This is a genomic window from Alcaligenes sp., from assembly GCF_050255915.1.
Lineage (GTDB): Bacteria > Pseudomonadota > Gammaproteobacteria > Burkholderiales > Burkholderiaceae_B > Alcaligenes > Alcaligenes aquatilis.
Window position 1 is genome coordinate 230687 of the sequence record NZ_JBFWIQ010000003.1, and the last position, 57671, is coordinate 288357.

49 protein-coding genes and 1 other annotated feature (2 of these 50 running past the window's edge) are annotated in these 57671 nt (G+C 56.2%); of the genes, 37 read left to right on the top strand and 12 right to left on the bottom strand.

Features of this window, described 5'->3' with window-relative positions; translation table 11 throughout:
* Nucleotides 1–90: the beginning of an SsrA-binding protein SmpB gene (gene smpB / locus AB7E06_RS05140; protein WP_042480746.1), read on the bottom strand. It extends 375 nt beyond the left edge of the window; 90 of the gene's 465 nt are visible here — the first part of the coding sequence; its start codon is at nucleotides 88–90; the stop codon falls past the left edge of the window.
* A 59-nt stretch (nucleotides 91–149) separates the two neighbouring features.
* Here smpB and AB7E06_RS05145 point away from each other — a divergent pair, with 59 nt between their 5' ends.
* The 5 genes from AB7E06_RS05145 (at nucleotide 150) to mmsB (ending at nucleotide 4307) form a co-directional block, all read left to right on the top strand.
* On the top strand, nucleotides 150–584 hold the full coding sequence (locus AB7E06_RS05145) for a type II toxin-antitoxin system RatA family toxin (protein WP_042480744.1): 435 nt from the start codon (nucleotides 150–152) through the stop codon (nucleotides 582–584).
* Nucleotides 577–930 (top strand): RnfH family protein, encoded by a 354-nt coding sequence (locus AB7E06_RS05150; protein WP_264671707.1) that lies wholly within the window; start codon nucleotides 577–579, stop codon nucleotides 928–930. Before AB7E06_RS05145 ends, AB7E06_RS05150 begins: the two co-directional genes overlap by 8 nt.
* Nucleotides 931–1079: 149 nt before the next feature.
* Complete coding sequence (locus AB7E06_RS05155) at nucleotides 1080–2228, top strand: acyl-CoA dehydrogenase family protein (RefSeq protein WP_108727523.1); 1149 nt, start codon at nucleotides 1080–1082, stop codon at nucleotides 2226–2228.
* Nucleotides 2225–3352, top strand: coding sequence for an enoyl-CoA hydratase/isomerase family protein (locus AB7E06_RS05160; protein ID WP_427955509.1), 1128 nt, complete (start codon nucleotides 2225–2227; stop codon nucleotides 3350–3352). The genes AB7E06_RS05155 and AB7E06_RS05160 overlap by 4 nt, the downstream gene beginning before the upstream one ends.
* A 58-nt stretch (nucleotides 3353–3410) precedes the next feature.
* On the top strand, nucleotides 3411–4307 hold the full coding sequence (mmsB, locus tag AB7E06_RS05165) for a 3-hydroxyisobutyrate dehydrogenase (protein WP_094196801.1): 897 nt from the start codon (nucleotides 3411–3413) through the stop codon (nucleotides 4305–4307).
* Here mmsB and AB7E06_RS05170 read toward each other — a convergent pair.
* Nucleotides 4282–5133 (bottom strand): YgfZ/GcvT domain-containing protein, encoded by an 852-nt coding sequence (locus AB7E06_RS05170; protein WP_427955512.1) that lies wholly within the window; start codon nucleotides 5131–5133, stop codon nucleotides 4282–4284. The genes mmsB and AB7E06_RS05170 overlap by 26 nt on opposite strands.
* Before the next feature lie 268 nt (nucleotides 5134–5401).
* Here AB7E06_RS05170 and mltG point away from each other — a divergent pair, with 268 nt between their 5' ends.
* Complete coding sequence (gene mltG / locus AB7E06_RS05175) at nucleotides 5402–6409, top strand: endolytic transglycosylase MltG (RefSeq protein WP_094196799.1); 1008 nt, start codon at nucleotides 5402–5404, stop codon at nucleotides 6407–6409.
* An 88-nt stretch (nucleotides 6410–6497) separates the two neighbouring features.
* Here the strand turns inward: mltG and AB7E06_RS05180 are convergent, their stop codons facing one another.
* Nucleotides 6498–7307, bottom strand: coding sequence for a deoxynucleotide monophosphate kinase (locus AB7E06_RS05180; protein ID WP_264671705.1), 810 nt, complete (start codon nucleotides 7305–7307; stop codon nucleotides 6498–6500).
* 136 nt (nucleotides 7308–7443) lie between these two features.
* On the opposite strand from AB7E06_RS05180, the gene holB reads away from it, so the two are divergent.
* From holB to AB7E06_RS05195, 3 genes are all read left to right on the top strand, one after another.
* Complete coding sequence (gene holB, locus AB7E06_RS05185; protein WP_162988151.1) at nucleotides 7444–8493, top strand: DNA polymerase III subunit delta'; 1050 nt, start codon at nucleotides 7444–7446, stop codon at nucleotides 8491–8493.
* 17 nt (nucleotides 8494–8510) lie between these two features.
* Nucleotides 8511–9281: a TatD family hydrolase gene (locus AB7E06_RS05190; RefSeq protein ID WP_094196797.1), complete on the top strand. Its 771-nt coding sequence runs from the start codon at nucleotides 8511–8513 to the stop codon at nucleotides 9279–9281.
* Nucleotides 9282–9628: 347 nt separating this feature from the next.
* On the top strand, nucleotides 9629–10525 hold the full coding sequence (locus tag AB7E06_RS05195) for an ankyrin repeat domain-containing protein (RefSeq protein WP_249494408.1): 897 nt from the start codon (nucleotides 9629–9631) through the stop codon (nucleotides 10523–10525).
* A 170-nt stretch (nucleotides 10526–10695) separates the two neighbouring features.
* Here the strand turns inward: AB7E06_RS05195 and AB7E06_RS05200 are convergent, their stop codons facing one another.
* The 3 genes from AB7E06_RS05200 to AB7E06_RS05210 all read right to left on the bottom strand — a co-directional run bounded on the left by AB7E06_RS05200 (nucleotide 10696) and on the right by AB7E06_RS05210 (nucleotide 13202).
* The gene (locus tag AB7E06_RS05200; RefSeq protein WP_121738955.1) at nucleotides 10696–11535 is read right to left on the bottom strand and encodes a DUF2789 family protein; all 840 of its coding nucleotides are present in this window, start codon (nucleotides 11533–11535) and stop codon (nucleotides 10696–10698) included.
* Between the two features lie 166 nt (nucleotides 11536–11701).
* The gene (locus AB7E06_RS05205) at nucleotides 11702–12493 is read right to left on the bottom strand and encodes an RsiV family protein (protein WP_094196794.1); all 792 of its coding nucleotides are present in this window, start codon (nucleotides 12491–12493) and stop codon (nucleotides 11702–11704) included.
* A 10-nt stretch (nucleotides 12494–12503) separates the two neighbouring features.
* Entirely contained in the window at nucleotides 12504–13202 is a 699-nt protein-coding gene (locus AB7E06_RS05210; RefSeq protein ID WP_427955519.1) for a glutathione S-transferase N-terminal domain-containing protein, read from the bottom strand.
* 122 nt (nucleotides 13203–13324) lie between these two features.
* On the opposite strand from AB7E06_RS05210, the gene arsC reads away from it, so the two are divergent.
* Nucleotides 13325–13669: an arsenate reductase (glutaredoxin) gene (arsC, locus tag AB7E06_RS05215; protein WP_094196792.1), complete on the top strand. Its 345-nt coding sequence runs from the start codon at nucleotides 13325–13327 to the stop codon at nucleotides 13667–13669.
* A gap of 31 nt (nucleotides 13670–13700) precedes the next feature.
* Here the strand turns inward: arsC and AB7E06_RS05220 are convergent, their stop codons facing one another.
* The 3 genes from AB7E06_RS05220 to AB7E06_RS05230 are packed head-to-tail and all read right to left on the bottom strand — an operon-like array spanning nucleotide 13701 to nucleotide 15451.
* The gene (locus tag AB7E06_RS05220) at nucleotides 13701–14273 is read right to left on the bottom strand and encodes a YceI family protein (RefSeq protein ID WP_094196791.1); all 573 of its coding nucleotides are present in this window, start codon (nucleotides 14271–14273) and stop codon (nucleotides 13701–13703) included.
* Between the two features lie 48 nt (nucleotides 14274–14321).
* Nucleotides 14322–14885, bottom strand: coding sequence for a YceI family protein (locus tag AB7E06_RS05225; protein WP_094196790.1), 564 nt, complete (start codon nucleotides 14883–14885; stop codon nucleotides 14322–14324).
* The gene (locus AB7E06_RS05230) at nucleotides 14882–15451 is read right to left on the bottom strand and encodes a cytochrome b (protein ID WP_094196789.1); all 570 of its coding nucleotides are present in this window, start codon (nucleotides 15449–15451) and stop codon (nucleotides 14882–14884) included. The genes AB7E06_RS05225 and AB7E06_RS05230 overlap by 4 nt, the downstream gene beginning before the upstream one ends.
* 303 nt (nucleotides 15452–15754) lie before the next feature.
* Between AB7E06_RS05230 and AB7E06_RS05235 the strand changes: the two genes are divergently transcribed.
* Nucleotides 15755–16252 carry a hypothetical protein gene (locus tag AB7E06_RS05235; protein ID WP_230018022.1) on the top strand — a complete coding sequence of 166 codons (498 nt, stop codon included), beginning with the start codon at nucleotides 15755–15757 and terminating at the stop codon, nucleotides 16250–16252.
* Between the two features lie 157 nt (nucleotides 16253–16409).
* Here the strand turns inward: AB7E06_RS05235 and AB7E06_RS05240 are convergent, their stop codons facing one another.
* Nucleotides 16410–16775, bottom strand: a complete 366-nt coding sequence (locus tag AB7E06_RS05240) for an SH3 domain-containing protein (RefSeq protein WP_427955525.1) — start codon at nucleotides 16773–16775, stop codon at nucleotides 16410–16412.
* A 190-nt stretch (nucleotides 16776–16965) separates the two neighbouring features.
* Here AB7E06_RS05240 and AB7E06_RS05245 point away from each other — a divergent pair, with 190 nt between their 5' ends.
* The 4 genes from AB7E06_RS05245 (at nucleotide 16966) to AB7E06_RS05260 (ending at nucleotide 21533) form a co-directional block, all read left to right on the top strand.
* Complete coding sequence (locus tag AB7E06_RS05245; protein ID WP_264671702.1) at nucleotides 16966–18090, top strand: site-specific integrase; 1125 nt, start codon at nucleotides 16966–16968, stop codon at nucleotides 18088–18090.
* A gap of 79 nt (nucleotides 18091–18169) precedes the next feature.
* Nucleotides 18170–18631 carry a GNAT family N-acetyltransferase gene (locus AB7E06_RS05250; RefSeq protein WP_162496891.1) on the top strand — a complete coding sequence of 154 codons (462 nt, stop codon included), beginning with the start codon at nucleotides 18170–18172 and terminating at the stop codon, nucleotides 18629–18631.
* 329 nt (nucleotides 18632–18960) lie between these two features.
* On the top strand, nucleotides 18961–19410 hold the full coding sequence (locus AB7E06_RS05255; protein ID WP_230018030.1) for an aegerolysin family protein: 450 nt from the start codon (nucleotides 18961–18963) through the stop codon (nucleotides 19408–19410).
* Between the two features lie 11 nt (nucleotides 19411–19421).
* On the top strand, nucleotides 19422–21533 hold the full coding sequence (locus tag AB7E06_RS05260) for a hypothetical protein (protein WP_346548466.1): 2112 nt from the start codon (nucleotides 19422–19424) through the stop codon (nucleotides 21531–21533).
* Between the two features lie 809 nt (nucleotides 21534–22342).
* On the opposite strand, the gene AB7E06_RS05265 is transcribed toward AB7E06_RS05260, so the two are convergent.
* A complete protein-coding gene (locus AB7E06_RS05265) occupies nucleotides 22343–22846 on the bottom strand; it encodes a DUF523 domain-containing protein (protein ID WP_094198355.1) in 504 nt (167 codons plus the stop codon).
* 223 nt (nucleotides 22847–23069) lie between these two features.
* On the opposite strand from AB7E06_RS05265, the gene AB7E06_RS05270 reads away from it, so the two are divergent.
* The 18 genes from AB7E06_RS05270 to AB7E06_RS05355 all read left to right on the top strand — a co-directional run bounded on the left by AB7E06_RS05270 (nucleotide 23070) and on the right by AB7E06_RS05355 (nucleotide 48670).
* The gene (locus AB7E06_RS05270) at nucleotides 23070–23831 is read left to right on the top strand and encodes an SDR family oxidoreductase (RefSeq protein WP_230018035.1); all 762 of its coding nucleotides are present in this window, start codon (nucleotides 23070–23072) and stop codon (nucleotides 23829–23831) included.
* A 379-nt stretch (nucleotides 23832–24210) separates the two neighbouring features.
* Nucleotides 24211–24327 (top strand) — a sequence feature (AL1L pseudoknot).
* A 198-nt stretch (nucleotides 24328–24525) separates the two neighbouring features.
* Nucleotides 24526–25953 (top strand): TssA family type VI secretion system protein, encoded by a 1428-nt coding sequence (locus AB7E06_RS05275; RefSeq protein WP_125276771.1) that lies wholly within the window; start codon nucleotides 24526–24528, stop codon nucleotides 25951–25953.
* A 38-nt stretch (nucleotides 25954–25991) separates the two neighbouring features.
* A complete protein-coding gene (tssB, locus tag AB7E06_RS05280) occupies nucleotides 25992–26495 on the top strand; it encodes a type VI secretion system contractile sheath small subunit (RefSeq protein ID WP_003799817.1) in 504 nt (167 codons plus the stop codon).
* Between the two features lie 2 nt (nucleotides 26496–26497).
* The gene (gene tssC, locus AB7E06_RS05285; RefSeq protein WP_094196781.1) at nucleotides 26498–27985 is read left to right on the top strand and encodes a type VI secretion system contractile sheath large subunit; all 1488 of its coding nucleotides are present in this window, start codon (nucleotides 26498–26500) and stop codon (nucleotides 27983–27985) included.
* 143 nt (nucleotides 27986–28128) lie between these two features.
* Nucleotides 28129–28614, top strand: coding sequence for an Hcp family type VI secretion system effector (locus tag AB7E06_RS05290; RefSeq protein ID WP_003799821.1), 486 nt, complete (start codon nucleotides 28129–28131; stop codon nucleotides 28612–28614).
* Nucleotides 28615–28626: 12 nt separating this feature from the next.
* Nucleotides 28627–29046, top strand: a complete 420-nt coding sequence (gene tssE, locus AB7E06_RS05295) for a type VI secretion system baseplate subunit TssE (RefSeq protein ID WP_003799822.1) — start codon at nucleotides 28627–28629, stop codon at nucleotides 29044–29046.
* A 40-nt stretch (nucleotides 29047–29086) separates the two neighbouring features.
* Nucleotides 29087–30805: a type VI secretion system baseplate subunit TssF gene (gene tssF, locus AB7E06_RS05300; protein ID WP_376913022.1), complete on the top strand. Its 1719-nt coding sequence runs from the start codon at nucleotides 29087–29089 to the stop codon at nucleotides 30803–30805.
* Nucleotides 30769–31797, top strand: a complete 1029-nt coding sequence (gene tssG, locus AB7E06_RS05305) for a type VI secretion system baseplate subunit TssG (protein ID WP_376913021.1) — start codon at nucleotides 30769–30771, stop codon at nucleotides 31795–31797. The genes tssF and tssG overlap by 37 nt, the downstream gene beginning before the upstream one ends.
* Nucleotides 31784–34465 carry a type VI secretion system ATPase TssH gene (gene tssH, locus AB7E06_RS05310; protein WP_427955536.1) on the top strand — a complete coding sequence of 894 codons (2682 nt, stop codon included), beginning with the start codon at nucleotides 31784–31786 and terminating at the stop codon, nucleotides 34463–34465. Before tssG ends, tssH begins: the two co-directional genes overlap by 14 nt.
* Before the next feature lie 3 nt (nucleotides 34466–34468).
* A complete protein-coding gene (gene tssI / locus AB7E06_RS05315) occupies nucleotides 34469–37354 on the top strand; it encodes a type VI secretion system tip protein TssI/VgrG (protein ID WP_427955539.1) in 2886 nt (961 codons plus the stop codon).
* Between the two features lie 13 nt (nucleotides 37355–37367).
* Nucleotides 37368–39869 carry a DUF2169 domain-containing protein gene (locus tag AB7E06_RS05320; protein WP_427955542.1) on the top strand — a complete coding sequence of 834 codons (2502 nt, stop codon included), beginning with the start codon at nucleotides 37368–37370 and terminating at the stop codon, nucleotides 39867–39869.
* Entirely contained in the window at nucleotides 39866–40822 is a 957-nt protein-coding gene (locus tag AB7E06_RS05325; RefSeq protein WP_427955545.1) for a pentapeptide repeat-containing protein, read from the top strand. The genes AB7E06_RS05320 and AB7E06_RS05325 overlap by 4 nt, the downstream gene beginning before the upstream one ends.
* 13 nt (nucleotides 40823–40835) lie before the next feature.
* On the top strand, nucleotides 40836–41507 hold the full coding sequence (locus AB7E06_RS05330; protein WP_427955548.1) for a DUF3540 domain-containing protein: 672 nt from the start codon (nucleotides 40836–40838) through the stop codon (nucleotides 41505–41507).
* A gap of 29 nt (nucleotides 41508–41536) precedes the next feature.
* Nucleotides 41537–41941, top strand: coding sequence for a DUF4150 domain-containing protein (locus tag AB7E06_RS05335; protein WP_094196774.1), 405 nt, complete (start codon nucleotides 41537–41539; stop codon nucleotides 41939–41941).
* A gap of 2 nt (nucleotides 41942–41943) precedes the next feature.
* Complete coding sequence (tssJ, locus tag AB7E06_RS05340; protein WP_321267286.1) at nucleotides 41944–42585, top strand: type VI secretion system lipoprotein TssJ; 642 nt, start codon at nucleotides 41944–41946, stop codon at nucleotides 42583–42585.
* A gap of 7 nt (nucleotides 42586–42592) precedes the next feature.
* Entirely contained in the window at nucleotides 42593–43990 is a 1398-nt protein-coding gene (tssK, locus tag AB7E06_RS05345) for a type VI secretion system baseplate subunit TssK (protein WP_230018058.1), read from the top strand.
* A 5-nt stretch (nucleotides 43991–43995) separates the two neighbouring features.
* Nucleotides 43996–44676 carry a DotU family type IV/VI secretion system protein gene (locus tag AB7E06_RS05350; RefSeq protein WP_427955553.1) on the top strand — a complete coding sequence of 227 codons (681 nt, stop codon included), beginning with the start codon at nucleotides 43996–43998 and terminating at the stop codon, nucleotides 44674–44676.
* A gap of 1 nt (nucleotide 44677) precedes the next feature.
* Nucleotides 44678–48670, top strand: a complete 3993-nt coding sequence (locus AB7E06_RS05355) for a type VI secretion protein IcmF/TssM N-terminal domain-containing protein (RefSeq protein WP_427955555.1) — start codon at nucleotides 44678–44680, stop codon at nucleotides 48668–48670.
* Here AB7E06_RS05355 and AB7E06_RS05360 read toward each other — a convergent pair.
* Nucleotides 48639–52190: an AAA family ATPase gene (locus tag AB7E06_RS05360; protein ID WP_427955558.1), complete on the bottom strand. Its 3552-nt coding sequence runs from the start codon at nucleotides 52188–52190 to the stop codon at nucleotides 48639–48641. The two genes, AB7E06_RS05355 and AB7E06_RS05360, sit on opposite strands and share 32 nt — an antisense overlap.
* Nucleotides 52191–53274: 1084 nt before the next feature.
* On the opposite strand from AB7E06_RS05360, the gene AB7E06_RS05365 reads away from it, so the two are divergent.
* The 4 genes from AB7E06_RS05365 to AB7E06_RS05380 form a co-directional block, all read left to right on the top strand.
* On the top strand, nucleotides 53275–53703 hold the full coding sequence (locus AB7E06_RS05365) for a hypothetical protein (protein ID WP_094196770.1): 429 nt from the start codon (nucleotides 53275–53277) through the stop codon (nucleotides 53701–53703).
* A gap of 93 nt (nucleotides 53704–53796) precedes the next feature.
* A complete protein-coding gene (locus tag AB7E06_RS05370; protein ID WP_094196769.1) occupies nucleotides 53797–54759 on the top strand; it encodes an OmpA family protein in 963 nt (320 codons plus the stop codon).
* A gap of 486 nt (nucleotides 54760–55245) precedes the next feature.
* A complete protein-coding gene (locus AB7E06_RS05375) occupies nucleotides 55246–56190 on the top strand; it encodes a ParA family protein (protein ID WP_080748046.1) in 945 nt (314 codons plus the stop codon).
* Between the two features lie 62 nt (nucleotides 56191–56252).
* Nucleotides 56253–57671, top strand: the 5' portion of a protein-coding gene (locus AB7E06_RS05380; RefSeq protein ID WP_427955563.1) for a ParB family protein. It continues 267 nt past the right edge of the window; only the first 1419 of its 1686 coding nucleotides appear in the window; the start codon lies at nucleotides 56253–56255; its stop codon lies beyond the right edge, outside the window.

A 57671-nucleotide genomic window follows, 5' to 3' on the forward strand; every position in this document is an offset into this window, starting at 1 on the left:
GACCTCCCAGCCCTCCAGGACCAGACCGGCCTCAAAGCGCTCTTCGATAAAATATTCGTGGGTAGCCTTGCGATTATCAACAATACTCATGAATTAATTGCCAACCATAGATTGTAAAATCAGAACATTCTATCTATTAACCAGACCTGATGCATACAGTAAAACGCTCCGTCCTCCTTCCTTATAGCTGCGAACAGATGTTTGATTTGGTTGCAGAGGTGGAAAAATACCCTGAATTCATGCCCTGGTGTGGTGGCGCGACCGTCAATCAGCGCGACGAAAAGGGGATGGAAGCCTCGGTGACCATCAGCATTGCGGGTATTCGTCAAACCTTCACCACACGCAACGAACACGATTATCCCAACCGTATTGTCTTGCGCCTGGTCAAAGGGCCGTTCTCGGCCTTGACGGGGGACTGGCAGTTTACTCCTTTGGGCGAAGACGGTTGCAAGATCGTGTTCACCATGGAGTATGAGTTCTCCAGCCGCGCACTGGAAATGGTCGTGGGTCCCATCTTTAACCGCGTTGCCAACAGCTTTATCGACTCCTTTACGCGCCGCGCCCAAGAGGTTTACGGTGACTGAGTTATCCGTCAGCGTAATTGTGGCCACTCAGGCCCAGGTCTGGAAAGCCGCCCTGCGTTTGCCTGCGGGCAGTTGTGTCCGTGATGCCCTGTTAACGGCAGGAATTGCCGAAGGGCTGCGTGAGTGCGGCCTGCCACCGCTGGATGATGAACAGGGCCTGGACGCACTGCACGTCGGTGTCTATGGCCAACGTTGCCAGTTGGATCAGCTCTTGCAGGATCAGGACCGGGTGGAGGTCTACCGTGAGTTGGTCTTTGACCCGATGGATTCCCGCCGTCGTCGCTACGCGCACAAGCTGGCGGCCCGCGCTGCCGCCAGACCCCGCCGCAAACCCGTCCGCGCCTAGTTCATTCCGGCCTGATCATCAGGCTGCTACTTTCAGCTAGACTGTCGCCTTCTGCCTGGCGCTGCTCCCTATGAAAATGCTGATTGTCATCAGCACGACAACTAAAGGGGGCGGCTCGCATTATGGTGGGTAAAAATAAGGAGACAGACATGATACTGACAGACGATCAGAACGCTTTTGCGCAAGCGGCTCGCGAGTTTGCACAAGGGGAGCTGGCACCGCATGCGGCGCGTTGGGACGAGGAACAGATTTTCCCGATCGAGGCGTTCCGTAAAGCGGGTGAATTGGGTTTTTGCGGCTTGTACGCCCCGGAATCCATCGGTGGTCTGGGCTTGGGACGTCTGGAGTCCAGCCTGGTATTTGAGGAAATGGCTGCGGTTGACCCGTCGACCACCGCATTTCTGACCATCCACAATATGGTGACCTGGATGGTGGGCACCTGGGGTACGGAGGAGATCAAGTCTCAATGGGGGGAGTTGCTGAGTAGTGGCCAGAAATTGGGTTCGTATTGTCTGACTGAACCCGGTGCGGGGTCGGACGCCGCCTCCCTGCGTACCCGCGCCGAACGTGATGGTGACGATTATCTGATCAGTGGCAGCAAAGCCTTTATCTCCGGTGCTGGGGACACGGACCTGCTGGTGGTCATGGCTCGTACCGGCGGTGACGGCCCCAAGGGGATTTCCGCCTTTGCCGTACCTGCTGATGCCGCCGGTATTACCTACGGTCGTAAAGAATTGAAGATGGGCTGGAACAGCCAGTCCACACGGGGCATTACCTTTGAGCGTGTGCGTGTTCCTGCCTCGGCCATGCTGGGCCAGGAAGGTGAGGGCTTCAAGCTGGCCATGAAGGGCCTGGACGGTGGCCGTATCAATATCGCTTGTTGCTCGGTAGGAGCCGCCCAAGGCGCTTATGATGCCGCCCGCCAATACATGCAGGAGCGCCGCCAGTTCGGCAAGAGTCTGGATCAGTTCCAGGCCCTGCAATTCAAATTGTCCGATATCCTGACCAGTGTCGTGGCTGCTCGTCAAATGGTGCGTCTGGCCGCCTCGCACCTGGACGCCGGCAGCAGTCAGGCCAGCACGTACTGCGCCATGGCCAAACGCATGGCCACGGATCTGGGTTTTCAGGCCTGCGTGGATGCGCAACAGCTCTTTGGCGGTTATGGTTACTTGAAGGATTATCCTGTGGAGCGACTGGTGCGCGATACTCGGGTGCACCAGATTCTGGAAGGCACAAACGAGATCATGCGTGTCATCATCGCACGACAAATCATTGATCTTGGAGCTGATATTCGATGACGGATTCTGTTTTGTTTGATCGCCTGCCCGGCCAGAACGGAAAGGCGATTGGTGTTGCTACGCTGAACCGCCCGCAAGCCCTGAATGGACTTAATTTGGAGATGTGCCAACTGCTGTTCAAGCAGTTTCAGGAATGGGCGCAGGACTCCAGTATTGCCATGATCGTGTTGCACGGTGCCGGAGAAAAGGCGCTGTGCGCAGGGGGCGATCTGCATTCGCTGTACGCCTCCATGCAAAAGAACCAGGGTGGCTCGGCCTGGAATAACGAGTACGCCCGCGAATTTTTCGATGTGGAATACCGCCTGGACTATCTGATTCATACCTTTCCCAAGCCGATTTTGTGCTGGGGTGACGGGATTGTGATGGGCGGGGGCGTGGGCCTGTTCAACGGCGCCAGCCATCGTGTGGTAACCGATACCACGCGTTTTGCCATGCCCGAGATCTCCATTGGCCTGTTTCCCGATGTGGGCGGCACCTGGATGCTGTCGCATCTGCCCGCCGGCATTGGCCATTTTCTGGCACTGAGTGGCGCACAAATCAACGCGTCGGACTGCTTGTTCCTGGGTCTGGCGGAAGCCTACTTGCCACGGGTGCATTTCGACGCCTTGCTCCAGGCCCTGCAAACCACAAACTGGTCCGATGATCGCGCTGTGTGTGACAGCAGCGTGCATCAGATCCTGCGTCGTTTGGCGGATGGCGCTCGCCCCGATAGCGGCCCGCTGGAGCAGAACTACGCCATGCTGCGTGATGTCTGCGCCAGCCGTGAATTTGAACGCATTACACAGGCTCTGCAGCAGTGGCAGGGCAGTGCCGACCCCTGGTTGTCCCGTGCCGCGCAAACCTTCGCCAAAGGTGCGCCTGGCTCGGCTCGTTTGTCCTTTGAGCTGCTGGAGAAGGTGCATCACCTGTCTTTGGCCGATGTTTTCCGTCTGGAATACATAGTGTCGCTGCAATGTGGCGTACAGGGCGACTTCCAGGAAGGCATACGGGCACTGCTGATTGATAAAGACAAACAGCCGCGCTGGAATCCTGCCTCGCTGGAACAGGCGGATGCACGCTGGGTGGAACGGTTTTTTGTTCCTGCCTGGCCGGCAGAAACGACTCATCCCTTGGCTGACCTGTAACCCAGGCAGACCGCTGCGGCGCCAGACGGCGCCGCTTTCATAATGACGAGGAGACAAAATGAGTAACACGATTGCATTTATCGGGCTGGGCCATATGGGTAAACCCATGGCGCTGAATCTGCTTAAAGCCGGTCATAGCCTGAAAGTCTTTGACTTGAATGCGCAAGCCATGCAGGAACTGCAGGCAGCAGGGGCACAGGTGGGGGAATCGGCGGTGCAAATCGCCCAAGACGCGCAGATGGTCTTTACCATGCTGCCTGCTGGCCGCCATGTTCGCCAGGTTTACGAGGGCGAGAACGGCTTGCTGCAGACTGTGGCCCCCGGTACGGTGCTGGTCGATTGCAGCACCATTGATGCGCAAACCAGCCAGGATCTGGCGGCCAAAGCCAGCAAGCTGGGTCTGTTAATGCTGGATGCGCCGGTCTCCGGTGGGACCGGTGGCGCCATTGCTGGCACCTTGACCTTTATGGTCGGGGGCGAGGATCAGGCCCTGGAAAAGGCGCGCCCTTACTTGGATGCCATGGGCAAGAACATTTTCCACGCGGGTAAAGCCGGTGCGGGTCAGGTTGCCAAGATTTGCAACAATATGCTCTTGGGGATTTTGATGGCGGGTACTGCTGAAGCCTTGGCTTTGGGCGTTGCCCACGGTCTGGACCCTGCCGTGCTGTCGACCATCATGGCGCGCAGTTCCGGTCGAAACTGGGCAACCGAGCTGTACAACCCCTGGCCTGGGGTGATGCCGGATGTACCGGCTTCGCGTGATTATCAGGGCGGCTTTGCCACGGGCCTGATGCTCAAAGACCTGGGTCTGGCAGCCGATGCGGCTGTCAGCCAGAACAGCGCGACGCCTTTGGGCGAACTGGCACGCAACCTGTTCGCCCTGCACGCCGCACAAGGTCAGAATGCAGGGCTGGATTTCTCCAGCATTCTTAATTTGTACCGTCAGAAGCACTAAGTTCTGGCAGTGCGTAGGGCAGGGGCTGCAGTTCCAGCGCCTGTCCTTGCTCCAGTTGAAACTGGCCTTGTTCCAGGTCCGCCAGTACCACTTCCATCAAGACATACAGACGTTGCTGCCCGTTATGCCAGGCGCGGTTGATAATGCGCGCGGCGGCCAGCGGTTCCGCATTCTGCGAGACCAAAAACACATCGGCAGCTTCCGGCGTCTGTGGTGCCGTGTCCAGAACGGCGGTACGTGCGGCCATCATGCGCCGTTTGATCGTGCCTCGATAGTGGCTGCGAGCCACGACTTCCTGGCCCGGATAACAGCCTTTCTTGAAGTTGATGCCATCGATCAGATCCATGTTCAGGGTCTGGGGAATGAACAAATCCTGCGTGTCGGCGCTGATCCAGGGCAAGCCGGCCAAAATATCTGCCGTTTCCCAACGACCTTCAGAAGTCTGAGCGTTTGCGTCCTGCTGGGGAGAAATTCGCCAGTGACGATTCAAGCCGTCCAGATCGCCGGGGGCCTGAATCAGGGTGTCGCCACCTTCGCGCCGCACATTCCAGACGGCTTGGGCAGCGGACGAATCGGCCACACCGTAAACCTGTAACTCGGCCAGGCTGATCGCGACTTTGCTGCGCAGCACGAACATGCGTAAGCGCTTGATCAGGGCTTCGCTAAGATCACGGCGGACCAGGGCAAAGACCGTTTCGTTCTGCTCGCGCCACAACACCATGGTGGCCAAGCTGCGACCTTTGGCGGTGCAATAGGCCGCGATGCAGGCACGGTCGGCAGCCAGGTGTTCCAAATCATTGCTGACTTGAGCATGGAGAAAAGACACGGCATCGGCTCCTTGGAACTGGAGGACGCACAAATCTGGCAGGGCGAAAGAGGAGGGAGCAGGCATTCCGGTCATGGCTGAGCGAAAAAATAAATTTAAACATCAATGATACCGTGTGCGAGGCTGGTTCTAGGGGCATACCCCCGCTGGAATCAGGGCATGGGCTGGGTGGAAGGAGAGGGCGGTGCTGACTGATCCCAGTTTCTGTGTTGGGCTGTGACACATATTCAGGAATACGCCGCCTTATTCTGTTTACAATAGCGCTCGCATGAAAAAAACTGTCAAGATCTTCTCTGCCCTGTTGGGCCTTTGGTTGGTAGTCGCCTGTGTGATAGCGGGTGGTGCCTGGTATTGGGCCAAGAAGCAGCCCGTGACGATGCGTGCCGAACGCATCGATTATGTGGTCCCTGCCGGTTCAGGTCCCCGTGCGATTGCGCGCAGTATGCAGCAGGCCGGGATCGATATTCAGGAAGATGCCTTTGTCTGGATGGCGCGTCTCTCTGGTCTGGATACCTCCTTGCAAGCGGGGGCTTATGAGGCGGTACGCGGGGATACACCGTGGGTGGTGATGGAGCGCATGTCCAGCGGCAATATGCTGCAGACCCGTTTGACCATTCCCGAGGGGTGGACCTATCAACGCATACGTGACACGCTGGCAAGCAACCCTCAGGTTCGACAGACCTTGAGCGAGGTGAGCGATGCAGATTTATTGAAGCGCTTTGGTGTGGAGGCGTCTCATCCAGAAGGTTTGTTCTATCCCGATACCTATGTCTTTGTGCCCGGTACGGCGGATATCGACATTCTGCGTCGCGGTTTTCAGGCCCAGCAGGAACTGCTGGAGCAGCTTTGGGCGGACCGGGACGCGGATTTGCCCTTGAAGACCCCGTATGAAGCCTTGATCATGGCCTCTATCGTGGAACGTGAGACTGGCCATAGCCAGGACCGGGCACGCGTGGCTGGGGTATTCATGAATCGTTTGCGTGTCGGCATGCCTTTGCAGACAGACCCGACGGTTATTTACGGCATGGGTTCGGCTTATGAGGGCCGTATTCGCAAGCGTGATTTGACGACCGATACGCCCTGGAACACGTACACGCGCAATGGATTGCCACCCACGCCGATTGCCAGTCCCGGTAAGGCTTCCTTAATGGCGACCTTGCATCCCGAAAAACATAATTTCTATTATTTTGTATCGCGTGGGGATGGAACCAGCGAGTTCTCGGCCAATCTGGCTGCACATAATCGGGCCGTCGCCAAATATATTCTGAAGCGTTAAAACCAGATCAGGCCCCTCAGGGGCCTGAATGCTGCTGGCCCAATGCCTGGGGGCGCGTATCGGGCTTTGCTATTGTGGTGACCGTGAGTCAGCGCTCCAAACCGTGCCTTTGCGCGAACCCGGCCCACAAATCATGGACCTTGTTGGCGAGCTCTTCCAGGCCCGCATTATTTTGAATCAGATAGTCTTGGGGAGCGCGTTCTACGCCCCATTCAGACGAGTGCTGGCTGATCACCGGGTTGCCCGGGCGTTCGATATGCCAGATTTCCCCGCCATGCTCACGGATGAAATTGGCCTCGTTTTCGTAACGAATGTCTTTGATCAGCAGGCAACGGGCCTGACTCATATCAGGAAGCTGGTGGCTGGGCAGGGACAGGGGCAAGCTTTGGCGACGCTGCTCGTAATCCGGATAGGTGGCTAGAACCTGATTACGCAAGTGCTCGGCCGCCTGACGCGGGCTCAAACCCCAAAAGGCGTCAATGTGATCAGCACGCTTATCATCCAGGTGTTCGGGCACCATGCCGTAAATCGCGGCCAAGGCCAGCGCCCAGACCGAGTAATCCTGAACGTCTCTGGCAAGGGGGGCGCCAGGGCCAAATTCCAGTACATGCTGGGCACGGCGCAGCCAGTGATCGGGGTCACGCTGGCGCATCCAGTCGGTCCCTAGTAGCTGAAAGCACTGTCTGGGGGAGCGTTGCCACAGGGCAATAGGCACTTCTTTCAGACTGTCGTCGGTCCAGGCCTGGGCTGGGCTTAGACCAAATAGCACTTCGCAGCCCATTTTTACGGGGTCGGCCAAGGCATAGGCAGCCAATAAAGGGTTGTGTGCCAGTAGCAGATTGGCGACGGTATCTTTGCCTGAGCGCGCTTTGGCGGCCAGCCCGATCAATAAGCTCACTTCATTATCCTTGGTAGTGGAGCAGGCATTTTACCGGTTCATATTACAATGTGCGCTGGGCTGTTCAAGCGGGGGCGATTGCCTTGCCCTTCCTGTGCGAATCAGGCCTTTTGTTGTGCAACCTTGAGGCAATACGGTGTCTGATAGTTTGACTTTTCTACCCTGGCAAATCGAGACTGCTCAAAGCTGGCTGGGTCATCAGGAGCGTTTTGCCCATGCCTGGCTGATCCACGGTCTGCCGGGCATCGGCAAGACGCAATTCGCTCGTGCAGCCGCAGCCAGTTTATTGTGCGACCAGCCTGTGCAGGGGCTGGCTTGTGGGCACTGTCAGGCCTGTCAGTGGGTGCGGGGGGGAAACCATCCCGATTTACGTTTACTGCGCCCGGATGCGCTTGCTCTGCAAGAGCAGGGGCCGGATACTCAGGACGGGGACTTGGCCAAAGAGTCGGCCGCTCGCAAAAATCCCTCTCGGGAAATCCGGGTGGAGCAATTGCGTCAGTTGCAACATTGGTTCAATACCGGCACCCACCGAGGGGGCTGGCGCGTGGCAGTGCTCTATCCGGCCCAAGCCTTGAATCTGGTGTCGGCTAATGCCTTGCTGAAGGTTCTGGAGGAGCCGGCTGAACGTACCGTTTTCCTGCTGGTTGCCGATGCCCCAGACCGACTCTTGCCCACACTGGTATCGCGTTGCCGCCGTTTGCCCTTGCCGGCACCCCATGCCCAGCAAGCGGTGCAATGGCTGGAGCAACAAGGCGTGGATCAAGCCTCGGACTGGTTGGCTGCCTGGGGAGGAGCACCGCTCAAAGCACTCAGTGCCAGTCAGGAGATGAATGCACCGTGTCCGGACTGGCTCAGCGCCTGGATGGATGGGGTGTTGAAAGCGGGTCGTGAGGCGGATTTGTCCTTGGCCGATACGCTGGAAAAACTGCCTGCCCAAGAGTGGATCGACCATTGGCAGCGCTTGTTTGTCGATATTGAACTGGGTAGTTTTGCTCAACCGGCGCGTTACTATCCTTCTTTGCAAAAACGCATTGATGCCTTGGCCGCCCAATCCAACACCACGGCGGTAACAGAAGCCCTGAAGTGGCTGGTCCAGCAAAAGGCGCTGGGCAATCATCCACTCAATGCTAAATTGTTTATTCATCATGTCCTGGACCGATTGCACCAGGCATGTCGTCGTGTTTAAAAAAGTACCGTCTAACCATGTTTGTTGATTCGCATTGCCATCTTAATTTCCCTGAACTTGCTGAAAATCTGGACGACATCCTGGACAGGATGCGCCAGAACCAGGTGGGCTGTGCGCTGGTGGTCAGCGTGGATATGGACGATTGGCCCGGTTTGATGGACCTGGTGCGTCCTCACGGCCATCTGTTTGCTTCGGTCGGAGTGCATCCGGATTACGAGAAAGTCACTGAGCCTACCGTCCAGGAGCTGATCCGGCATGCCCAAGATCCCAAGGTAGTGGCGATTGGCGAGACGGGTCTGGACTATTACCGCTTGCAGGAACCCTTGGATTGGCAACGTGAGCGTTTCCGCACCCATATCCGTGCCAGCCGCGAATCGGGTCTACCCTTGATCATTCATACCCGTTCGGCCAGTGAAGACACCATTGCCATCATGCGCGAAGAGCAGGCGCAGATTGCCGGGGGCGTGATGCACTGTTTTACTGAGACCTGGGAAGTGGCACAAGCGGCTTTGGATTTGAATTTTTACATTTCTTTTTCCGGGATTGTGACCTTCAAGAACGCCACCCAACTGCAAGATGTGGCACAACGAGTGCCGCTGGATCGTTTGCTGATCGAAACGGACTCGCCGTTTCTGGCTCCTGTGCCATATCGAGGCAAAACGAACAATCCGTCCCTGGTCATTCATGTGGCCGAGAAGATCGCGGAGCTGCGCGGGATCTCGGTCAAGGAAGTGGAAGAGGCCAGCACGGAAAATTTCTTCAAATTATTCAGTAAGGTACGGCTTTAATTTAATCTTGTTTAGAGGTTTTTTGAGGCCCTAGTCGTGGTTTAGCTCAAGGTTCACGGTCTTGCTGAGACATGCGTTGAAGTTAATCTGATGCTTTAGGATTGGTGTTTAATCTATTGATTTTAAATATAAAAATAAAAATTTTCATAATTTTCCTCCCTTTTCTGGTTTGGAGGGAAATGGATATAAAATTATGTTTTTTATTGATAATCAATAGCTTAGCTGTGTTTCTTAAACCGTTTTGTGGGTTCTTGGAGTCCGCCTGAGCATAAAAAAATGCGGCGTTAAGCAACCCCCTCTGTACTTTCATAAATTAATAAAGCACTTTATGAAAAGGATTTAATAAGATGATTTATAAAAGAAAAATACTCGATAAAACCATCCTTTCCATGGTGCTTCCTTTGGCCTTTCTGCTATCAGCCTCCGTGTCGGCGCAGGAGCCGGAGCTGGAAAGCCGAAACTGGTACTTGGCGCTGGAAAATGATCGCCCGAATATCATTGAGCAGGAGTTCATTAAGGGAGCGAATCCCAATGCGCTGGATGCTAAGGGTAATCCTTCTTTGATGCTGGCGATCCGCAACAAGTCCTGGAAAGTGGTGGACACTTTGCTGGCCAATCGCCAAACCAATGTGAACATCGAGAACGAGGCCCGCGAAACTCCCATGATGTATCTGGCCCTGATGGGGGAAACGGCTCGTTTGCGTGATCTGCAGGCGCGGGGTGGGCAAGTGAATCGGGTGGGCTGGTCGCCTTTGCACTACGCCGCCTCTAAAGGGCATGAAGACACCGTGCGCTACCTGCTGTCTCAAAAAGCGATTGTGAACGCACCTGCGCCCGACGGAACCAGTCCTTTGATGATGGCGGCTTTGTCAGGCAAACGGGCAGTCGTCGATGTGCTCTTGGCAGCGGGTGCGGACCCGAGCATGCAAAATGCTCAAGGCTTGAGTCCGGCAGATTGGGCACGTTCGGCAAACCATGAGCAGTTGGCCAGCTATCTGGATCAGGCCGTTGCACGCAAAGCGGCTGCAGCACCGGCTGCAGCGGGGACGTATTCGGGTGGCGCGGTACAGACCTATGGTGTGCCTGAGCGGGTAGAGCAGCCTGATCTGAACCGGGTGCAAACCGTGACGGTAGAACCAGAACCCGCTCCTGCAGCGGATAGCTCAAGCTCCAAGCCCGCTTCGTCGGACAGTACCAGTCGGTATTTTGACCTGGACCGTTTTGACAAGCCTGTGCAGCCTTGAGCCAGGGACAGGATGGAAAAAGGAGCCTTCAAGGCTCCTTTTTTTTGTTGCTGCGATTCTGAGGTTGTCTAGTGATTCGGGCTTCCTACGACATGACCCCACTTATCGGCTCAGGTTTTAGCGGCCCTATAGGCAAAGTCCTATAAGCTTTTTGAGCTGTTGCTGCTTAATTAGCTTTTTCTTTCTTGCGCCTTGGCCATCTGCGAAGCATGCACAAAGGTCTGGAAGCCCTGGAGGTAGCTGCTCAGCATTTTCTGGATAGTCTCATCTTGCAGCTTGCCTTCCGCATCAAAGGAGTTCTGCGCACGAGACACCAGTAAAGAGCTGCCGCTATACAGGGACACGCCCAGCATTTTCAGGGTAGGCAACCAGGCTGTCTGGGAAGAGATCGTGCCAAAGCCACCCATGGAGGCACCGATCAGTCCCGTAATGCGGCCCGAAAAGATAGTTTTCATATCCGTACGGGACAACCAGTCGATCCCGTTTTTGAATACACCGGGGACGCCGTTGTTGTATTCCGGGGTGACCAGCAGCAGGGCATCGGCGCTCAGGATCTTTTCCTTCAAGCTCAGCACGGCCTCTGGAATGCCGTCCTTGCTCTCGATATCACCGTCATACAAGGGAATACCGTGCAGGGTCGCCACATCGATGCTCATCCCTTGCGGGGCCAGGGCTTGAGCGGCATGTGCCAGGGCGGTGTTGAAGGAGCGTTGACGTAGACTGCCTGACAGGGCCAGAACGCGGCAAGGGCCTGACAGGTTCAGCACACCAGTTGTTTGACGCAGGGCTTCGCTTAACTGGTCAATGATCTGGATCCATTCGGGAGAGTCCAGCAATCGTTTCTCCCGAATGAACTCGGCCTGAGACTTGTTCCAGAAGGGAGCGTCGGCCAGCAGGATGTCATTGGGCAAGGGGCGGTGTTTTTCCAGAAAACTGGCAATCGCCTCGGGAGTGTTGGGCAGACCCAGTTGAGCAAACAGGTCGTGAAAGCGGAACAAGTTATCAGACATGATGGTATGGGCGCCTGCAAGAGAGGGATGATCGGACGCTAAGAGCGGGGGGGGGCCGACTGGGTATGACTAAAGACGCCGGGCCTGACATAGCATATGAGCACACTGTGTTTATGAACAGGCAGTCGGAAATGCGCTGCCTGTGTGCGTTATGTGACCCAAATGCTTAATTGGCCGGTAGGTAGGCCGGACGCAGGATGCCTCGCAGCTCCGAGTAAGGCAGCAGGAACTCGGGCTGACCGAAGGAGTAGGGAGCGATCTCGTAAGGGTTGTATTTCACCAGCAAGCCCTGATCGGTCAGTGCGATCGTTTGGGCAGGCTGGAAGGGCCACATTCTGTCCCAGCCAGCGCGGTCTTCACGTGCTTCGCTCAGGTTGGAAACCCAGTTGTTGTGGGCTTGGCGAACCAGTTCCTGGAAGGGTTTGATCTTGCCGGGAGCAATAATGCGCTCCACCGGCAAAGCGACTTTCAGACGATTGTCCCAATTGATGAACTGGGTGGCGGTAATGCCGTGGGCGGCACCCGTCATATAAATACCCGAACTGAGCTCTATCACGGTGAGATCACGGTTGCGATAGCGGGTACGAGCAGATAAGTGCACTTCGTCACGATTATTGGCCGTCACCCAGTAGTAGTTCTCGAACTCCTTCAAGCCACGGTAACCGGGATGACGGTCTGTAATGACTGTCATGTTGGCCAGGCTTTCATCGACCAGCTTGGTCAGCTCGGAATTGCCGGGGAAAATCAGGGACTTGACTTCCAGACGTGGGCATTCACCCGTACAGCCTGGTTTGACATGTTTGTAATCCAGAGGCTGGGTAAAGACCCCGTCCTTTTCAGTCTGATCCTGGGTTTGTGTCGGAATCAGGGAGATGTTGCTGGGCGTGCTGGAACACGCAGACAGAGCCATGGCTGTCAGGCCAATAAGCAGCAGCTGAGAGGGGCGCTGTAAGGTCATGGAATCAGTCCTATCGGATAGTGTTGGAATCTTGGCCAAAGAGGATTTGGTGTGCCTTGGGGTCATGTGCAGGCGAACCGGGGTTGATCTGCTCAGTCAAGGCGTAGGCTCGGCGGGTCGCGGGGCGCTCGCCAATACGCTCAAACCACCGTTTCACATTTGGGAAGTCGTCCAGGTTCTGGCTTTGGCGCTGGTGGGAGACAATCCAGGGATAACTGGCCATATCGGCAATGGAGTAGTCTCCGGCGATAAAGTCGTGCTGTGCCAGATGTTTGTTCAGCACACCGTAGAGGCGGCCGGTCTCACGCACATAGCGGTCAATGGCGTACTCGATTTTGACAGGGGCATAAACATTGAAGTGGTGGTTTTGACCTGCCATGGGGCCCAGTCCCCCCATTTGCCAGTACAGCCATTGCAAGGTTTCGGTGCGGACTCGCAAGTCGGCAGACAGGAACTGGCCGGTTTTTTCTGCCAGGTATTGCAGAATGGCGCCGGACTCGAACAGGGCGATAGGCTCGCCGCCGTCTTGCGGGGCCTGGTCAACAATGGCGGGAATACGGTTATTGGGAGCGATACGCAGAAACTCGGGTTTGAATTGATCGCCCTGGCCAATATTGATGGGGTGGATGGTGTAAGGCAGACCGGACTCTTCCAGAAACAGGGTGACTTTATGTCCGTTGGGAGTAGTCCAGTAATACAGGTCGATCATGTGTTCTCCTGGCGAAATGCAGACGCTGGCCTGGCTGTGGCAAGCTACCCAGATGACGTATCCGGCGGCGCTGGGCTACTATTGTTCGCCTGAATACGGTTTATAGGAAGTCAAAGACTGTCATGAGCAAAATCTATCATAATCCGCGCTGCAGTACTTCGCGTAATGCCTTGGCCCTGATGCGTGAAAAAGGTCTGGAACCGGAGATCATCGAGTACCTGAAAACTCCTTTGACACGTAGCGAACTCAAGGCGCTGATTGCGGCTGCAGGCTTGACGGTGCGTGAGGCTATGCGTAGCAAAGAAGCCATTTACAGCGAGCTGAATCTGGGCAATCCTGATCTAAGCGATGAGGACTTGCTGGCAGCCATCGAAGCCAATCCTATCTTGTTGAACCGTCCTATCGTGGTCACAGCAAAAGGGACGCGTCTGGCGCGTCCCTTGGAAGTGGTGCAGGAAATTCTGTAATCAGATTTCCATGCCGATGGGCAAGTCTGGGTTAGGGGGCGATGGCTTCCAGTGCAATACGAATGGTGACCTCGTCGCCCACGTGGGGCACATTGGCCGGCATGCCAAAGTCGCTGCGCTTGACCGTGATCTTGCCGTCCGCGCCCAGAGCGGGCTTTTTCAACATCGGGTGTTGGGGCATCGTCAGGAAGGACTCAATGGTCATGGTCACGGGCTTGGTAATCCCCTTGATGGTCAGATCGCCTTGAGCAGATACGGGCTTGTCCCCGTCGAACTGAATGTCCTTGGACACGAAGGTGGCCTCGGGGAACTGCGCGGTATCAAAGTAATCCTTGCCCTGGATGTGTTCGTCGAACAGGGCAAAGCCAGTGCTGACCGAACGGGTATCGACTTTCATGTCAATGCTGCCGGTTTTGGCTTCCTGGTCCAGGGTGACGGTACCTTGTGACTTGTTAAATCGCTGGCTTTGGGTGCTCAAGCCCAAATGCTTGTAACTGAAGTGGACGAAGGTGTGGCTGGGTTCAACCTGATAAGTGACCGGCGCGGCCTGAGCGGCAAAAGCCAATAGAAAACTAGCTGACAGGGCAATCACGGGCTTGATCATAAGGGTGCAATCCTTGTTTATACGGGGAGGAGACGTTGATGCGTCTGCTTATTTCGCATCAATCTTGAAGTTGACGGTGATCTCGTTGGCCACGATGTCATAGCTGGACCAGGAACCCTCACCGATAGAAAAATCGCCACGCTTGATGTCAAAGGCGCCGCTGAAAGTGGCTTTGTCACCTTCGGGGGTCATGGTCGCCATCACGGTGATGGGCTGTTCACGGCCTTTGATTTGCAGGATGCCTTGCACTTCATAGTGCTGGGCGCTGACGGCGCGGAAACTTTTGGAGCTGAAAACGGCCTGGGGATGTGCATCAATATCGAACCAGCGCACGTCCTGTAATTCGTCATCGGCTTCTTCGGAGCCGGTGTCAACGCTATCCAGTGCGACTTTCAGTACGACCTTGGATTGATCCAGGGCGTCGGGGTTGAAATTCAGTTCGCCCTCAAATTGGCGGAACTGGCCGTCCAGCTTCACGCCCATTTGGGAATACTGAAAGCCGATTTCGCTATTTTGGGTGTCCAGGGCCTGGTAGTTCTTGGCATTGGCCGACAGGCTGGCGCTCAGGCCCAAGGCGCCGATCAGCAGAGGCACGAAGACAGATTTTTTCATGATTTGGCTTTACCTAAAGTAAAGGTGATGCGGCCTAGCAAGCCGTCACGGTCTATGAACTGATGCTTTAAAGCCGCCAGAATGTGCAGGCTGACCATGGCAATCAGGGCGTAATTCAAAAAGATGTGGACTTGGACCAGCAACTCGCCCAAAGGTTTATCTTTGGACACCAGATCGGGCAGGGGGATCACGCCAAACCACACCGTCTGGAAACCTTTGGCCGAACTCATCAACCAGCCCGTCAGAGGAATGCCAATCATCAGCAGGTACAAAGCAGCATGACCACAGTGGGCCAGAGCCCGGCTGAAAGACGACATGCCAGCGGGCAGAGCAGGGGGGCGGTTCAACAAACGCCAGAGCAGGCGCAGGATCACCAGCACCAGTAGGGAAATGCCCGCCCATTTGTGCCAGGAGTAGACTTGCAGTTTTAGAGGTGACAGGGGCAAGGTTTTCATGACGTAGCCCACGGTCACCAGTGCAGTCAGGGCCAGGGCCATCAACCAGTGCAAAGTACGTGCTACGAGGGTATAGCGCGGGAGGGCACCTGGAACGGGGGTAATGCTCATTGATAATGCCTTTCATTTACGAAGCCCAGAGACTTTACCCTGTTTGTCAGCAAGGTAAAAGGCCAGATTTTGCAACGCAGTAATGCAATATTGAGGGGTATCGATCTTGTGAAGCGGCTATCGGAGTATTTTCTTGTCAGCGTGTGACAAGGCTTTTAGGGCAGGGCGGGGGCGGGCTACACTCGTTCTTTGAGCACGCAAGCAAGGAAAGTGGTTATGTGGAAAACAGCGTTGGTCGTCGTGGTAGCCGGGTTGTTGGCAGGGTGCCAGGATTCGAAAAAGGCCAATGAGGAAAATTTCAGTATGGCGATCCAGCGTTATCTGGATACGCGAGACGGCTTGTGTGTTGGTGTCCCTGGACGTGTCTATCCCTATCAGGCCGAGCATGACTCCCCTTTGATCGTAGAAGATCGGGCTCGTCTGGCCGCGTTGGCCAAGGTGGGTTTGTTGCGTCAGGTTGGGAAAGAGGACGCACCGCGTTACGAGCTGGATGCCAATGCGGATACCTATTTGCGTCGCTCCAATGCTGAACAGTCCCAAGGCGAGCGTGACGCTTTTTGTACAGGCCGCCTGGTTTTGGACCGCATCAGTGATTTCACCGAGCCGGCCAGTGCAGGTGGGTTTACTGTCAGTCAGGTGAACTATGTGTATCACCTGGCTGACGCTGCGGGTTGGATCAAAGATAGTGCGGTTCTGGATACCTATGAGGATCTGCGTGCTTTGACGGCTCAGCAAGTACAAGGGCAGGCAAGAATGATCCTGACCAATAAGGGCTGGGTTCATCAGAATTTGTATAGATAGTCCAGCCTAATAGTTTCACTTTGCATGTTTGAACGGCTAGGGGCAAACGATCTGCGCGTGACAATATGCCCTGATTCAATACCCTCTGCCTTGTGATTGAGGCAGAGGGCTTATCGGGCGTCAGGGCCGTTGTTGCGGCCAGCCCTGTTGCAAGAGATCAGTTGTCAGCAGGTAGGGGCGAGAGGTGGCTAAGAGGTACCCAGCCCAGAGCGCCATCCTGGGGGCGCAGGCACCAGCACCAGCCATTCAGGATTTTTTCTCCTTGAACAAGGTCACCCTCATCTACATTCATTTCCAGCGCGCTGTAGTCTTGCAGCGCACGACCTGCTCCAGGGTCGGGCAGGCGCTCAATAATTTGTTCAGGCACCCATCCCCCGGCGTGTTCATCGGTAGAGCAGTAAATCCAGTTATCCCAGTTTTCCGGGCCTTGATACCGTTCTCCGACCTTCAGAAAATCGCCTTGTTTCAGGACCAAGGGGTTCGGATATTCAGAGCGATGGGGGGTGGTGACCAAGTATTGCATCGTGGCGTAGTTCGTAAAGTTTGTCAGGGCCCTGTATTATACTGTATAAACGTACAGATTTTTTGCTGCGCGTTCTACCGTTTCTCTTGCTTCGTCCTTATTTGTTTCGCTTTAGGGTTCTTGGACCTCTTGTCATTCCCTTGTCGCTGATAGACAATAAAATGCAATTAACGGAAATAACGAGTACCCGATGAAAAAACGGTCTACACGAGAAGAAGGGCAGATTGACCTGCCCATTTTGGGCTTGCAGGCCGCAGACATCTCGGCGGAAGCCTTGTTTGATACTTGGTTGCAACATCAACGCCCACCCATGGCACCCAGTACGCAGCGAGTTTATCGCACCTTGTGGCGGCGCTTCTTGCATGCCTTGCAAGATCACAAAAAACAGTACACCCAGATCAAACCCGTGGATATACGGGACTTTTTGAGCAATCTGGACGATGTGCGCCGACCACAACGCGAGCGCTATCAACAAGTCATCGCCCGCGCTTACGAAGAGCTCTGCCGCCAGGACGGCCGCTCGGAAAACCCAGCCCTAGCCCCTGCTATTAATGACCCCTTCAAGGAAAGCTGGCGCCAAGCTCCCGACAACCAGGCCACCCAATTTCTCTCTGTCGATCAATGCGTTGCTACCATCAAGGCACTGCAAAATCGGTGGCGTGTACTGGAGCTGGCCAGCGATATGACCATCGCCGCCCGTTGGCGTGAATATCGGGATATGACGATTGTGGCCGTGATGCTGGGTACCGGCTTGCGCCCGGTCGAGTTAGGGCAGTTGCACCCTAGCGCGATAGGCGCTGTTCGACGCGCTGCAGAACCCGCAGAAACAAATGACGTTGATGACGAGCAAACCGCCCTTTGGCGGGCTGGCACTATCTTGCTCAAGCTTACAGGTGCGGCAAAACGGGACGTGTTTGTGCCCGTCTGGTGTGAAGGCATTTTGCGCAGTTGGTTAATCTTTAGCGCAGCCCAAGACGCTTCAGTCTGGACGAAAGACAGCCGTGTCTTTCCGGGTAGTCGCCAGATCAGTGCCGCTCGTCCTCAGGCACAGATGAATCCCGCGACGCTCGCCCGTATTGTCAGTAAATGGGGTATCAAGCAGATGGATCTGTTAATGACGCCACAGCGACTGCGCAATACCTTTGCCGCGGGTTTGATCGAACGCGGTTTCTCTCTACCTGAAATCGAGGAAATCATGGGCTACGCCCCCGGTGCTGCCAGTGCCTGGCGTCTGCAAGCTTCCTGGTTGGCATGGCTGGATGCGCAGAAGGTTCCTGACAATCCTGCCACGACAGAGAATATGCAGTCAGAATGAAGGGCTAGCTACAGATTAGGCAGCTCCAGCAGGCATAATTCCACATCTGTTTTGTCTATTTTTTGATAAGGAGTGCGAGTTGACGTCTACACCTGTTTTTCGTCCTGCGGTAGAAGCAGATCTGGAAGCGATTGTGGCCATGTTGGCTGACGATATTCTGGGTCAACAGCGTGAAAATACCAGTCTGCCCCTGGCTCAATCTTATTTGGAGGCCTTTGCAGCGATAGAAGCGGATCCTAACCAGTATTTAGCCGTTGTAGAGCTCAATGGTGCTGTTGTAGGGACCCTGCAGATCACCTATATGCCTGGCCTGTCCCACCAAGGTGCCTGGCGCGGGGAAATCGAATCCGTCCGTATCGCCAGCTCGGCCCGTGGCTCGGGATTGGGGCGTTTGATGATTCAGTGGGCGGTCGAACAATGCCGTCAACGCCAATGTCGCATTGTTCAATTGACCTCGGATAGGGCACGAACCGACGCCCATCGGTTTTATGAGCAGTTAGGCTTTACGGCTAGCCATAAGGGTTTCAAGCTGACTCTGTAAGATGGTTTCTTTTGAAAAATAAACACTGCGTTTCATCGAGTTCTTATTTCTGAGATACCAGAGCCATTTTGTCACTTGTTATTCAAGAAGTCCGTTATTGTTCTGGCCGCCTAATTAAAAAAAGATATAGAAAATAATAAAACAATTAGGCGGGGAATTATAAAAATATTTTTATTAGCGGCCAGATAGCAGGCCTCCTTATTTAAAATAATAATTTTTAAAATTAATTTGTTATTTGAGTTTGTTTGACCTGTCTGATAATCTTTGCTTTCGTAATCCAGGCCCAGAATAGTTAGGGGCAATGTAATTAACAGGCTGAGGAGTTGGGTATGAATAGCAAAACAGATAAAGATTTTTCAGATGAAGAAAAAACACTTAGAGCCTATGCTCAGTGGATAGAAATCACGGTGTTTGTCGTTAACGGTGATTTTGAGATTAAAGGCGCTCATCTGGATTGGGGAAAATTTCATGAGCCTGGAAATAAGAACAAAGAAATCTACGCTAGTCAGATAAACGGAACAATCATCAAAGATGAGGATTCCTACACAATAGCTTCCTGCGGACGAGAAAATGCGTCATCCGGTACTGAAGGAAGATTTTCGCTTTATGATGGCGATACGGAAGTGTTTAAATATTATTGGGATTGCCCGTGGAGTGGGTCAAATAGCGATAGGCTAGATGTAAAAGATAAAGAAAAATACGCAGTTAATAAAAAAGGTGGCGGCAGTACGAGTGGTGCATCAGGAAATATTTTTATTACTGTCGTTAAAAAATACTAATGGTGAAAATCATGGCCATAGAATCTAAATCTATAAATCCGCTATTGGGGATTACTGTAGGGTCTACCGTTCTTGGAAATGATTTTTCACCATCGATATTGAATCAACCCATTACAAAGATGATCACTCAGAAAGAAGTTGAAATGAGTATGAGTGGTAAGAGTCAATATGTTTATACGGATTCCCTGAATGAGGGAACCATCGGTTTTTCTGGAGCATATGGCGCGTCAGGTATCGCTAAATTTACATCTGCAGTTTCTGTTTTTGTAAGTAACGCCACTGCCTCAGAGAGTAAATCGATAAAAGTTTCTTATAATGTTTCTATGATATCGGGCATAGAATATATCGATTTTGATAATTTGTTAGTAGAAGATGTTTTAAATTCATTAAGTGCAGGACCTAAACATAAGGCGTTGAATGTACTGGACAGGTTTATCGCTGTTCGTGATCACCTTGGTTCACAAAAAGAAAAAGAAGAGTTAATGAAGGAATGGGTGAAATCATTGCAGAATTTCATTTCTTCATATGGTGACGGATTAGTCGTTGGAGCTATCTGGGGTGGAATGGGCTCCGTTTCAACAGAAATGACTAGCAGGAAGGCGGAAAATAGTTGGAAATACGGTGAAACTGCTGCATTTAGCTATTCGGGAATAGGAACCTCAGTATCTATAGAGCAAACTTATAACGGTGCTCAAAAAAATCAGGATTCCGAGGTCAATGTTTCTTGTAAAGCCCTAGCGAGTGGTGGTTGCGTTGAAAATCAGGTGAATTCATGGTTTGATGTGGTTGCTAATAAATCCTTTTCTGAGATATCAGAGATCAGCTTGCTAGATAAAGCTCCAATGCAAAGTTCGGTAAGCCGTCCTCCTGAGATACCCGAGTTTTTAAAACCTGAAAAAGATCCGCAGATAGAGGAAAAATTAGAATCAATTAAGAAACTTGGAGACTCCGAAGAGTTTTCTATAGCCTCAGGATACGAGGAGGCAAAAAAAGCAGATCCAGACCTGAGTCTTGACCAATTTAAATCAATGGTTAGAGACAAGAATAACATTGATGGCCTGGTTGATTTAGCCAATAAAGTTCAAGAGAACTCATTAGATGTTTTGTCTGAGGCGCGTATTTCAAGAAAAATACCTAAGGCATTATTTGTAGGGGCTAAAGAAGGTATTTTAAAATCAAATTCTGATTACGCGGTTTTAGGGGCATGGATAGCAAACTGGTCTGATATTTTCCCATGGATGTCGATGGGATATATGAATGAAATCAGCAATGATGAAGTGGCAGAGTATATCTTAAAGATTCGCTGCATGATGCAAGATTTTTCTACGTTAAATACTATTTATAACACATTTAATGCGTGTAATATTAAATTGGATTTTTTCAATCTTAAATCTGCATCCCAAGTGGCAGATTCTTTCAAGATTGCCCAGATAAAGTTAAGCGACAATCTGGATCGGGAAGATGCTATAGAAATAGCATTTGATTCTTTAAGTGATGAAGCCAAAAAAATTTACACAATATGGAACCAGCTTGAGTTTTTGCGAAATGCAGAGCTCGGTTTAGGACTGCTGCTTGGTGACAAGTCAGTAAGCAGTGAAATTATCGATATCCGTCCTATACCTGCTCCAGAGATTACCTATAAAGCAGGCTATTGCAGCTATGGAAGTAATAATCCCACAGCTTTCAGCACTTTTATCAAGATGCTCCCGTTCATCGACACAAATGGTGATATTTATGCATTCGGCCCTTCTTTAATGCTTTTGAGAAAAGCTTTGCCCGAAAAAATGATATTCACAAAAGATGGGGGAAGTGCGCTGAAGTTAAAAGCAAACAAAGAGAAAGGGGTGTTGTTTAAAGATGATCTTCAGTTAATACCTATTCCATACTCTGCCGCTAAGGGCATTGAGTGGCGTGGGCAAAGCCAGGGTCGAAGTCTTGCCTCTAGCCAATCTCTGCAAGACCAGTTTGCAGCTTTGGAGCAAGAGCTTGGTAGTCTCAATATCTGCACATTAAGCAGTGATTCGTGGTCTAAGGATTGGGATTACAAGGTTCCATATGCTTTACGTAAGATAAATACCAGTTATATTGGAATGGTTGAAAAAATAAACAACATATTTGGATAAGTAGGCCAAAATTGGCGGGAAAAAATATTTTTTTAACAAATTTTAAAGAAAACCTCTCCAGGCCTAAGATGGCATGGAGAGGTTTTAAGTTTTCAGCCTTAGCAAAATTTAAAACAGTTCAAAAAATATATGGGTTTAATTTTAGCCGGACGTTGAGAGTGACAGAAGCAGCAATACATGCAATGCCACACTTTGCACAGAGATAAGATTGCGTTTCCGTTTCAGTTAAAGAGGGTCTATTTCAGATGGATGAAAATTAGCGCCTGCTAGGCGTGAGTGTTTTCTATAAGCAAAAAGACATTAATATGCATGCTGATATGTTGAAAATAGTCTTTTTACTAGATGATTATAAGGACTCAATAGTTTTAGTTAGCTGCCGTGGTTAGTTAACCGGATTAACTTGAAAGATATATCTGTGCTTGTCGTGTTTTTTGCATTTATTAATAATAGACCAAGCCGGTTTTGTCCTTGGCACCTTGAGGCAGACAGGTTGAACTTGCTCTGACTTTTACACGTTATGAAAGTATGGACAGCCGCTTGTCTTTACATCGAAGCACCCGCACGCAGGAGTTCGATGTCGATACCGCCAAGCTTGGCAAGCTTGTCGTGCGTCTCTTGAAAATACTGTTCCTCAGACGATTTTGTGCGCTAGGTATGGAGCAATTATCGTGGTGGCCCACAGGGCTATCACTTCGAGAGACGCTGGGAGATCTTCAGGTGTAGGCAAATGTGTGGCTCTTGCTGGATAGCGGATAACAAGAGGGGCTGATTGGCGAAACAGGGAAATACGTCGCTAAAGGGAGCTTCGTTCACTCCGAATCCTCATTTTCCAAGCCACACAAGTAGGCCTCGGCCTGCGCAAATTGTTTTTCGTTAAAGACGCGAATGCCTTCGGACTCCAGCAGCGCCGCAGTGACGCCTTGTTCCTGGATACGGATGCCGGTAAAGGAACCATCGTAAATAGAGCTGGAACCACAGGACGGACTGTCTTCTTTAAGGATGGCGACCCGAATATTCTTGAGCTTTGCTTGTTGCAAAGTTTGTACGGAGCCAGCTACAAAAGCGCGAGACACATCATTTCCTTGAGCGTCTACAACACGTGCCAGCCCGGAAAGCACTTGCATGCCGCCGCCTCCAATAATTTCAGCGGGCGGACGAGGTACCGGCATTCCACCTGCAAGCTCAGGACATACAGAGATGACGCGGCCTTCACTTAGCCAGCGCGACAAAATCTCGTTTTCAGCCAGTTTGTGGGTGCCGTTATAGCGGACTGGTTTGCCAAGCAGGCATGAACTCACTAAAACGAATTTCATCATGTTGGTTGGCTCTGTTAGGTAGTACAAGGCTCGCGGTTCGCCATGTGGCGGCGCAGCCTGAAGATCGAAAGACTGGGCGGTATATAACAATGGTTTGTATCGACAGCATGCAGGAGTTCAGTGCTGGTCTCAAGTAGTGCTCACTGTTTCAGAGTACGTTTGGCCCGAGCCCGGTTTTTCGCCTTATGATGCCTTGAAACGGTACATTGGAGAGGGACAAATGGGGTTGGCATCAGATTATCCAGTCATAGTGGTTACCGGTGGGAGCCGTGGCATAGGTGCAGCGACCGCGCGCCTGGCCGCCGTGCAGGGCTATAACGTCATTCTTAGCTATGCTGAAAGCGAATCTGCTGCCTTGGCAGTGGTCGCTGAAATAGAGGCGGCAGGTCGCCACGCGTTTGCTGTCCAGGCGGATTGTGCAGATCCCAAGCAGATAACTGGGCTCTTTGAACAAGTTGACCAGAGATTTGGACGGATTGACGTGTTGGTGAATAACGCAGGTGTGCTGTTTCAGCAATCCCGTCTGGAGAATATCGGGTTCGAGCGTATGCAACGCACTTTTGCCGTCAACACGCTTGGCCCCATGCTTTGTAGCCAACAGGCGGTTAAACGTATGGCTTATTGCCATGGTGGGCAGGGAGGCTCCATTGTTAATGTCTCGTCAATAGCGGCCAAGCTTGGCAGTCCGAATGAATATGTGGATTACGCCGCGTCAAAGGGAGCATTGGAGACTTTCACAACGGGCTTTGCTAAAGAGGTTGCCCGAGAAGGGATTCGTGTCAATTGCGTTCGGCCAGGACATATTTATACCGAGATGCACGCCAGCGGTGGTGAGCCGGACCGTGTGGATCGCTTAAAGGACAGCATTCCAATGGGACGAGGGGGACAAGCAGAAGAGGTGGCCCGTGCAATTTTATGGCTGGCTAGCTCCGAGGCGTCCTTTGTCACGGGAGCATTTCTGGACACGACAGGCGGCAAGTAGCCCATAGGATCGGAGCCATGCACCTCAGCGGGAAATTGCGTGATGCTCACTGGCATGGGCAAGGTCATATCCGCTTTGACGTGATGTCTAGTCAACGGGGCTCCCTGTGCCACCTCCCAGCTCAATCCATTCAATAAGCGAGCCATGTTTTTTGGAGTATATGGATCGGCCATGATGAAGATGCGGCGGGTAGGAAAAACAGGCATCGAATGATGGCAATGATTCTCAATACATTTCTGACCGAACTAATCCAAATTTATTATTAAAAATTGCATAGTTTGGTTTTTTGCCTTGAAGTGCGCGAGCGTGCTGCGCACCTGCTGCTGGAGCACGAGAATCGAGAGCGATCCAAAGCGAACGAGACTCTGAGTCTGGGGAGCACTTTTTTCGTCTGGGCGGAGCCAGATCACCAACTGAAGTAATCCGGCAGTGTATTGATAGGCACCGAGACGCATAAGGAGTTGAGCCGCTGTGTCAGCGTTTGCAGATTGTTCCGTCCGGCTATCGCTGATCGCTTGACTTACACCGATGGACACAAGCTAGCGTTTATAGAGTGTTTATTCCGCCGTACTACATGCTAGATAAGTACCAAGAAGCCTTTAACGATCTTTAAACGTGTCATTTCTATACTTCGTGCATCAATAGTAGGTCGCCTTTTTTTGACAGGTGACTGGAGTCTGGGGGACACGGAGTAATGTTGGACAGCCAGCTAGGTGTACGAGCAATCAGCCAATCACAGCCTCATGGGCAGATGCCTCGTGATAGTGAGACATTTGCGTCGCTTCAGCTTGAAGTTGGCAAACGTGTGGACATGCATGCTGCCACACCCCTGGACTGGTCGCTGGTCGCCTCTCTGGCAACTCAGGTACTGGATAAAGAAGGCAAGGATCTGAGTGCCGGGGTGTGGTTGTGCGCAGCCTGGTTGCATGAGTACGGTACGCGTGGTCTGGCTGCTGGACTACAGGTGATACGCGATCTGCATACGGTGTATTGGGACGCCATGAGTCCGGCTGCAGCACGCATTCGTGGCCGGCGCAATCAAGTGCAATGGCTGCTGGACGAATGTGACGCGGTATTGTCCGAGCCCGATTGGGACGCAGAGGGACTGGATTCGCAGCAACGCGACGAGGTTCTTGCCCTGTGCGATGAGCTGGATGCGTTCTGGCAGGCTAAAGATGATGAACCGCCGGCGTGGTGGCGTTTAGGCAAGCGTCTGGGAGAGTTGTTGCCGACCGCCCAGAGCGAGGCACCTGTTACACAGACTTCGTCTGAAACGCGTGTTCCTGATTTCCCGCTTTCTGAACCGGCGCAGGACGAACCTGCGGTAGCGACCCAGACGGCCGCCCCGGTACTTGCAGCCAAAGAAGTCGCTCAGCCTGTGCGCTCTGAGGTGGGGTCTGACTCCGCGAGTGACAAGACCCTTGTCATCGCTGCTGCAACACTAAGCGACGTGGTCGCGGCCGAGCGCTATGTAGAGCAAAGCGTCGCGACGATCCAGGAGTCTTTGCTGACTCTGGACGATGCACTGTTGGCCACGGCCTGGCTGCTGCGCTTGAACCGACAAAGCGCCTGGCTGTTTCTGGATACCTTGCCGCATGCCCAGGAAGGGGTGACGCGCGTTGCTCCGCCGCCTGTCGCGGACTTGGCAGTGCTGGAGCGCCTGAGCGAAGCCCAGGACCCGGCGGCGATCTTGCGCTTTGCAGAGTCGCGCCTGGGACGCATGCGTTTCTGGCTGGATTTGAATCGCCTGTCCTATCAGGCGGCGCAGGCTTTGCCTCAGGGGCAGGCCGGTGCGCAAACGATTCTGATCGAAACGCAAGCGATCTTGCAGCGTTTGCCTGGGCTGGAGCGCTTGGCTTTTAGCGATGGGCGTCCCTTTGCCGATGAGCAGACGCGTGCCTGGCTGACCGCGTCCGGGACGCGGGTGACTGAGCCTACGCCTGCCGCTGGCCGTGCCGAACCGCCTAAAGAGACGGCGCTGGATGGTGAGGGATTGGATGTGTTTGGCCTGACCTCTTTGGTCATGGCGGCTGGAGCCGAGGCCGAAGCTGCGCGACGCTTGTTGGATGGAGCGTTGGCGCGGTTAAAGACGGGTGGCGAGCAACTGATGCGCGCCCGATGAAAGAACAGACCCCGATTTTCTAAACAGGAGAAACCGACATGGCTGCTGATGGTTCCGTCGCCCCCAAAGAGCGCGTCAATATTGTGTACAAACCCGCCACGGGTGATGCCCAGGAGCAGGTGGAGCTGCCGTTTCGCCAGTTAGTGCTGGGCGACTTTACCTTGCGCGAAGACAGTACGCCCCTGGATGCGCGTACGCCGGTCAGCGTGGACAAGGATACGTTCAACGACGTGCTCAAGGCCCAGAATCTGTCGCTGACCTTGCTGGTGCAGGACAAGCTCAATGAGCAGGCCGGTCCGGACGATCAACTGACTGTGGACCTGCGGTTTGAGTCCATGCGCGACTTTCAGCCCGACGCGCTGGTCGATCAGGTGCCCGAACTGCGCCAGTTGATTGCCTTGCGCGACGCACTCAAGGCATTGAAAGGGCCACTGGGCAATCTGCCTGATTTTCGCAAGCGTCTGCAGGGACTGGTACAGGACGAAGGCACGCGTCAGCGTCTGCTGGCTGAGTTGGGCGTACAGGACAAGCAAGGGGAATAAACATGACTGCAACCACACCGGAACAGCAGGCTCAGACTGCGCAAGGCGCCCAGGAAGGCGGCTCGCTGCTCGATGAGCTGATTGAATCGACTCGCCTGCGTCCTGATGATGAGGCCTATGCCATTACCCGTCAGGGGCTGGAAGCCTTTGTGGCCGAGCTGCTTGAGCCGGGTCGCCAAAGCGAGAAGATCAGCCAGGGCTTGATCGATGAGATGATCGCCAATCTGGATCGCAAACTGTGTCGTCAGGTAGACCAGATTTTGCACCATGTCGATTTCCAACGCCTGGAGTCGGCCTGGGCAGGGCTGAAATTCCTGGTCGATCGTACGGATTTTCGTGAGAACAACAAGCTGGCCATTCTGAATGTGTCCAAGCAGGCGCTGCTGGAAGACTTTGAGGATGCCACCGACATTACCCGCTCGGGCTTGTATACCGCTGTCTACACGGCGGAGTTTGGGCAGTTCGGTGGTCAGCCCTTTGGCTCCATCATCGGCAATTACGAGTTTGGTCCCGGCACCCAGGACATCAAGCTACTGCAGTCGTTGGCCAGTGTGTCGGCCATGGCGCACGCGCCGTTTATCGCGTCGGCAGGGCCGCAGTTTTTTGGCGTAGACAATTACTCGGCGCTGCCCAATCTGAAAGATCTGAGTGCAGTCTTTGAAGGCCCGCAATTTACCAAGTGGAATTCATTTCGCCAGTCCGATGACGCCCGCTTCGTGGGCCTGACCTTGCCGCATTTTCTGCTGCGCGTGCCTTATGGGGAGGACACGGTACCGGCCAAGACCTTCAATTACAACGAAGACGTGTCGGGTGGCAATCAGAACTTTCTGTGGGGTAATGCGGCCTTTGCGTTTGCAGACCGATTGGCCGACAGCTTTGCACGTTATCGCTGGTGCGCCAACATCATCGGGCCGCAAGGCGGCGGTGCGGTCGAGGACCTGCCTATTTACAACTACGAGGCCATGGGCGAGACCCAGACCAAGATCCCGACCGAAGTGCTGATCTCCGAACGACGCGAATTCGAGTTGGCCGAACAAGGCTTTATCGCCCTGACGATGCGCAAGAACACGGACAATGCAGCCTTCTTTTCGGCTAATTCCTCGCAAAAGCCCAAGTTCTTTGGCAACAACAAAGAAGGCAAGGTGGCCGAGACCAACTACAAGCTGGGCACGCAACTGCCTTACATCTATGTGGTGAGCCGTCTGGCGCACTACATCAAGGTGATCCAGCGCGAGAACATCGGCACCTGGAAAGAGCGCAATGACCTGGAAGCCGAATTGAACGAGTGGATTCGTCAGTACGTGGCCGATATGGATAACCCGAGCGCGGGTGTGCGCAGCCGTCGGCCTTTGCGACAGGCCGAGGTGACCGTTTCGGATGTGGAAGGCGATCCAGGCTGGTACCGCGTGGGCTTGAAAGTGCGTCCGCACTTTAAGTACATGGGCGCATCGTTCACTTTGTCGCTGGTGGGCAAGCTGGACAAAAACTGAGTTTGAGGGCGGGCGATCCTGTGTCAGCAGGATCGCCACCTTGAGGCACCGGCGCGACGCCAGCCAGACGTCGTGGTGTACCCGGTATTGGCAACGACTGCTTAAGTCATCACACAGTCAGTTAACAACAGGAGTAATTTACCATGCCTATGCCATGCTATCTCACGCTTGAAGGCGAAACCCAGGGCAAGATCGAAGGGTCCTGCGAAGTTCAGGGTCACAGCGGCAAGATTCTGATCCAGGCCGTCGATCATCGCATTGAACTGCCCAAGAGCCCCCAGACGGGCCTGCCCTCGGGCAAGCGCCAGCACTTGGGTATTACCTTGACCAAGGAAATCGACAAGTCCTCGCCCAAGATCTTCCAGGCACAGTGCTCGGGCGAACAACTGAGCAAAGTCGAGCTGGAGTTTTACCGTATTAGCCCTAAGGGCACGGAAGAAAAGTACTACACGATTCGCCTGGAAAAGGCCGTCGTCACCAGCTCGCGCACTTGGGTTCCTAACTGCCTGGCTCCCGAGAACCGCCAGTTCGGCCACATGGAAGACATCGCCCTGACCTACGAAAAAATCGTCTGGACCTGGGAACCGGACGGTATCGAGGCCGAAGACTCCTGGCTCACACCAAAGTAAGAGGGAAAAGGGATGCGCGAGTTGCGTCTGCTGGAGCGCATTGCTGCGCTGGAGACGGGACAGATCCAGACCCAGGCCACGCGTGCCCAGGTGCTGGTGGTCTCGATACGCGAGCATCTGCAGCGCATCCTTAATACCCGGCGCGGCAGCGTGCCACTGGACCCGGAGTTCGGGGTGCCGGATTTCACCAATCTGGCCGGCTCCTTTAGCAGCGGGTCCACGCGCGAGATCATCGACAGCATTACCCGCATGATCGAACGCTACGAGCCGCGCCTGAAAGCGCCCAAAGTGCAGGTCAGCGAGCAGGGCAGTGAGGTGCTGTCCTTGAGCTTTTCGCTCGAAGGCCTGGTGCAGGTAGACGACCACGAGCTGCCGATACGGCTGGCTACGTCAATCTCCTCGTCTGGTCGGGTGTCTTTGCAAGCGCAATGACAGACGTGTTAGCTGTTGCGTGTGCTCCAGGGAAATGGGAATGTTGAATCGATACTACGAACAGGAACTGCATAATCTGCGCTCCTTGGCGGCTGAGTTTGGGCGTCGCAATCCCGCTCTGGCCCCCTTGCTGGGCAGTGCGGCCGCGGTCGATGCGGATGTAGAGCGTCTGCTCGAAGGCGTGGCCTTCATGACGGGGCTTGTGCGCCAGCGTCTGGACGACGATTTTCCTGAGTTTGTGCAAAGTCTGGCGCAACTGATGTTTCCGCAGTTCCTGCGTCCGGTGCCGTGCATGACCATCATGCAGTACAGTCCGCGCAGCGTGACCGGTGAAACCTTGCAGGTGCCGGTCGGTACGACTTTTTCCTCTTCCGGCGAGCGCGGTGAACGCGCGGTATTTAATGCGATTTATCCGGTCGCTGTTGAGCCTTTGCGTCTGGAATACGCCTATTGGGATGCAGGCCAGCGCGCCAGTCAGGTGCCGGCGCTGGTGCTGGAACTGGCTCTGACAGGCTTGGATGCGGCTCAATGGGAAGGGAACTCGTTACGGTTGTGGCTGGGCGGCAGCGAGACGGTGGCCAGCGGCTTGTTTCGAATTCTTATGCGTGACACGCGCGCCATCTATGTCGGCTCGCCCCAAGGCAGCATGGTACGGCTGGAGCCGGCGTGTCTGCGTCCGTTTGGCTTTGACCCTGCCTATCCTTTATTACCCTGGCCGGCAGGCGCACATCCGGCCTGGCGCATTTTGCATGAATATTTTGCCCTGCCCGAAAAGCTGCGCTTTCTGGAGCTAAAGGGACTGGAGCGCTGGCGTGCCCGTCAGGGGACGCGATTGGTGCTGCGTTTTGAGTTTGACCGTCTGCCCGACTGGGCTCCTGAGGTCAGTGTGGACAATTTTGTCTTGCATGCGAGCCCGGCCGTCAACTTGTATCCCCTGGATGGCCAGCCCTTGTACGTGGATCACCGGCAGCCGGAATATCGTATCCGGCCAGTCACGGGGCGTCAGGGAGCTCAGATTTACAGTGTGGACCGGGTGGACCTGCGCAGTGCGGATGGGCTGGAACAAGGCTATCAGCCGGCCAGCGACTGTGTGCCGGGCGCTCAGTCCTATCACATTCGCGTACGTGCCTCGGCACTGGGCTCGGGTTGTGAGCATTATTTAAGTTTGCCAGGCGCTGGGCTGGCGCAAGACGGTGAGCAGGTCCTGTCCTTGCGCCTGAGCTGCACAGACGGCAGCGGGCCGGATGATCTGCGCCTGGGCGAGATCTGCGAGGCGACCGACCGGTCGCCGGTGCGGGTGACCTTTTCCAACATCACCGGGGTCACCTCCTATCGCGAACCCTATCTGGCGCAGGATTTGCTCTGGCGCGTGCTCTCGCACATGCAGGCCAATCAGATGGCGCTGTCCAGCGCCGAGAGTCTGCGCAAATTGCTGTTGCTGTATCTGCCCGAGCAACGCGGGGAGTCCGGGCAGCGAGCCGCCGGATTGCGCCAGATCGAATCTATTCAGCAGGTGCAGGTGCAAAGTCAGCGGCGCATGGTGCGCGGCATGCCTGTGCAGGGCAGTACGGTTCGCATCGAGTGCGCAGGAGATCATTTCTCAGGTCCCGGCAGCCTGTATCTGTTCGGTTCTGTCTTGAACGAATTTTTGTCCGGCTGCGCGACGATGAATACCTTCATCGCCTTGACGCTGCATGACACGGTCCATGGGGAGACGCTGCAATGGCCAGCGCAAATCGGTCAGCAACGCCTGTTGTAGAGGCTGGGCTGCTGCAGGATTTGCAGACCCAGGCCCCCCAATACAGCTTTTTCCAGGCGGCGCGTTTGCTGCGCCAGCATCTGGGCGACGATGCGGCCTTGCGCGAGCGCGTGCGTATTCGGCCGGCATTGACATTGGCATTCCCCGAGTCGGATCTGGCCAAGGTCGAACGCGGTGTCGATGGACGTTTTCATATTGAAGCCAATTTCTTTGGCTTGTATGGGGTGACCTCGCCGCTGCCCACGTTTTATACCGAGGACCTGATTCAAGAGGCGATGCAGGGATATTCGGCCCGCCGCGACTTTATCGACATTGTGCATGCGGCGCTTTATCCGCTGCTGTATCAGGCTTGGGAAAAGTATCGCATCTGGCTGGCTGTGCACGAGCGTCGTGACGGCCAGCGCCTGCGCCAGCTATATGCCCTGGTAGGGCTGCGTGAGACGCCTGAACGCCAGGATGATGCGCAGGCGCTGCTGCCTTTTGCCGGCAATCTGGGCATGAAGTCACGTTCCGCCTTGGGTTTGCAAAGCCTGTTGGCGGGTTTGTTGGGGGGCTTGCCGGTGCGGGTCCACCCCTGTGCACCGCGCTTTGTCCGCATTGCCCCGGTCTATCGCAGCCGTTTGGGCGGACAGGCCTCTCGTTTGGGTGAGGACAGTGTGCTGGGCGAACAGGTGCTCGATTGCGCCGGCAATGCCGATATCGAAATTGGCCCTTTGCAGGCCGAGTTGTTTCACGACTTATTGCCGGGTGCGCCCTTGTTTGATCGGGTCAGCCGCACCGTGGCCTGGTATTTACAGGCTCCGCTGCAGTGCGAGCTGCAGTTGTGGCTGGAGCCGCAGCAGCGCCAGGGGGCCTGTCTGGGCCGGGGTTGGCAGCGGCTGGGATGCAATACATGGCTGGGCCAAGGCCGTAGCCGCGTACTGGCCGAGCGGCCGGTGCGTTTCGGCTTGAATCTTTTTACTGCGGAGAACGATGATCATGATGCTCGTTGACTTAAAGCCTTTGTTTGCCAGGCTCAATCCCTTGTGCACAGCGGCCGTGGAGTCTGCCGCAGGCCTGACCCTGGCACGGGGGCATTATGAAATCAGCATTGAGCACCTGTTGCATCGCCTGCTGAGCGAGACGGGCAGCGATCTGGCACACATTCTGTCCCAGAGCCAGATTGATAGCCTGCGACTGGCCGCCCAATTGGAGGATGCACTGGCACGCTTCAAAAGCGGCAATCCGGGTCGCCCGGTTTTCTCGCCCATGCTGACGGAGTGCTTGCAAGACAGCTGGCTGGTCGCCTCGGTCAATCTGGGGGCCCGTCATGTGCGTAGTGGTGCCGTGTTGCTGGCCTTGTTGATGCGGCTGGGTTATTACGCCGCAGGTACACCGTGGGGCGACAGTTTGCGCGCCCTCTCCAGTGAGCAATTGCACAAGCAGTTTGCCGCCTGGACCGGGACGTCGGCTGAGCAGGCTTACGAGCCGCTCGACGCGTCCAAGGGGGCACCGCCCACGGCGACCTCGGCCGCTGATAGCGCACTGGCGCGTTTTTGCGAAGATTACACCGCCAAGGCGGCTCGCGGTGAGATAGATCCGGTATTCGGGCGTGACGATGAGATCCGCCAGATGATCGACATTCTGGCGCGTCGTCGCAAGAACAACCCCATTTGCGTGGGTGAACCCGGCGTGGGCAAGACAGCGGTGGTCGAGGGGCTGGCCTTGCGCATCGAGCAAGGCGATGTGCCCGAGTTTTTACGCGGTACCCGCTTGCTGGGTCTGGACCTGGGGCTGCTGGAGGCCGGGGCGAGCGTCAAGGGGGAGTTTGAGCAACGGCTACGTGGGGTGATCGACGCGATCAAGGCCTCACCGCAGCCCATTATTTTGTTTGTCGACGAAGCGCATATGCTGATTGGCGCCGGTGGCGCCAGCGGTGGCAGCGATGCCGCCAATCTGCTCAAACCGGCCTTGGCGCGTGGTGAGCTGCGCACCATTGCCGCGACCACCTGGGCCGAGTACAAAAAGTATTTCGAGCGCGATCCGGCCCTGACGCGACGTTTTCAATTGATTCGACTGGACGAGCCTGACAGTGCCACGGCGGTGCAGATACTGCGTGGGCTCAAGAGCCGCTACGAGGCGGTGCATGGTGTGAGCGTGCTCGACGATGCCTTGCAGGCCGCAGCCACCTTGTCGGAGCGCTACATTACCGGCCGACAGTTGCCGGACAAGGCTGTGGATTTATTGGATACGGCAGCAGCTCGCGTGCGTATCAGTCTGGGGGTGAAACCAGCCGGGGTGGAGCGGATCGAACGTCGTCTGGCGGGTTTGGCCCGCGAGCGTGAGGCCCTGGAACGTGATCAGGCGCACGGTCATCGTATCGAGGCGGCGCGTCTTGAGCAGATCGATGCGCAAGCGCAGCAGGACGAGCAAGATCTGGAGGCGTTGATCGAACGCTGGCAGGCCGAACGGGCAGCCGCCGAACAGGTCCTGGACTTGCGGCAGCGTCTGGCCCGCTTGCAGGCAGACCCCGACAAGGCCGGGCCTGAACACAGTGATGCGGCGGTGGAGCCGGACTTGTCGCCCGAGGATTTGACCCAGGCGCTGACCCAGGCGCGCGAGCAATTGTGCCGCGTGCAGGGCGATGCCCCCCTCTTGTTTACGGAGGTCGGGCCCGATACGGTCGCGCAGGTGGTCTCGGACTGGACCGGTGTGCCACTGGGCAAGATGCAGCGGGACGGGGCCAGTGCCGTGCTGGGACTGGCGGGGCAGTTGAGTCAGCGCATCCGGGGGCAGGATGAGGCCCTCGCGCAGATAGCCCAGGTGCTTAAGGCGGCTCAGTCCGGTTTGCGCGATCCGCGCCAGCCGCTGGGCGTGTTTCTGTTGGTCGGCCCTTCGGGGGTGGGTAAGACGGAAACAGCGCTGGCGGTGGCCGATGAGATGTTTGGCGGTGAGCAGGCGCTGACCACCATCAATATGAGCGAATTTCAGGAAAAACACACTGTCAGCCGGCTGGTCGGCTCACCTCCCGGCTACGTGGGCTATGGCGAAGGCGGCGTGCTGACCGAGGCCGTCAGAAAACGGCCCTACAGTGTGGTGCTGCTGGACGAGGTGGAAAAGGCCCATCTGGATGTGGTCAATCTGTTTTATCAGGTGTTTGACAAAGGCTCGCTGGCCGATGGCGAGGGTCGGCTGATCGACTTTTCCAATACGGTCATTTTCCTGACCAGCAATCTGGCCACCGACATCGTGACGGCCGCCCGGGCTGAGACCCCCCCGCCGCAGACTGATGAACTGGCCGAGCGTATCCGCCCGACACTGTCGCAGCATTTCAAGCCGGCTCTGCTGGCGCGCATGACGGTGGTGCCCTACGGCACGCTGTCGGATGAGGCTTTGGCGCAGATTGTGCAGATAAAGCTGGCTCGCATCGTGCAGCGCTTGCAAGTCAGCAATGGGTTGAGTCTGGAATTTACCCCCGCGGTTGCTCAGGCCATTGTGGCGCGTTGTACCGAGGTAGACAGTGGCGCGCGCAATATCGACTTTATTTTGCGCAAGAGCCTGTTGCCGGCGCTGTCTGACCGGGTGTTGGCCTGGATGGCCGACGGTGATGGCTCGACCGCCTTGAGTGTAGATGTGGGCCCGCAGGCATCGCAGCCCTGGGTGATACGGATGGGGAGCTAAGGCATGCTAAATGACTACGATACCGAACAGGCCTTGGCCAGCTTCCGTTGCGGCCTGGCCGATCCTGACCTTTTTCTGGTGACGCGCTGGTCCGGCGAGGAGGCCGTGTCGCGGCCTTATCGTTTCGAGATCGAGCTGGCCTCCGCACGAGACGATATCGATCTGGAAGAACTGCTGGGAGCGCGTGCTACCTTGAGCGTGCTCGATGCGCAGGAGCGTTGGCTGCCCTGGCACGGCATTATTACCGAATTGCGGCAGACGCATCGGGATGATGGCTTTGCCCATTATCGAGCCGTGCTTGAGCCGCAAATGGCGCTGCTGCGCATGTTTCGCCTGTCGCGAGTCTATATGGAAGCCGATGCACAGGCAGGCGGTAAACCTGATCTGGGCACCATCATTCGCATGGTACTGGCGCAGTGCGGCCTGAGCCGGCAAGGCGAACCAGCCCAGGATGCCGGCGCGCAGTATTGCCTGCGTTTGTCCTCCGACCTGTTGATGGCGACGCGCACTGCGTTTATTTGTCAGTTCGAGGAGAGCAGCCTGGACTTTCTCTCGCGGCGACTGGAGCACGAGGGCGTCTATTACTGGTTCGAACATGGCGCAGACCATGAAATTCTGGTGTTTGGTCATGAGCGCACGGACCAGCCTCGGCAGGCTGTTCCCCTGTATTGGCGGCCGGCCGGTGCCTTGAGCGGTGAACAGAATCGGATTGGGGTTTCGCGTTTCGATCATGCGCTGAGTGTGTCGCCGCGCTCGGTGGTGTTGCGGGATTTCTCGGTTAGCCAGCCTTCATTGAATCTGACTATGAAAGCGGCTATCGACTCGCAGGGGCAGCCGTCGCAAGACAGGTTCGATGGCGTGGGAAGTGTGGAGATCTATGGGGCCCACTTCAGCAAGCAGGACGATGGCGAGCGCATGGCGAGCTTGCGTGCCGAGGAAATTGCCTGCCAGCGTAGTCGTTTTCAGGGTGTGGCTTTGGCGCCGGGAGTACGGGCCGGTTATCCCGTGCAGTTGCATGAGCATTTCCGCCACGATTTCAACCAGCGCTACTTTGTGATTGCGCTGCGCCACGAGGGGCGCCAGCCCTTGCCGCGCCAAAGTGGTGCGGCGGGGCATGAGCCGGTTTTTTATCAGGCTTCCTTGACGGTGCTGCCCGAGGTGCGTCAATTTCGCCCGGCGCGCGTCACTCCCAAGCCCCGTGTGGTTGGCTTCTTGAGCGCGATCGTGGTGGCCGAAGGCCAGGGCGAATATGCCCAGATCAACGAGCACGGTTGTTACCGCATACGCTTTTTATTTGCCCCTGTCGATGCGAATCGCCCCGATGGTGGCAACTCCGCCTGGGTGCGCATGGCCACGCCGTATGCGGGCAGCCAGCATGGCATGAATTTTCCTTTGCTCAAGGGAACGGAGGTGCTGGTGTCGTTTCTGGGCGGCGACCCGGACCGGCCGGTGATTGTTTCGGCCATTCCGAACGAAGAAAATCCTAGCATTCGCAATCAGGATACGGCGACTCAGCCGGGGTTGCGGACGGCCGGTCAGAATGCTCTGGAGTTCGAGGACAGACTGGGCGCCCAGCATACGCGTTTGTCCTCGCCTACGCTGGGGAGCACTTTCCATCTGGGCGCGGACCCCGCCAGCCCCCATCGCTCGGGCGTGCGTCTGAGTACACAGGGGCATATGGGCCTGCTGGGACGCTCGTTCATTCAACAAGTGCCTGGTGTTTACCACCTGGAAGTGGGCAACAAAGGCAATGTTGATACCGATCCCGAGCCGCGCGAACGCCTGAAGCAGGCACAGAATCAGGCCATGGCCGACTTTCTGGAAGAGGAGGCCAGCTTGCCGACGGCCACCGCGCCCGTGCAGATGAAAGCCCTGGAGGCCAAACGGGCGCTGTTGGCGCAGATGTTGGCCCAACTGCAAAAGAATGCGCAGGCCGCGGCAGGCGGGCAGCCTGATCTGGATGGGGCCTTAAAGCAGTTGCAAGCCCTGCTGGCCAAGTTAGATAGCGCTTTGGACAGGCTCGAGCAAGGCAAGTCCGTATCTGAGGAACCGGAAACAGAAGGGGAGGCAGCGGGCGAGGATACCGGAGACAAGAAGGATACGACGGAGCAAAAGAAGAAAAAAACGTCCAGCGAAAAGTTCAAAGAACTGATGGATGAGATCAATAAATCGGCCAAGAAGGTCAAGGAAGGGACCGATGGCTGGGTTGATCTGTCCTACCTCAAGGCACCGGAAAAGGTGCTGGATATTTCGCTGCTGAATGTCAATCCCATCAAAATTTCAACGTCGCTGGGCGCGGAAGTCAGTGCCTCAGCCTCGCTCAAAAGCAGCATTACCGTGGGTTACAGCGTTGGGATCAAGTACAGCGGCTCCAAGGAGCTGGATCTGCGCGACTACACCAAAGTCGAGTTGAGCGATCAGAGTCGTATTACCAAAGGCGATGAGAAAAAGATCATCCTGGGGGCAGAAAAACGGGTGGTGCGCAGTCAAAGCACCAAGGTGGTGGATATGGAGGGCACCTATGGCAAGCAGTCCATTACGGTGGCCAATGCCTACTCGCTGACCAGCCGCAAAATCAACTATGTCGTGGGAACCGGAGGAATCGATACGCGGGTCGTTGGCAATGCCACCGTAACCGGAGCGCCCACGTCTTTGCTGTCCTGGGAAGTCCTGATCTCCAAGATCAAGATCAGCAAGGCTCAGGTAGTGATAAAAGCGGGTAATGCCGGTGTGATTCTGGAATCCATGTCCATGACGGGGCAGCTCAAGGTAAAAGATACGGTGGTTTACATGAAAGCTCCCATGATTGATGTGGCCGGCCAGAACGTACGCATCAATGGCACGGCCTCGGTCAATATCAAGGCTAACGGCATTGTGAAGCTCAATTAGGAACATTGCCCCTATGGATATCGACAAACCCGATGATGTGCTGTTGATGCAGGCCTACCATGCCCAGGCAGGGCAAGCGCGCTGGGTGGTGACCTTGGGCTATGTTTGGCAAGCGGGCGGATGCCTGCCCGAAGCCCAGGCCTGGCCGTGGTTGCTGGCGCATTTTCCGGATGAGGCCTTTGATGCGGGTTTGAAAAAGACACGGGGCAGTTATGGCGTAGCGGGACAGGCCTGGGCGCCCCCTGGGCAGCACACGACGGCCATGGCGGTCCAGGTCCAATTGGGCCACTTGCACAAAACCCTCCATGTGCATGGCACTCGTCGCTGGCAACACACGCTGGCAGGTTGGCGTGCCAGTGCCGCTGAGCCGTTTCAGTCACTGCCCTTGACCTTGCGCCAAGCGTATGGTGGCGCAGGCTACAACGAAAACCCATACGGTTGTGGGTGGTTGAAAGACCCGGAGCAGGCGCAAGGTGTCTTACTGCCTCATACCGAGCATCCGGATACGCCGGTGCTTTCGCCGGCTGACCGATGGGAGCCCGCGATATTGACGCGTCTGCCCGCTGGCGCTGGCTCACGCATGCGTTGGGTGGGGACGGTGGATGAACGCTGGGAGAAAGAGCGCTTTCCCTGGCTGCCTGATGATACTGATCCGCGATTGTTCGATGCTTTTCCTCAGGATCAGGTACGGGATGGTTACTGGCAAGGCACGGAGTCCTGGCGTGTGCAGGGGATGCATCCGCAACGACCGGAAGTGTCGGGCCGCCTGCCAGGCCTGCGACCCCGTTTGCTGCTGCGCAGAAAAGGGAGTGAACGGATTGAGGAGGCTGTCCTTGATCTGGATACGGTGTGGCTGTTTCCTCAAGATGAACGTGTCCTGATGCTGTATCGGGCCAGCATCCCGGTCCAGCGTGCCGATGCGGCCGATGTTGCCGCTGCGGCGGTCTTTACCGAGTACGCGCACGAGCCGGCTGGCAGCCTGCCTGAGCTGCAGGCACGTTGGACAGCGCTGCATGCAGCCGCTGGTGCGCACGGTATGGCGCACGAAACACCGCAGGATAAAGAGATGGAGCCGTTGGGCGACCTGCCGCAGATGGCCGACGCTTCGCAGGCGGACCCGCAGATCCTGGCTCAGTTGCAGGACAGCCTGGAGCAAGGTCGAGCGCAGGGCAATGCCTGGATTGCGGATATGGAAGAGCGTCTGGCTCCGTATAGCCCGGTTTCCCTGCCGCGCATTGCGCCTTTGGCCGCTCTGGTTCTGAACGAAAAGGCCGAGGATAGCGATCCGCTGCAAAGCATCGAACATGCCTTGCAACAGGGACAGAACGAGTTGCTGGCGCAGGTCAAGGACGTGGCCACGCGTCTGGAGCTGGATGAAAAGCCGTTGCTGGCGCTGGCGCAATTACCTCGCGCCCCCTCGACCTCCGGACCTGTGGACATGCTGGCAGAGATACAGGCTGCCAAGGCCGGTTGGGCCGATGTGCCGCCTTCCGCCTTTGATGCCTTGGATGAGCAAGGGACCAGCCTGCACGCTGAGTTGGCCGAAATGGATCAGCGTCTAGACAGTCTGGCTGCCGAGCTGGCCGTGTTGCAGGCTGGGTTGGCCGCTCAAGGAGCACCGCAGCAGTTTATCGACACGCTGGAGCAATTTCATGCCCACCGACAGGCGGGCCATAGCCTGAGCGGGTGCCACCTGATGGGACTGGATCTGCGGGGTGTGGAGCTCGATGGTGCAGATCTGAGCGGCGCCGTGTTGGAAGCATGCATTCTGGCGGGCAAAAAGATCGATGCATTGAATCTGACCGGTGCTCGTTTACAGAACTGTGATTTGCAGGGCGTCGTTCTGAGCGGGGCCCGACTGGCTGCCGGGCAATGGGAAAACTGTTCGCTGGAAGGTGGCGTATTTGCCCAGGCCCAGGCCGAGCGCCTGGGAATGGCGAGTTGCCGTCTGGCAGGCAGCAATTGGCATGCCGCACAGTTGGATGGCGCTGATCTGTCGCAATGCACGCTGGATCGGGTGTGTTTCTCGCAAGCGGTATTACGGGGCGCCACTTTTTCCGGCGCGCAGGGCCGCGCCGTGGACTGGGTGGGCGCGCAGATGGCCGATGTGCGCTTGGACAGTGGCTGCATCTTGCGTGATGCCGATATGCGGTCCGCCGATATGCGGGGCGCCAGTATGCAGGACAGTGACTTGGGCGGCAGCCGTTTCGATCAGGCCGATCTCAGCGATGCTTTTTTACAGATCTGCGATTTACGCGCTGCGACAGGCTGGCAGGTGCAAGCTGCACGAAGCATTTTCAAAGAAGTGAATTGGACAGGAGCGCGCTGGCCTGGCGCCAATTTTCTGGATGCGGCGTTTGATTACGCCTTGATTGACCAAACCGATTGGCGTGGAGCCAATCTGTACGGAGCGCAACTGGGCAGTGCCACGGTGCGTAGCGTGGACTTGGATGGGGCGCTGCTAGGCCATTTGCCTGACTGGGCCCGACACACACAAGGAGGTAAATCACGATGAGTTTGAGTGCAGAGCAGTTGTTGGCCCTGATCGAACAGGGCCCAATTCGAGATCTGGATTTGTCCGGCGGTCAATATAGTGGTTTGAAATTCGACGGTTTGCGGGCGGACGGATTGAACCTGCGCGGTGCCGATCTGAGCGCCTGTGATTTATCGGACGCGGTGTTGGTCGACTGCCAGTTCCAGGGTGCACGCTTGAGTGGAGCAGCACTGAGCCGGGCGCACTTTGAGCGCTGCGATTTCAGCGGCGCGGATTTGAGCGCGGCCTCTCTGGACGATGGCTGGTGGCTGCAGTGCAATTTGAGCCAGGTGCAGGCTAGTCAGGCACTCATGCATGGCGTGACCTGGCAACACTGCGATCTGAGGGGGTTGCGCCTGCCCGAGCAAATCGGGCCGGCCTTATGGATGGATTGTGAGGCGGCCGGCTTGCAGGCCGTGGCTGCGCAGTGGTTTCAGGTTCAGTTGCGTCGCACCAATCTGGCGCACGCGCATCTGGCACAAGGCCGTTTCGAACAATGTGCGTTTGAGCATTGTGATCTGGAGCGAACCGACCTGTCGCAGATTGTGGCACCGTTTCTGTCGTTGGCTTGCAGCACGCTGGATGGAGCCTGCCTGGACGGGGCCCGTCTGGAGGGGGCCATATTCAATTATGCACGCTTGCCGCAGGCCAGTGCGCGCGGAGCCCGTCTGGCACAGGCCAGACTGGGGCATACGCATGCGCAGGGGCTCTGCCTGTCGGGCGCCTGTCTGGAGTATGCCGATGTTAGCTATGCGCGTTTGCAAGGGGCTGATCTGAGCAGCGCGCAGGCCAAAGGCATGCGCGTACACGGAGCCGATTTGCACCAGGTGTGCTGGGATGGCTGTGACAAGCAAGACCTGCAGGGCAACGATATTCCACGCCTGCAGGCCGAGCGCTGGCGTGCCGATGCGCGCTGGACTTTGTCGGCTCTATAAAAAGGAGATGCAGATGTCTTGTCTTAGTCCGGGTTCTGAGCCGCTGTCTATAGCGGAGGACCCCTCACAGATCGCTCAGTGGCACACCGTGCAGGCCAAAGTCTATGTCCAGGCTGGGCAGCGCTGGGGCGTGCTTGGCCCCATGGGCAGTTGCTTTGCACCGCTGGCAGCCTCCTGCCTGTTGCAGCCGCAAGTGAGTGATCTGGTATTGCTGACGCTCAATGGGCGGCAGGCCTACATCCTGGCGGTGCTGGAACGTTCCGGTCAGACGGCGCAACTGCATCTGCCTGCCGACACCGTGGTGCGTAGTGCCGGCAACGTCCGTGTTCAGGCTGGCGGCGGTTTGCATCTGCAAGCGGCGCAGGCCGTGGTGCTGCAAGGGGCGGATCTGGCGCTACAGGCTGAGCAGTACCTGTTACAGGCCCGGCAAGTGCATCTGGCAGGGCAGTCCCTGCACAGCTATTTTGCACAGCGGCAGGAGTATAGCGGCCAGCGTCAGCAGCACGATGGGCAGAGCCAGATACATGCCGGCCAGCGTGTCACGCGTGTGGCTGGACACGATGACTATGCGGCTGCCTCGCAGCGGCTGGTCATCGAGCGGGATTGGCGTGTGCGGGCCCGCAGCGCTGAGCTGCGGGGTGCTCAACGTGTGGTCGTGGACGGCCAGCAAGTGCATCTGGGCTAGGCCCGGTATTACCAAGGAGATTTTGATTTATGTTCATGCTCAACAATGGCGGGGCGCAGGCCAATGCGATTCCCGATGTGTGCAAAGTGCCGACCCCGGCCGGTCCCGTGCCTACGCCTTTTCCCAATCTGGCGACAACGCAGATGGCCCAGCCTTCAGGCTTGGTGCGTAATGTGCTGGTGGTCAATATGCCTGCTTTGAATCAGGCCAGCAAAATCATGATGAGCAGCGGTGATGAGGTCGGCACCGTCGGCGGCGTAGCCAGCAATCGAATCAAAGGCGAAGTGCAGTTCATGAACGGCAGCATGACGGTGATGGTGGGGGGCAAACCGGCTGTGCGCATGGGCTGCATGACGGGCCATAACGGCATGCCGGTCAATTCGGTCGGGACGGTGATCAGCCCTAGTCAAAGTACGGTGATGGTGGGGAGCTGAGGATGAGGCACAGTCATGTTGTCCGTACGGGTCGCTGCGCCGCGCTGGTCTTGCTGGCCGCACTGGTGTTGACCGGCTGCGGCATGTTCAAGACCAAGTCCAAGGACGAGGCCTTGAAGGATCTGCAGTGGGAGTACGAGCGTGATGCGCTGGTGCTGGAGGTTAATGCCGATCCACAGTTGAACACCTGGGGAGGGCAGGCGCATACGGTGCTGATGGTGGTGGCGCAGATGGTCGAACCCTCAGTGTTTGAGCCGTATTCCAGCAGGCCCGATCAGCTCTCCAGTCTGTTGATGGCCGATAGCGCGCCGACGGGTTTGCTCAGTCTGGATCGTATTTTTATCGAGCCGGGCGTCAAGCGGCGCATCCGGCTGGCACGCGTGGACAAGGCCCGTTACGTAGCCGTCGCGCTGGGCTATCAGCACCTGGACCCAGCCCGCAGCACCCGTCTTTATCAGTTTGGCGCCAAGCTTGACAGCCATGGCCTGATGTTCCGTGAGTACGAGGCCCGGCCCGAGCCGCTGCGTATTCGTCTGCGGCTGGGCCCGCAAGCCATCATCGAGAGTCAGACTGATACTGTCATTCCGCCCCCGGCCACTTTGCCGGCAGCGGGCCCCTGGCCCGTCGGTCATCAACACCCATAGAGATTTCATGAGCGTTCATCCTTTGCAACCGATCTTCTGGCACCAGGGTCTGTTTTTGCAGCCCCAGCATTTCCAGCATAACGACAATCTGTTCTACCAGCGTCTGGCTTTATTCATGGCCCAGACTCAGCCGTACCCATGGGGTGTGCTGCAACTGGAGTTGGACGAGGCGGCATTGCAGACGCTGGATTTCAGAGTGCTGGCCTTGACGGCACGGCTGCGCGACGGCAGTTTTATCCAGTATCCCGGTAATGCCGTGATTGAGTCGCGCGGTTTTGAACTGGCGGATCTGGCCACTGGCCGTACGGTGTACCTTGGACTGCGGCGCATGATGCCCGGCCAGGCCAATGTGAGTGTGGTTGACGATTCTGGCCAGGCTCAGACGGTGAGTACGCGCATGGTGGCGGCTGCCGATCCGGTCACGGTGGCGGACGATTACGCGCAGGGCCCTGAGGGTCAGCTTGACTTGATGAATTACGTCTTGCGTGTGTTCTGGGACGAGGAGTTGCCTCAGTTGGGTCACTATGAACTGCTGGCTGTGGCGCGGCTGGAGCAGGACGGCGATCAGGCGCGCTTGCAGCGCCAGTACATCCCCCCCAGCCTGAATTTGTCGGCCAGTCCCTGGCTGATCGAGGCGATACGCCGCATCCGCGACGAGCTGACCGGACGCGCACGGCAGCTGGAAGTCTTTAAACCTGGCGGCTTGGGCAGGACGGAGGATCTGGACGGTAACCACTTGAGTTTGCTGGTGGCTTTGCAGGTGCTCAATCGTTATGGCCCCATGCTCAATCATGTGCTGGAGGCTCCGCAGACGCATCCTTGGCAGGTTTATGGCCTGTTGCGGCAGTTGGTCGGCGAGTTGTCCACCTTCTCGGAACGCTACGACATGATGGGCGAGACCCGGGACGGAAAGGTGCTGGCCCCGCCGTATCAGCACGAAGATCTGGCAGCGGGGTTTCACGCCATGAGCACCCTGATCAGTGCCTTGCTCAATGAAATTGTCGCTGCTCCCGAGCTGTTGATCCGCTTACAGCCTGCTGGCGCCAGTGCGGGCTTGTACGAGGCTGAGTTGCCGGACGCGTTTTTTGCCGCCCGCCAACGCTACCACCTGGTGGCCTATGCCGGAGTCGAGCAGCAAGAGCGTTTGCAGGCGCTGGCGGGCGACTTCAAACTGTGTGCCCCCGACCAGGTCGAGCTGCTGGTGACCCATTCGTTGGGAGGGGTCGAGCTGCTCAAACTGGCCGAACCGCCACGCGGCATTCCTCGTCGTCCGGGAGCCTTGTACTGCTACATCGATCCCATGTCGCCGGGCTGGGCGGCATTGGAGCAGACACGCGCAGTGTCCTTGGTTGCGCTGGGCGCACCCGAGAATCTGCAGATTGAACTGATTGTCAGCAAATGGTGAGCGCAATGCCCGTGATACAGGACAGTAGCCTGGCTTCTTTCTTTTTGACGGCCATGCGTCAGGCGCGTACTTACTTCTCCCAGGAAGCCGATGCAGCTCAAAGCGGTTCGGCGTTGATCGAGGCGCTGGATCAGGCCTGCGCACGCGCCCGTGACCGCGGCTATGAACAGGCCGAGGTTGGCGCCGCCCTGTTTGCCATTGTGGCCTGGATTGACGAGACGGCCATGACCAGTCCCTGGCCCGGGGCTGGACACTGGCGTTTGACGCCGTTGCAGCGTCATTACTTTGCCACCACGCGCGCTGGCAGCGAGTTTTATCAACGCCTGCAGGCCCTGCCCGAGACCGCCACGCAGGTGCGAGAGGTTTACGGCCTGGTGCTGGTTGCCGGATTCCAGGGTGAATATGCGGCGCGCGCGCCCGGTGAGTTTGAGTCCTGGCGAGTGCAGTTGCTCGAGCAGATACGTCAGGAGCAGGGCATGCCGGGTTTTGCGGCGGGACAGACGCTGTTTCCGCAGTCGGGTACCGGACAGGCCACGCCGCCGCGGCCAGCCGGGCGATTGACGGGGCGGCCCAGTGGATACACGGTGACGCTGCTGCTGGCACCCTTGCTGCTGGTGCTGGTGCTGTATCTGTATCTGGATCATTCACTGGCCAAGCTGGTCAACGCTTTGTTGATGGACCATTGATATGTTGAAACGAAGTTTGCGTGTGCTGGGCTTCTTGGCGCTGCTGCTCGTGCTGACGGGGCTGGCCTGGTTGTATGTGATGCACAAGGGCTGGCCGCTGTGGGCCTTGCCAACGCTGGTGTTGGTCGCGCTGTTGCTGATCTGGCTGGCTGCAGGGCTGCGTCGGCGCTGGCTGGCGTGGCGTTTGCGCCGGCGTCTGGCGCGGGACATGCCGCGTGCGCTGGGCAGCCAGCATGCCGCGTTTGATGCCCAGTGGGGGGCAGGGCTGCAGGTGTTGCGTCAGGCACGGCTGGGGGGACGGCGTTCGTCCTTGTATGCCTTGCCCTGGATGCTGAGCCTGGATGTCGGTCCTTGCCAGACGCAGGACGATTATGCCCGTCTTGCTGTGCAATCGCTGCCAGCGGCCGGGCCAGGACTGGATCAGGGGGTAGGCTGGTTCTTCATGAAAGCCAGTGTCATGGTGTGGGCCGGGCCGGTGCTCGGTGCTGATGAGCAGACGGCCCAAGAAGCGGCATGGTCGCGTCTGTTGCACCAGTTGATGCGGACACGCCGACGCGAGCCGCTTAACGGCTTGGTTTTCAATATCGACTTGTCCTGGCTATTACAGGCCAATCAGGAACAGTTGCAGGCAGCTGGCAAACAGATGCGAGCTCGCCATGATGCCTTGGCGCGTGTTTTTCAGGCGCGCATTCCTGTCTGGCTGATGTTGCAAGGTGGTGAGAATGTCCCCGGTCTTTCTGCCTGGCTGCAGCAATTGCCGCCCGAGGTCTACGATCAGGCGCTGGGCTATAGGGTGGGCGGACAAGGTGCCGAGCAGGGCTCGTTGCAGTTTCTGGCGCAGGCGTTCGAGTCCATGGGACGACGAATGGCGCAATTGCGGATTGTGCTGGGTCAGCATGGAGTGCAGCCTGCGCCGGTGTTTGAATTGCCCGAGCGTATCGCGGCACAGCAAGCCGTCTTGCAAGACTTGCTGGCCCCGGCCTTCGAGGCCACGCCGTATTCGGCTACCCCTTTATTGCGCGGCCTGTACTGGCAGGTGCGCACTCCACATCAAACTCGTGAAGGCATTGCCTTTGCCCGCGACGTGCTCGATCGCATCCTGCCGTCTTGCCGGTATGGCTGGCAAGTCTTCGACCGCTGGTCGCCCTGGCGCCGTGTCTTGCGTCATTCTCTGGTTCTGGTCTGGCTGCTCTTGTGTGGTGCGCTGGCAGGCGGTTTGTTTTATTCCAGTGAACGCGCCCGCTCGAGTTTGCAAGCCTTTGCGGCCCAACCGTTGCAGCAGCTCGAAACACGCATGCAAAAGGGTGCGCTGGACGAAGATGTGCAGTCACTCAATATCTGGCGCAGTGCCATTGGCAGGCTGGACAGTGCCAATCACGGCGTCCAGGCCTTGTTGCCGTTTCAGGGCCATGTGCGTCAGGTACAGCAGTTTTACCAGCAACGTTTTGTGGATGCGTTCCGGCGCGAAATCCTGCAGGCGTTTCTGGACCCATTGATTGTGCAGGATCTGCCACGCGTCAGTCGTAGCGGCAGTGAGACAGAGGTGGCTGCCTGGAGTCAATATTTGGTGCGTCGCATCAATCTGGTGGCCGGCCAGTTACGCGGCGGCCCACTCCAGGGCCGGCCATTGCCGGGCATGGAGCTGGCGACCTTGTATGGCGACTCGGCATCCCGGCAAGTCGGTCTGCAGACTGGAGTGCTGCTTGGTCAACAGTATGTGGATTATCTGCACTGGTCGCCTGAGCGGGTTCAACTGCAAGGGGAGCTGGATGCGTTGCAGGCTGCGCTGCGTCAGCTGGGCTTACGTTCTCGCTCACCCTCCTGGCTGCTGGCCTGGGCAGATTTTCAAAACAGTATTCGTCCGATTACGCTGGCTGACTTCTGGAGTGTCCGGCCCGATGCAAGGGCGCCTGTGATCGCTGCCGGTTTGACGCAGACCGGTACGGCAGCGATCTCGGGTTTCGTCCAGGAGCTGGCCGAAGCCTCAGGTGAGCGCAGTTTCTGGATGGGGCAAAGTGATGTACTGGAACAGGGCTTCCGGCAACTGTCCTACGACGCCTGGTATCGCTTCATTGTGCGCTTTAACGATGCCCGTTTTTATTTGCAGACCGAATCGGATTGGGATGGCGCCATCAGCAGTCTGTTTTCAGTGGCTGATCCCTATGCTCGTCTTTTTGAAGCGGTCGATGGGCTGTTTCAGCAGGTGCCTGCCGGAGAACGCCCGGCTTGGGTGGCTAGCATGCTGACGTTGCAGCAACTGCGTCTGGCCGCCCGTCAGGCCCCCGCCCAGGAGGGCCTGGCAGGCTGGCTGGATCAGGCTCAACGCGTCAATGCACTGGGGCATGTGGGGCTGCGCTCGGTGCAGCAAGGAGAGTCGTTGACACAAAGCGTGCAGGGCGTCAGTGCCAGTCTGGCGGGCATTGCGCCGTTGCGTGCCTATCAGACTCAACTTGCCGATGCGATCAAGCGTTTGTTGCAGGGGCCGGGCAGCGCGCAGGAACTGGCACGCCAGACCTGGGGGTTTGGACAGGACCCGCAAGTGCAAGAGTCCTTGCTGCACGATGCCCAACACAGTCTGGATGCCTTGCGCATCCAATTGCAGCGCGATACTGCCCGTGAGGATGCCGTGTGGACTCTGATGCGTGGTCCGCTGGCCTTGGTGCTGGATTACACCGCCCGGCGCACCGCCTGCGGTTTGCAGGATCAATGGGCCGCTTCGGTCTTGAGTGTGGTACAGGATGTGCGCAGTCCCGTCCTGGCCTATGAACTGTTGTACGGTGATCGTGGCACCGTGCCTCAGTTCATGCAGGGTGATTTGCGCTACTTTGTGAGCCGTGATGCGCAAAGCTACGGACCGCGCAGCGCGCTGGGGCAGAGTATGCCGCTTAGTGGGCAGTTCTATGCCTACGCGAACGCCGTTCAGGCGCGGCAGGTGGCTCATGCCGAAACGCGCCTGCACGATGAACAGGCGGCGCGTGTGCGCGGTAGCCAGATCGAAACCTTGCAGCAGGAGCTGGCTGAGCTTGATAAACAGGCCAAAGCGGTCCAGTCATTAGCCGCGGCCGTTGTGATCGATGCCGAGCCGCCGCTGCTCAACACCGGGGCGCGTCAATTGCCTCAACGCACCCGCCTGAGTTTGCAATGTGCCAGCGGTGTGACACGGCTGGATAACTTCAACTTCCCCTCCAGGGCTACCTTTGCATGGGCACAAGGGCAGTGTGGTGATGCAGTGCTGCAGATTCAGTTTCCAGGCTTTGTGCTGGAGCGGGTCTATCCGGGCGCAGAAGGCTTTATCGACTTTTTGCACGAGTTCAGCAGTGGCGAGCACCGTTTCCAGGCCAGTGACTTCCCGCAGCAAGAAGAGCGTCTGATCGATGCCGGCGTGCAGTGGCTGGTCTTGAACTGGCGTTTGCAGGGGCAACGTAATCTGGTGGATAACGTGAACCAGTTGCATCGCATACAGGCCCGACAGGCTCAGATCAACGAGCAATTGCTGACACTGCGCGAGGCGCAGTCCGGTGTGGGCAGCCCGATGGCGCAACCGAGCTGGACGCAGGATTTGGTGCCCGAGCACATTGTGACCCAGTGCTGGCGTTCGCCAACAACGGTGTTTCAGGAGGAGGGGCTATTGCCGCCCGATTCGGCCCCGTCTGCACCGATACCGCAAATACATGCTGTTCAGCCTGCGTCAAAACGGGCCGCCAAACCTGCGCCCAAGCAAGTGCTTGCCTCATTAGCGACGCCAGCTCAGGAACGGGCACAGCAGGGTTGGCGTGTTCAGGTGGGGGTGTTTGCCGATCCCCGCGCTGCCGTGGAGCAATTGGGCGTGCTGGGGATTGAAGCTGTGCAGATTCCCTTGCCTCGTCCGGGACGCAAAGATCTGTATCGGGTGCAAAGCCCGGTTTATGACAGCCGCGAACAAGCCCGCATCGTGGCCGGGCAGATTGCCCAGGCCTTGCGGGTCAACCCGGAATTAGTGCCTGGCGATCGTTAAGCCAGTGCTGGTAGGCCAGCAGCCCATGCTGGTCCATGCTTTCCCGGGCCTGCTGCCAGTGTTGGCTGGCCAGGTCCGGGCATTGGCGCTGTAGCCAGATATCGCCGCGCAGACACTGTATTTCGGGAAGCATCAGCACGGAACCGTGTTGTTCGCTGATCTGCTCGGCTTCGGCCAATACGGCAAACGCTGCGTCGTCGCGCGTCAGGCTAAGCAGGGCGCGAGCCAGCATACACAGTTGTCCTTCCACAGCAACAGGCATATCTATGCGTATGCGTTCGACCGCGGCCTGCATGGGCTCAATCAGGTTCGCGTTGCGGGTCTGTAGCACAGCGGGTAGTAATTGGTGCATCTGGGCCAGTGCAATCCAGACCGTATCGGGCTTGGCCGGTGACTGCGTTCCAGTCAACGCCAAACTCTCCTGAGCCATTTCCTGCAGATTTCCTGCCAGATAGTAAATACGCATCAGATGTAGCCGGGAGGCAATGGCACCCGCCAAAGGATGGTGGTGGTAGCTGGCCAGGGTGATGGCGTGGCGGGCATTTTGCAAACCAGTGGAAAAATGGCCTTGTAAGGCCTGACACAATCCCAGAGAGGTATAGGCCAGCGCCTGCGAGGGCTTCTGGGATGGCAGGGCTTGGGCATCCTGGGGTTCGGCCGACATGCCGATCAACGGCAGGGCCCGCACCAGCAACGCTTCTGCCTGTGCCGGATCGCCACGCCACAGGCGATGCTGGGCCAATGCGTACCAGGCCCAGCCTTGCCAGGCCTCGTTGAGTTGATCCTGGGACAGGCGCAGTACTTTTTCGGCAATCGGCAAGGAGGCGTCCAGTTGCCCCCGATTGTGGCGGGTCAACCATTCGCCCCATAGGCTGGCCAGCAAGGTCAGGGGCTGTTCGGGGTCCCGCAGCTCGTTGACCTGCTCGAAGGCTTCTACCGAACGGGGAGAGGCCGGGCCGGTGGCGGCGGTACTCAAGGAGGCCTTGGTCAGGTGCAGTGCAAAACTGGTTTGTGAATGTACAGTGGGATCGGCGATAAAGCGCCGACTGCGTAGGGCCTGCGACAGGCAGCGCTCGGCTTCCTGTAATTGACCGTGTTCGAGTGCGTGCTCAATGGCGCGTTGCCACCACTGGACCGTGTCCTGGTAGCGAACCTGTCCCAGCAGGGTGGCAATAGCCGATGGCGCGTGATTATGCTCGACCATATGCTCGGCCAGCCGTCGTCCAAGCCGTTCGCGCTCGGGACGGATAATGAGATGGCGCAGACAGTTGCCCAGTATATCGGGGCAGCGCCAGTGGGATTGCTTGGTGGGTACCAACCATTCATGCTGTTCCAGTATCTGTAAGGTGGCGCGGATGGTCGATTGGGGTTGCTCCAGCAAGCGGCTGGCGACGCACTCGTCAATATCGGGCAGCAGGGCAGCCAGGTAGGCCAGCTCGCGTTGTAGTGGGGTCAGGCGGCGCAAATGCGCGGCGCACTGATCTAGCAAGCGTGGCACCAGGGTCAGGTCCTGACCGAGCTGATATAAGTGCAGCAGTTCGCGTGCCAGCATGGGGCTGCCTTCACTGCGCTCGATGACGTGCGTGCGAATGTCGCGGGGCAGCTTGATGGAGCGGCTGCGCTGACTGATCAGTTCATTCAAGTCCTGGTTAGCGAGTGCGCCAATACGCAAGGGCAGGACAGGCCAGGACTCAGGCAAGGTCTGGCGTGAGGTAGCCACAATGCGCAGCCGCTCCTCGCCTGCCAGCAGACGCTGCAACAATTGTAGGCTGGCGGCATCGCACCAATGCAGGTCCTCCCAGGTCAGCAACAAGGTCTGGTTCCGACAAAGTGCGTGCAGCAGGGCAAGCAAGGCGTGTTGTGTTTGTTCGCGCACCGCGCTCTGGCTAAGTGTTGACGGTTCAATCAGGGTCTGATGCAGAGTATCGGCCTGCGCAAGGCTCAGGTCGTACTGGGCCATTAATCGTTGATGTAGCTGCGCCTCCTGTTCGCTGCTACGGGTGTTGGGCGTATCCGGTGTGACATATCGCAGCTCTTTTTGCAGCCAGCGCAGTACCGGCGCGTAAGGGCTGCGTACTTCGTTTTCCTGGGTCTGCAGCGCCACGACGGCACCTTCCACATTGCGCACATAGTCCTGCAGCGAACGCAGTAGCTTGGTTTTGCCCATTCCTGTATGGCCATGCAGCAACAGCATGCGTGGCGCCGCGCTAAGACGACCGCTCCAATATTGAAGCAGAATGTCGAATTCGCGCAGCCGGCCGTGAATGCGGCCGGTATCGGTAGCGGTTTCGCTCAGACGTAGCTGGTATGAGGACGCTTCTTTGCCCGATGGCAAGGACTCCAGAGACCAGGACGACAGGCGTGCAGCCGCCTGACTGCTGAGCAAGACAGCACCGTTGTCCGCTTGCCAGGCCAGGGAAATGACTGATGGGCAGAGCAAATGGTGTGCATTGATGGGCGTGGTCGGATCAATGGGCAGTACATCGGCATGAACGGCCAGGCCGAGACTGACTTGGGCTGGCCGGTTGAGACCGGTTAGCGTGCGCGCCAGCGTCAAAGCAGGGGCCACAGGACGCTCATTGATGGCAGGGTAGCCGAAATGTGCCAGCAAGGTGGCGTTATGCTCCTGCTCTATCCAAGCCCCGTGTTCGCGAGCATGGCGCACCACACGCTCATGCGTTTCGCGCAGGAGAAAGGTCCTGGTTTCGTAATCTGTCTCCATGGGATCGTCGCTGCTGTCCGGGTTGGGGCGCCAGCCTATGGCAATGGCCACCGTGGCCATGGCCCGAAAGTGGTAGCCGTCGGGATCGGACGGTCCGTGTAAGGCGGGTGCCGCGTTTGCGCCGGTGCACAACAAGGCGCGCGTCTGTGCATCAGGTAGTACACCCAGACGCTGTTGCAGCACATCGCAGCATTGTTGATAGGCCAGCATGGCCGCGTCATGATCATTGTCCTGCACCAGAAGTCGGATTAGTAAGCGATGGCAGGATTCATCCTCGGGCCAAAGATTGACCCAGGTCTTGGCATAAGCCAAGGCTGCTTGCTGCTGTTCGCTGGCCATCAAGGCCTTGATCAGATGGTGTCGGCATTGCGCCAGCTCGATGTCTAGGCGTGCATTCCAGTTGTTGTGCCAGTTCATCAAACTGTCACTACTGGGCAGTTTAAGGCCGTCCAGGAAATGGCCTTGATACAGGCTTAGTTTGTTGCGCGCCTCGTCCAGCTCGGTCGCCGTGGAGCTGCCTATGTACAGAACGTCACTCCAGACCGTGTCGGACTCCAGTGTTAGGCTTGCCGTGGAGCTACGCAGCACCTTGGACAAGGGGGCCAATGCCTGACGTAACACATACAATGCATGGCGCACCCGGGCGCGCCCCTGCTCGGGGTCGCTCTCGGGCCAGAGCATATCGGCCAGCCTGACTCGTGCTATCGCCTGACCCTGCGCCAGCACCAGAAGAGCGAGCAGCAGTTTGACCTTGTCATAACTTAACAGGTGACTGCGGTCCTGCCCGTCGATCAACAAACGAAAGGTTCCTAAACAATAGAGTTCAATTCGGTTGGGACCCTGTCTCGAGATCCCCGTCTGCATTCCCATCTTGTTTTCCATCCCTGCCGACTGCACTCTGCGTTAGTAAATGTACGAGTGATGCAACAAAAGGCTTCATTCTGGTTTGCAGGCGTTTATTTTTGGTTTAACTGGGAAGGAAACCTGATCCCCAATACCGCTATGAGGAACCCATCAAGCTTGGCCGTGTGAACACAAGGCATGCAGCGGGCGGCGTCGGCTTGTAACAAAACTAATTAGGCCTCTGATTTATTACGCGGCTGTGGCAAAACACAGATCACATGGGGGGCGATAATTGGCTGTTAGTGGCTTTGTGAGGATTACGGCGGCTCAAACGCGACATCACATAGCGCTGAAAAAACGACTATTGGCGGGCCGGTCTGCGTAGCAGGATCGACGGGAGCAGGGTACAGGTCCCGATAGAATGGCGTTGCTCCGGCCGTGCTCAGATTCGCCAGAAATGTCGCGCATGGCTGGTCTTGCGCTTTGCACGCAAGGCTCAGGGCGGTTGCCCTTGTCGGCTTGGGTCTGCGCCTCAATCTTATGGTGCTTTCCTTGTCGGGATTTGACGTGTACTCAGAACGGCTGGGGCACCGGAAGTCATTGTTTCTCTCTGTACTGGGCGCAGACCGTTCCCTCCATGTGGGATTGTTCGTTGCTAGTTACGAGCAAATCACTACACGCCGTATGCAGTGGGTGTCCGCTTCCCAATAGAAGGCAAACAACCCAGATACTTTTGACCTTGCGTTTAAAAGAAGGGGCTTGCCGTACACAGTTGCGTATTAAAACGACTATGGCGATGTGGAGGCTTAATGGATATGGGCTGAGTCGTTGAGTGCTTAGCCAGGCGTTCCGTCATAGTCTTGCAACATGGCTATGAGTGAAAAAGAGTGCGAATTCTCTTTGAATTGTTTTTATCGAGCGTGCTCTGGAAAAGAGAAAAATTTTAAGCCTGAGCTTGCAGAATGTGTGTTAAAAACGCGTGGCTTTTGGAATTATTCCGAGCGGATCGTTTAATACAATTTGTATCTTTTTATATAAAATGACACACATCATAAAATTAATTATTTCGTTTTTAACCCTGATAAGTCTTGGTGGCTGTGCTGCTGAAATAGGCTCCGCGTTAGGTATTCAGCTCATAGAAAAACCGATGGTAAGGGGGGAGAGCATAGAAAAATATCGTGATGCTTTCGGTCGTAGCGGGGAAGTTGAAACCGTTTTGAATGGAGAGCCTGCCTATAAGTGGAATCTTTCCTACTACCAACGAGTCACCGTGGAGGCAGATACTTACGCATACCATAACTTGGATCGACCAGGAATGACGACAGGTATTATTTATGAGGACAGAGACATACTCCGTCCCTGTCAGCTAACGATGTCCTACGATCCAAAGACGCGTTTGGTGACGGATTTTGAACTCACCAATCCCGCAAAATGTGGAGAAGTCCGTCGTGCATTGCGGAACCTATAACAACAAAAAATATTAATGATAATAAAAACCAAGAATAAAAAAATCAGAATGTAAATAGTAATAAATAGCGGTTTATTTTTATAATTAAAATATATGTTAAAGACAATTTTATCTTTCGTGTTTCTGGTGTTGCTGATAGTGGATACGCCAGCTGTTTTTGCCGCTGACGTCAAAGGTTCTAGCGATCATCCGCTTTTGAGTCGATTCCCAGGGGCAGAGATTCGCAACTATTTGAGAAAAAACTACGATGCCGCCGTGTTGCCTGCGGGAATCATTAAGGACAAGAAAGCACCGGGGCAATTGCTTGAATTGGAGGGTAAGGTCACTCGCATCGCTTACCGGATTCCGGGTGAGCATTCAGCATTGGAGGTTCTGCGAAATTACGAGAAAGCGCTGCAGCAAGGCGGGTTTGAAACGCTGTTTGCCTGCCATGGCCCAGAGACGTGTGGTCCGGATATGATGCCCTTTATTTCCCTTGAAGGACGCGTTCGACCTACTGCATTTGGCGATGCGGTCTTTGGTAGTTCAAGTGAGCGTGTTTTGCTCACCCGTCGTAGTGATGAGGCAGGAGAGGTCCACGTTTTTCTGCATGTGGTGGATGATACGTCCAATCACAGGACCTATCTCTATCAGGAAATCGTAGAAGGTGCCCAATTGGAACTGGATCAAATTAAAGTGCTACAAGCGGACGAGTTGCAACAATCACTCGAACGCCAAGGGTATGTCACGGTTCCAGGAATTTACTTCGATAGCGCTAAAGCAGAGATAAAACCAGAATCGGATACGGCCTTATCAGAAATGGCTAAATTGCTCTCTAGCTATCCAGACCTAAAAGTATATGTGGTGGGCCATACGGATAATCAAGGTTCGCTTGATGCCAATCTGACCTTGTCGCAGAGTAGAGCTCAGGCAGTTGTTCAGGCTTTACATACTTCATATGGTGTTAAGGCGGAAAACTTGCTGGCTAAAGGTGTCGCATCTTTTTCTCCGGTAGCAAGCAATGCAGACGAAAAAGGGCGCGCGCGCAATAGACGAGTTGAGCTGGTAGTGCAGTAAAGCCATCTCAGGCGCCAGCAACGATGACCAGAACCAGTGTGCTGGCTGCGGGCTCGGGCGATCAGGGATAGGGCTTGCGTTCGTTCCGTCGTCCTACACCGCTCTGTATCTGTGGCGGGTTGATCTTGAGCGGCTGTGCTTGGCGTGCTTGTGGTGGCTACACTCATGCAACAGAACACATCGAGCCCAGCCCTAGGGGCAATCAATCCGATATAAGGGAACTGAAAGCGAGCATCGCCCAGGATTGGGTGTAGGCCTTGTGGGTGCAGGTGGCGGGATTCCGACTGTATTGAGTGCCTTTTTGCTTGAAGATAAGCTGGTTGAACGTCCTGCGAGATTGCTGTGTGGGACAAATAAAGACCTCTTGTTTATTTCGCTAATAATTAACGCATAATGTCGCTTTATGTTAAGTCCACCTGTTTATTAGTATTTTTTATACAGTAATTTAAGCAGAAAACTCGTTGCTTTTTCAACGAGGTTTTTAAAATGCTTACGTTCACAACTGTTGCCACTAAAGGTGGTGTTGGCAAAACCACATTAACTGCCAATTTAGGTGGATTGCTTGCTGATTTCGGATATCGCGTTCTTTTAATTGATGCGGATATTCAGCCATCTCTGACTCGCTATTACAAACTGGCTCATCAAGCCCCTTATGGCTTAACGCAAATGGTGATGTCAGGAGCACTCACCACGGACTGCATTAGTCACGTCGAATTTCCACCTGCCGAATTCGAGGGTGACCGTTCAAGCTTGAATGTGCAGGGCGGTTTCTTGCATATTGTTTGTTCTGACACTCAGCGTGACGACAGCCCCCTTCAAATCTGGTTGTCTAATCAGCTTGATCGCCTGGTGCGTATTCGGATGGCCCTGAGTAACCCGGATATCCGTGCTCAGTACGACGTTTGCATCATCGACACCCAAGGGGCAGTGGGCCACCTACAAGACGCAGCCGTCAATGCGGCGGATGTGCTTCTCGCTCCTGTAGCCCCTGATGTTCTGTCGGCCCGTGAGTTCGTTGACGGCACGATCAAACTGGTGGCTCGTCACGAGTCTGCCTCCAACCTGGGCTACAAAGTGCCCGCAATCCAGTGCGTGATTAACCGTAGCGAGAACACGGTTGATAGCCGCACTATGTCCAGCCTAATCCGCAATCAGTTCATTGAAATGAGCGGGCGTGTCACCGTGCTGGCCACCCAGATTCCACAAGCGGTAGCGTACAAAAAAGCCGCTACTGCTCAAGTCCCGGCTCACTGGATTGATCCGGTTAGAGCGGGCGATCACATGCACAGTTTGCTGTGGGAATTGATCCCCAACCTGAGCAATAAATTCACTCCGAATCATCGCAATGAGCTAGCTCCTGCGCTCGCTGCATTGCATGTCCCTATCTCCGCGTCAGACGAGCCAGACAGCCCGCTCACGACTAACTCGTAGAGCGCGCCATGTCTAAAACTCCGGAATTGCTGACCGCCAGTCAGCGTGCCGCGCAGTTGCGCATGAACGCTGAGTTGAGCTCAACACTAAGAGAGACCAGTCCCGTGTCCTCAAAAAAATCGAATTACGAAGACATTGCCAAACGTTCCCTGATGGGCACGCCGCCACCGCTGAACGCCATGGGTGCGATGACGCCTATGGATGTTGTCGATGGCAGTATTTCAAATTTGGCAGTGACCGATATTGATCGGTACGAATTTGACCCGCGTACCGAAATAAACCCACTCTATGACGAGATTAAGGCGTCGATTCGGGCCAACGGCATCCTGAACCATATCAGCGTTACCAGGCGTCCTGGTCAGCCGCGTTACATGGTCTACGGCGGCGGGAATACACGGCTGCGTATTGCGAAAGAGCTGTACGAAGAGGGTGACCAACGCTTTGCGCGGCTGACGGTCATCGTCAAGGTCTGGAAAGGGGACGCGCCGACCATTGCGGCGCACCTGGCTGAAAACGAGCAGCGTGGCGAGATTTCGTTCTGGGAGAAAGCCCAGGGAGTGCTGTCGTTTAAGGAACATTTCGAGAGAGAATCGGGCAAATCGCTTTCGACCACGGAATTGAACCGGGAGTTGCGCCAGGCCAGCGGCCTGAATTTCGGCATGAGCATGCTGCAAAACTTCCTTTTTGCGGTTGAGTATCTGACCCCGATCGGGCGCTGGCTACAAACACGCGATGTGAACCTGCTATTGAAACCGCAGATCTCGCAGTGGCTAAAACTAGCTGACAAGTTCAGCCAGCAAGCAGTCGCTGAAACAGCGCTACAGACAATCCTGCACAAGTACGCCGCTGTGATGAGCCAACAATCTGTCACGGCAGATCAAAGTGCTCAGCAGGTTTTAGACGTCTCGCAGTTGCTTGATGAGGTCAACGTAGCCATCGCTGACACCTTGGGTGTAGCCCCTGAGAAACTGCTGGCCATGGCCCAGGCTCTAGAGGCGAACCCGCGCCTGGAGGTTGAGACCCTGAGGCTGATCGAAGCCACTCCTACGGCGCCAGTGGCCTCCAAGCCGTTAGCAATTCAAGCACCTACTCAGCCTCCACTCGGTCGAATGTTGGCCAGTGTGCCTACGCCTAAGAGTAAGCCCGACAGTTCTGGCGGTGCCTTTTTGCCAGCTTCCCCATCGGTCTCCCAGAACGTGGTCTTGAGCGGAGAGGGGGAGGGGGAGGGGTTCGATCCACAGCCGATATTTACGGTGTTAGGCGAGTTTCAGAGCCTGATCGACATGTCGGATGTGCTTTTTAAAAGCGATCAGCCCTACCACATCTTTGGCTTTTACCTGGACTTTCCTTCACAAGGTATTGGGTATGTTGATGGGATTGAGCTGGAACCAGAATTGGTCATTTACCGCAGAGCCTTGTGGAAAATCCTGGTCAGTCTCACCGGTCAGCTTGATCGTCGATTTACGCAGCTCATCCCATAC

Coding starts and splice junctions, on each gene's coding strand:
- AB7E06_RS05145 (WP_042480744.1), top strand. CDS start 150: ATGCATACAGTAAAACGCTCCGTCCTCCTTCCTTATAGCTGCGAACAG.
- AB7E06_RS05155 (WP_108727523.1), top strand. CDS start 1,080: ATGATACTGACAGACGATCAGAACGCTTTTGCGCAAGCGGCTCGCGAG.
- AB7E06_RS05160 (WP_427955509.1), top strand. CDS start 2,225: ATGACGGATTCTGTTTTGTTTGATCGCCTGCCCGGCCAGAACGGAAAG.
- mmsB (WP_094196801.1), top strand. CDS start 3,411: ATGAGTAACACGATTGCATTTATCGGGCTGGGCCATATGGGTAAACCC.
- mltG (WP_094196799.1), top strand. CDS start 5,402: ATGAAAAAAACTGTCAAGATCTTCTCTGCCCTGTTGGGCCTTTGGTTG.
- AB7E06_RS05190 (WP_094196797.1), top strand. CDS start 8,511: ATGTTTGTTGATTCGCATTGCCATCTTAATTTCCCTGAACTTGCTGAA.
- AB7E06_RS05195 (WP_249494408.1), top strand. CDS start 9,629: ATGATTTATAAAAGAAAAATACTCGATAAAACCATCCTTTCCATGGTG.
- AB7E06_RS05200 (WP_121738955.1), bottom strand. CDS start 11,535: ATGTCTGATAACTTGTTCCGCTTTCACGACCTGTTTGCTCAACTGGGT.
- AB7E06_RS05205 (WP_094196794.1), bottom strand. CDS start 12,493: ATGACCTTACAGCGCCCCTCTCAGCTGCTGCTTATTGGCCTGACAGCC.
- AB7E06_RS05210 (WP_427955519.1), bottom strand. CDS start 13,202: ATGATCGACCTGTATTACTGGACTACTCCCAACGGACATAAAGTCACC.
- arsC (WP_094196792.1), top strand. CDS start 13,325: ATGAGCAAAATCTATCATAATCCGCGCTGCAGTACTTCGCGTAATGCC.
- AB7E06_RS05220 (WP_094196791.1), bottom strand. CDS start 14,273: ATGATCAAGCCCGTGATTGCCCTGTCAGCTAGTTTTCTATTGGCTTTT.
- AB7E06_RS05225 (WP_094196790.1), bottom strand. CDS start 14,885: ATGAAAAAATCTGTCTTCGTGCCTCTGCTGATCGGCGCCTTGGGCCTG.
- AB7E06_RS05230 (WP_094196789.1), bottom strand. CDS start 15,451: ATGAGCATTACCCCCGTTCCAGGTGCCCTCCCGCGCTATACCCTCGTA.
- AB7E06_RS05235 (WP_230018022.1), top strand. CDS start 15,755: ATGGCGATCCAGCGTTATCTGGATACGCGAGACGGCTTGTGTGTTGGT.
- AB7E06_RS05240 (WP_427955525.1), bottom strand. CDS start 16,775: ATGCAATACTTGGTCACCACCCCCCATCGCTCTGAATATCCGAACCCC.
- AB7E06_RS05245 (WP_264671702.1), top strand. CDS start 16,966: ATGAAAAAACGGTCTACACGAGAAGAAGGGCAGATTGACCTGCCCATT.
- AB7E06_RS05255 (WP_230018030.1), top strand. CDS start 18,961: ATGAATAGCAAAACAGATAAAGATTTTTCAGATGAAGAAAAAACACTT.
- AB7E06_RS05260 (WP_346548466.1), top strand. CDS start 19,422: ATGGCCATAGAATCTAAATCTATAAATCCGCTATTGGGGATTACTGTA.
- AB7E06_RS05265 (WP_094198355.1), bottom strand. CDS start 22,846: ATGAAATTCGTTTTAGTGAGTTCATGCCTGCTTGGCAAACCAGTCCGC.
- AB7E06_RS05270 (WP_230018035.1), top strand. CDS start 23,070: ATGGGGTTGGCATCAGATTATCCAGTCATAGTGGTTACCGGTGGGAGC.
- AB7E06_RS05275 (WP_125276771.1), top strand. CDS start 24,526: ATGTTGGACAGCCAGCTAGGTGTACGAGCAATCAGCCAATCACAGCCT.
- tssB (WP_003799817.1), top strand. CDS start 25,992: ATGGCTGCTGATGGTTCCGTCGCCCCCAAAGAGCGCGTCAATATTGTG.
- tssC (WP_094196781.1), top strand. CDS start 26,498: ATGACTGCAACCACACCGGAACAGCAGGCTCAGACTGCGCAAGGCGCC.
- AB7E06_RS05290 (WP_003799821.1), top strand. CDS start 28,129: ATGCCTATGCCATGCTATCTCACGCTTGAAGGCGAAACCCAGGGCAAG.
- tssE (WP_003799822.1), top strand. CDS start 28,627: ATGCGCGAGTTGCGTCTGCTGGAGCGCATTGCTGCGCTGGAGACGGGA.
- tssF (WP_376913022.1), top strand. CDS start 29,087: ATGTTGAATCGATACTACGAACAGGAACTGCATAATCTGCGCTCCTTG.
- tssG (WP_376913021.1), top strand. CDS start 30,769: ATGGCCAGCGCAAATCGGTCAGCAACGCCTGTTGTAGAGGCTGGGCTG.
- tssH (WP_427955536.1), top strand. CDS start 31,784: ATGATGCTCGTTGACTTAAAGCCTTTGTTTGCCAGGCTCAATCCCTTG.
- tssI (WP_427955539.1), top strand. CDS start 34,469: ATGCTAAATGACTACGATACCGAACAGGCCTTGGCCAGCTTCCGTTGC.
- AB7E06_RS05320 (WP_427955542.1), top strand. CDS start 37,368: ATGGATATCGACAAACCCGATGATGTGCTGTTGATGCAGGCCTACCAT.
- AB7E06_RS05325 (WP_427955545.1), top strand. CDS start 39,866: ATGAGTTTGAGTGCAGAGCAGTTGTTGGCCCTGATCGAACAGGGCCCA.
- AB7E06_RS05330 (WP_427955548.1), top strand. CDS start 40,836: ATGTCTTGTCTTAGTCCGGGTTCTGAGCCGCTGTCTATAGCGGAGGAC.
- AB7E06_RS05335 (WP_094196774.1), top strand. CDS start 41,537: ATGTTCATGCTCAACAATGGCGGGGCGCAGGCCAATGCGATTCCCGAT.
- tssJ (WP_321267286.1), top strand. CDS start 41,944: ATGAGGCACAGTCATGTTGTCCGTACGGGTCGCTGCGCCGCGCTGGTC.
- tssK (WP_230018058.1), top strand. CDS start 42,593: ATGAGCGTTCATCCTTTGCAACCGATCTTCTGGCACCAGGGTCTGTTT.
- AB7E06_RS05350 (WP_427955553.1), top strand. CDS start 43,996: ATGCCCGTGATACAGGACAGTAGCCTGGCTTCTTTCTTTTTGACGGCC.
- AB7E06_RS05355 (WP_427955555.1), top strand. CDS start 44,678: ATGTTGAAACGAAGTTTGCGTGTGCTGGGCTTCTTGGCGCTGCTGCTC.
- AB7E06_RS05365 (WP_094196770.1), top strand. CDS start 53,275: ATGACACACATCATAAAATTAATTATTTCGTTTTTAACCCTGATAAGT.
- AB7E06_RS05370 (WP_094196769.1), top strand. CDS start 53,797: ATGTTAAAGACAATTTTATCTTTCGTGTTTCTGGTGTTGCTGATAGTG.
- AB7E06_RS05375 (WP_080748046.1), top strand. CDS start 55,246: ATGCTTACGTTCACAACTGTTGCCACTAAAGGTGGTGTTGGCAAAACC.